48 protein-coding genes and 2 pseudogenes are annotated in these 47,909 nt (G+C 42.6%); 13 read left to right on the plus strand and 37 right to left on the minus strand.

Annotated features, from left to right (window positions below; genetic code table 11):
- Window positions 1-29: 29 nt before the first annotated feature.
- Together ACEYV4_RS02085 and ezrA are read right to left on the minus strand one after the other, a co-directional pair.
- On the minus strand, window positions 30-1,178 hold the full coding sequence (locus ACEYV4_RS02085) for a cysteine desulfurase family protein (RefSeq protein ID WP_373841788.1): 1,149 nt from the start codon (window positions 1,176-1,178) through the stop codon (window positions 30-32).
- Between the two features lie 252 nt (window positions 1,179-1,430).
- A complete protein-coding gene (gene ezrA, locus ACEYV4_RS02090) occupies window positions 1,431-3,131 on the minus strand; it encodes a septation ring formation regulator EzrA (protein WP_373841789.1) in 1,701 nt (566 codons plus the stop codon).
- Between the two features lie 324 nt (window positions 3,132-3,455).
- Here ezrA and rpsD point away from each other — a divergent pair, with 324 nt between their 5' ends.
- Window positions 3,456-4,061 (plus strand): 30S ribosomal protein S4, encoded by a 606-nt coding sequence (gene rpsD, locus ACEYV4_RS02095; RefSeq protein WP_373841790.1) that lies wholly within the window; start codon window positions 3,456-3,458, stop codon window positions 4,059-4,061.
- A 51-nt stretch (window positions 4,062-4,112) separates the two neighbouring features.
- Here rpsD and yaaA read toward each other — a convergent pair whose 3' ends face one another.
- Entirely contained in the window at window positions 4,113-4,856 is a 744-nt protein-coding gene (gene yaaA / locus ACEYV4_RS02100) for a peroxide stress protein YaaA (RefSeq protein ID WP_373841791.1), read from the minus strand.
- 247 nt (window positions 4,857-5,103) lie between these two features.
- Here yaaA and ACEYV4_RS02105 point away from each other — a divergent pair, with 247 nt between their 5' ends.
- The 6 genes from ACEYV4_RS02105 to ACEYV4_RS02130 all read left to right on the plus strand — a co-directional run bounded on the left by ACEYV4_RS02105 (window position 5,104) and on the right by ACEYV4_RS02130 (window position 9,951).
- A complete protein-coding gene (locus ACEYV4_RS02105; RefSeq protein WP_373841792.1) occupies window positions 5,104-5,859 on the plus strand; it encodes a fructose permease in 756 nt (251 codons plus the stop codon).
- A 168-nt stretch (window positions 5,860-6,027) separates the two neighbouring features.
- Window positions 6,028-6,510 carry a DUF1694 domain-containing protein gene (locus tag ACEYV4_RS02110; protein WP_373841793.1) on the plus strand — a complete coding sequence of 161 codons (483 nt, stop codon included), beginning with the start codon at window positions 6,028-6,030 and terminating at the stop codon, window positions 6,508-6,510.
- Window positions 6,510-7,814: a replication-associated recombination protein A gene (locus ACEYV4_RS02115; RefSeq protein WP_373841794.1), complete on the plus strand. Its 1,305-nt coding sequence runs from the start codon at window positions 6,510-6,512 to the stop codon at window positions 7,812-7,814. The genes ACEYV4_RS02110 and ACEYV4_RS02115 overlap by 1 nt, the downstream gene beginning before the upstream one ends.
- A gap of 290 nt (window positions 7,815-8,104) precedes the next feature.
- Window positions 8,105-8,398: a hypothetical protein gene (locus ACEYV4_RS02120; protein ID WP_373841795.1), complete on the plus strand. Its 294-nt coding sequence runs from the start codon at window positions 8,105-8,107 to the stop codon at window positions 8,396-8,398.
- Between the two features lie 64 nt (window positions 8,399-8,462).
- A complete protein-coding gene (locus ACEYV4_RS02125) occupies window positions 8,463-8,954 on the plus strand; it encodes a universal stress protein (RefSeq protein ID WP_373841796.1) in 492 nt (163 codons plus the stop codon).
- Between the two features lie 154 nt (window positions 8,955-9,108).
- Complete coding sequence (locus tag ACEYV4_RS02130) at window positions 9,109-9,951, plus strand: aldo/keto reductase (RefSeq protein WP_373841797.1); 843 nt, start codon at window positions 9,109-9,111, stop codon at window positions 9,949-9,951.
- 126 nt (window positions 9,952-10,077) lie between these two features.
- Here the strand turns inward: ACEYV4_RS02130 and ACEYV4_RS02135 are convergent, their stop codons facing one another.
- From ACEYV4_RS02135 to ACEYV4_RS02175, 9 genes are all read right to left on the minus strand, one after another.
- Window positions 10,078-11,862 (minus strand): glycoside hydrolase family 13 protein, encoded by a 1,785-nt coding sequence (locus tag ACEYV4_RS02135; RefSeq protein ID WP_373841798.1) that lies wholly within the window; start codon window positions 11,860-11,862, stop codon window positions 10,078-10,080.
- Window positions 11,862-13,208: an SLC45 family MFS transporter gene (locus ACEYV4_RS02140; RefSeq protein ID WP_373841799.1), complete on the minus strand. Its 1,347-nt coding sequence runs from the start codon at window positions 13,206-13,208 to the stop codon at window positions 11,862-11,864. Before ACEYV4_RS02140 ends, ACEYV4_RS02135 begins: the two co-directional genes overlap by 1 nt.
- A gap of 470 nt (window positions 13,209-13,678) precedes the next feature.
- Entirely contained in the window at window positions 13,679-14,005 is a 327-nt protein-coding gene (locus tag ACEYV4_RS02145; RefSeq protein ID WP_373841800.1) for a hypothetical protein, read from the minus strand.
- 98 nt (window positions 14,006-14,103) lie between these two features.
- Window positions 14,104-15,528: an L-arabinose isomerase gene (gene araA / locus ACEYV4_RS02150; RefSeq protein ID WP_373841801.1), complete on the minus strand. Its 1,425-nt coding sequence runs from the start codon at window positions 15,526-15,528 to the stop codon at window positions 14,104-14,106.
- A gap of 154 nt (window positions 15,529-15,682) precedes the next feature.
- Window positions 15,683-17,041: a sugar porter family MFS transporter gene (locus tag ACEYV4_RS02155; RefSeq protein ID WP_373841802.1), complete on the minus strand. Its 1,359-nt coding sequence runs from the start codon at window positions 17,039-17,041 to the stop codon at window positions 15,683-15,685.
- Between the two features lie 251 nt (window positions 17,042-17,292).
- Window positions 17,293-18,375 (minus strand): GntR family transcriptional regulator, encoded by a 1,083-nt coding sequence (locus ACEYV4_RS02160; RefSeq protein WP_373841803.1) that lies wholly within the window; start codon window positions 18,373-18,375, stop codon window positions 17,293-17,295.
- 131 nt (window positions 18,376-18,506) lie between these two features.
- The gene (locus ACEYV4_RS02165) at window positions 18,507-19,238 is read right to left on the minus strand and encodes an L-ribulose-5-phosphate 4-epimerase (protein ID WP_373841804.1); all 732 of its coding nucleotides are present in this window, start codon (window positions 19,236-19,238) and stop codon (window positions 18,507-18,509) included.
- A gap of 18 nt (window positions 19,239-19,256) precedes the next feature.
- Complete coding sequence (locus ACEYV4_RS02170; protein WP_373841805.1) at window positions 19,257-20,864, minus strand: xylulokinase; 1,608 nt, start codon at window positions 20,862-20,864, stop codon at window positions 19,257-19,259.
- A 90-nt stretch (window positions 20,865-20,954) separates the two neighbouring features.
- A complete protein-coding gene (locus tag ACEYV4_RS02175; protein ID WP_373841806.1) occupies window positions 20,955-21,845 on the minus strand; it encodes an ArsR/SmtB family transcription factor in 891 nt (296 codons plus the stop codon).
- Between the two features lie 339 nt (window positions 21,846-22,184).
- Here ACEYV4_RS02175 and ACEYV4_RS02180 point away from each other — a divergent pair, with 339 nt between their 5' ends.
- Together ACEYV4_RS02180 and ACEYV4_RS02185 are read left to right on the plus strand one after the other, a co-directional pair.
- Complete coding sequence (locus ACEYV4_RS02180; RefSeq protein ID WP_373841807.1) at window positions 22,185-23,156, plus strand: glycoside hydrolase family 43 protein; 972 nt, start codon at window positions 22,185-22,187, stop codon at window positions 23,154-23,156.
- 9 nt (window positions 23,157-23,165) lie between these two features.
- Window positions 23,166-24,446, plus strand: coding sequence for an oligosaccharide MFS transporter (locus tag ACEYV4_RS02185; RefSeq protein WP_373841808.1), 1,281 nt, complete (start codon window positions 23,166-23,168; stop codon window positions 24,444-24,446).
- Between the two features lie 109 nt (window positions 24,447-24,555).
- On the opposite strand, the gene ACEYV4_RS02190 is transcribed toward ACEYV4_RS02185, so the two are convergent.
- The 24 genes and pseudogenes from ACEYV4_RS02190 to ACEYV4_RS02305 form a co-directional block, all read right to left on the minus strand.
- Window positions 24,556-25,398 carry a helix-turn-helix domain-containing protein gene (locus tag ACEYV4_RS02190; RefSeq protein WP_373841809.1) on the minus strand — a complete coding sequence of 281 codons (843 nt, stop codon included), beginning with the start codon at window positions 25,396-25,398 and terminating at the stop codon, window positions 24,556-24,558.
- Window positions 25,399-25,618: 220 nt separating this feature from the next.
- Window positions 25,619-26,749 (minus strand): D-alanine--D-alanine ligase family protein, encoded by a 1,131-nt coding sequence (locus tag ACEYV4_RS02195; protein WP_373841810.1) that lies wholly within the window; start codon window positions 26,747-26,749, stop codon window positions 25,619-25,621.
- Between the two features lie 141 nt (window positions 26,750-26,890).
- Window positions 26,891-27,190: a glycine cleavage system protein H gene (locus ACEYV4_RS02200; RefSeq protein ID WP_373841811.1), complete on the minus strand. Its 300-nt coding sequence runs from the start codon at window positions 27,188-27,190 to the stop codon at window positions 26,891-26,893.
- Between the two features lie 17 nt (window positions 27,191-27,207).
- Entirely contained in the window at window positions 27,208-28,404 is a 1,197-nt protein-coding gene (locus ACEYV4_RS02205) for an FtsW/RodA/SpoVE family cell cycle protein (protein WP_373841812.1), read from the minus strand.
- A 51-nt stretch (window positions 28,405-28,455) separates the two neighbouring features.
- Window positions 28,456-28,680 (minus strand): DUF2969 domain-containing protein, encoded by a 225-nt coding sequence (locus ACEYV4_RS02210; protein WP_373841813.1) that lies wholly within the window; start codon window positions 28,678-28,680, stop codon window positions 28,456-28,458.
- A gap of 16 nt (window positions 28,681-28,696) precedes the next feature.
- Window positions 28,697-28,933, minus strand: a complete 237-nt coding sequence (gene yidD, locus ACEYV4_RS02215; RefSeq protein ID WP_373841833.1) for a membrane protein insertion efficiency factor YidD — start codon at window positions 28,931-28,933, stop codon at window positions 28,697-28,699.
- 5 nt (window positions 28,934-28,938) lie between these two features.
- Complete coding sequence (locus tag ACEYV4_RS02220; protein WP_373841814.1) at window positions 28,939-29,934, minus strand: rod shape-determining protein; 996 nt, start codon at window positions 29,932-29,934, stop codon at window positions 28,939-28,941.
- A gap of 86 nt (window positions 29,935-30,020) precedes the next feature.
- Complete coding sequence (gene murA / locus ACEYV4_RS02225; RefSeq protein WP_373841815.1) at window positions 30,021-31,331, minus strand: UDP-N-acetylglucosamine 1-carboxyvinyltransferase; 1,311 nt, start codon at window positions 31,329-31,331, stop codon at window positions 30,021-30,023.
- Between the two features lie 18 nt (window positions 31,332-31,349).
- On the minus strand, window positions 31,350-31,580 hold the full coding sequence (locus tag ACEYV4_RS02230) for a DUF1146 family protein (RefSeq protein WP_373841816.1): 231 nt from the start codon (window positions 31,578-31,580) through the stop codon (window positions 31,350-31,352).
- A 154-nt stretch (window positions 31,581-31,734) separates the two neighbouring features.
- Window positions 31,735-32,160, minus strand: a complete 426-nt coding sequence (locus ACEYV4_RS02235; protein WP_373841817.1) for a F0F1 ATP synthase subunit epsilon — start codon at window positions 32,158-32,160, stop codon at window positions 31,735-31,737.
- Window positions 32,161-32,173: 13 nt separating this feature from the next.
- A complete protein-coding gene (gene atpD / locus ACEYV4_RS02240; protein WP_373841818.1) occupies window positions 32,174-33,601 on the minus strand; it encodes a F0F1 ATP synthase subunit beta in 1,428 nt (475 codons plus the stop codon).
- A gap of 23 nt (window positions 33,602-33,624) precedes the next feature.
- Entirely contained in the window at window positions 33,625-34,584 is a 960-nt protein-coding gene (locus ACEYV4_RS02245; RefSeq protein WP_373841819.1) for a F0F1 ATP synthase subunit gamma, read from the minus strand.
- A gap of 31 nt (window positions 34,585-34,615) precedes the next feature.
- Window positions 34,616-36,148: pseudogene (gene atpA, locus ACEYV4_RS02250) on the minus strand (F0F1 ATP synthase subunit alpha).
- Window positions 36,149-36,182: 34 nt separating this feature from the next.
- Entirely contained in the window at window positions 36,183-36,725 is a 543-nt protein-coding gene (gene atpH, locus ACEYV4_RS02255; RefSeq protein WP_373841820.1) for an ATP synthase F1 subunit delta, read from the minus strand.
- Window positions 36,715-37,233 carry a F0F1 ATP synthase subunit B gene (atpF, locus tag ACEYV4_RS02260; RefSeq protein WP_373841821.1) on the minus strand — a complete coding sequence of 173 codons (519 nt, stop codon included), beginning with the start codon at window positions 37,231-37,233 and terminating at the stop codon, window positions 36,715-36,717. Before atpF ends, atpH begins: the two co-directional genes overlap by 11 nt.
- A gap of 43 nt (window positions 37,234-37,276) precedes the next feature.
- Window positions 37,277-37,495 (minus strand): F0F1 ATP synthase subunit C, encoded by a 219-nt coding sequence (gene atpE, locus ACEYV4_RS02265; RefSeq protein WP_373841822.1) that lies wholly within the window; start codon window positions 37,493-37,495, stop codon window positions 37,277-37,279.
- A gap of 24 nt (window positions 37,496-37,519) precedes the next feature.
- Entirely contained in the window at window positions 37,520-38,227 is a 708-nt protein-coding gene (atpB, locus tag ACEYV4_RS02270) for a F0F1 ATP synthase subunit A (RefSeq protein WP_373841823.1), read from the minus strand.
- Window positions 38,228-38,478: 251 nt separating this feature from the next.
- The gene (locus ACEYV4_RS02275; protein WP_373841824.1) at window positions 38,479-39,261 is read right to left on the minus strand and encodes a YibE/F family protein; all 783 of its coding nucleotides are present in this window, start codon (window positions 39,259-39,261) and stop codon (window positions 38,479-38,481) included.
- Window positions 39,258-40,373 (minus strand): YibE/F family protein, encoded by a 1,116-nt coding sequence (locus ACEYV4_RS02280; protein WP_373841825.1) that lies wholly within the window; start codon window positions 40,371-40,373, stop codon window positions 39,258-39,260. The genes ACEYV4_RS02275 and ACEYV4_RS02280 overlap by 4 nt, the downstream gene beginning before the upstream one ends.
- Window positions 40,374-40,525: 152 nt before the next feature.
- Window positions 40,526-41,161 carry a uracil phosphoribosyltransferase gene (gene upp, locus ACEYV4_RS02285; RefSeq protein ID WP_373841826.1) on the minus strand — a complete coding sequence of 212 codons (636 nt, stop codon included), beginning with the start codon at window positions 41,159-41,161 and terminating at the stop codon, window positions 40,526-40,528.
- A gap of 103 nt (window positions 41,162-41,264) precedes the next feature.
- Window positions 41,265-42,293, minus strand: coding sequence for an L-threonylcarbamoyladenylate synthase (locus ACEYV4_RS02290; RefSeq protein WP_373841827.1), 1,029 nt, complete (start codon window positions 42,291-42,293; stop codon window positions 41,265-41,267).
- 5 nt (window positions 42,294-42,298) lie between these two features.
- A complete protein-coding gene (gene prmC, locus ACEYV4_RS02295) occupies window positions 42,299-43,162 on the minus strand; it encodes a peptide chain release factor N(5)-glutamine methyltransferase (RefSeq protein WP_373841828.1) in 864 nt (287 codons plus the stop codon).
- Window positions 43,155-44,237, minus strand: coding sequence for a peptide chain release factor 1 (prfA, locus tag ACEYV4_RS02300; protein ID WP_373841834.1), 1,083 nt, complete (start codon window positions 44,235-44,237; stop codon window positions 43,155-43,157). The genes prmC and prfA overlap by 8 nt, the downstream gene beginning before the upstream one ends.
- Before the next feature lie 9 nt (window positions 44,238-44,246).
- Window positions 44,247-44,837 carry a thymidine kinase gene (locus tag ACEYV4_RS02305; protein WP_373841829.1) on the minus strand — a complete coding sequence of 197 codons (591 nt, stop codon included), beginning with the start codon at window positions 44,835-44,837 and terminating at the stop codon, window positions 44,247-44,249.
- A 181-nt stretch (window positions 44,838-45,018) separates the two neighbouring features.
- On the opposite strand from ACEYV4_RS02305, the gene ACEYV4_RS02310 reads away from it, so the two are divergent.
- Genes ACEYV4_RS02310 through ACEYV4_RS02320 form a run of 3 tightly spaced genes read left to right on the plus strand, consistent with a single transcriptional unit; the run spans window position 45,019 to window position 47,376 of the window.
- Entirely contained in the window at window positions 45,019-46,359 is a 1,341-nt protein-coding gene (locus ACEYV4_RS02310) for a MurT ligase domain-containing protein (protein WP_373841830.1), read from the plus strand.
- Window positions 46,359-47,066 carry a type 1 glutamine amidotransferase gene (locus ACEYV4_RS02315; protein WP_373841831.1) on the plus strand — a complete coding sequence of 236 codons (708 nt, stop codon included), beginning with the start codon at window positions 46,359-46,361 and terminating at the stop codon, window positions 47,064-47,066. Before ACEYV4_RS02310 ends, ACEYV4_RS02315 begins: the two co-directional genes overlap by 1 nt.
- A 10-nt stretch (window positions 47,067-47,076) precedes the next feature.
- Complete coding sequence (locus ACEYV4_RS02320) at window positions 47,077-47,376, plus strand: hypothetical protein (RefSeq protein ID WP_373841832.1); 300 nt, start codon at window positions 47,077-47,079, stop codon at window positions 47,374-47,376.
- A gap of 89 nt (window positions 47,377-47,465) precedes the next feature.
- On the opposite strand, the pseudogene ACEYV4_RS02325 reads toward ACEYV4_RS02320, so the two are convergent.
- Window positions 47,466-47,750, minus strand: a pseudogene (locus tag ACEYV4_RS02325) (gluconate permease); the annotation flags it as partial.
- A 23-nt stretch (window positions 47,751-47,773) separates the two neighbouring features.
- Between ACEYV4_RS02325 and ACEYV4_RS02330 the strand changes: the two are divergent.
- On the plus strand, window positions 47,774-47,909 hold a 136-nt coding region (locus ACEYV4_RS02330; protein WP_373841835.1), incomplete at its 3' end, for a hypothetical protein.

The following is a 47,909-nucleotide window of genomic DNA, read 5'->3' on the forward strand; positions in this document are numbered from 1 at the left end:
AATCCCTCCTTTCAATTAGTTACTTCTTTTTAATCAATAATCTTTTGAAAGCCAGCATACAATTCATCAAAGACCCGATTAAATTGGTCAGCTTCTTCCAAGGTATTTTGGTCGCCAAGACTAATTCGAACTGCACTAGTAGCAATCTCCTCTGGCACCTTCATGGCCGCCAGGGTCCCCGCTTCAGAATGCTTTTTAGATGAACAAGCGCTGGTAGTTGAAATGTAAATATCATGATCTTCAAAGGCATGAACGATCGTCTCACCCCGAACACCCACAATGGCAAAGCACAGAATATGAGGTGCAAAGCCTTGATCTCGGCCAGAAATTAATTTGACATGATCAAACTTCTGAAGATGGTCATAAATCCGTTCCTTAACTGCCTGTTCACGTTTAACCGCACTGGCTTCATTTTCCTTTACTAAACGAAGAGCCCGTGCCATGGCGACATCCCCAGGTGTATTTTCGGTTCCACTACGCATTGTCCGTTCTTGGCCACCACCAGCAACCAGTGGTGCTAGTTTGCGGCCACTCTTAACATAGACAAAGCCAGTGCCCCGTGGTGCATGGAATTTGTGACCAGAGAAGGTCGCAAAGTCGACCCGGTCAGAAAAGACAAGGTCATCGATTCCCTTGCCAATGGCTTGAACAGCATCAACCATGTAGTGAATATTCGGATAGTCCTTCAGAATTTCACCAACTTCCTTAATCGGTTGGATAGTTCCAATTTCGTTATTAACCGCCATGATGGAAACTAAAATGGTATCCGGTCGAATAGCAGCCTTGACATCAGCTGGATTGATTCGTCCCTGGTTATCTACTGGCAAATAGGTGATCTCAAAACCCAGGTCTTTTAACTGTTCCATTGCATTTCGCACTGCTGCGTGTTCAACACTTGTGGTAATAATGTGCTTACCGAACCGGTGCTTAGCCATGGCCGTCCCTTTGATTACCCAGTTATCACCTTCGGAACCGCCACTAGTGAAAATGATTTCGTTTGGCTTAACTCCCATTAATTGGGCAATCTGTTGACGGGCCTGTTCGAGTAAATTCCAGGCATTTTCACCAAAATTGTGCAGGCTGCTGGGATTCCCCCAAATCTTTTGACTAACGGTATCGTAGGTCTGCAGTGCCGCCGGAGCGATCTTAGTCGTCGCACTATTATCAAAATAGATCATGTATTAACTATCCCTTCTTCCAAATTATTAGCCGAGCACAACAAATGAGTTGTCAGCCGGCCGAAAGATTGGTGAGCTATACAGTTCAAAGGTTCAACTCTTCTTAAAACGACTCCCTATTATAACAGAAAATCCAGTGGTCAGCATTAATTTTAACAACACCAAGACGAGGAAAAAGGCAATTCACCACGTCCTTGAAAGAACGTAATGAATTGCCCCTTTCCAATCACTTAACTATCAATAAAGTAAAACTCATTGCCCATTAATTTCCTGGTAATAGCTGTCTTCGATTCGCTTGTAACTTCCCGGCTCCGCTTCTTCCAAGGCGGTAGCAATCGCCTCAAGGCTACCAGCATAGTTGTATTGGTTAAACAATTCCTGGGATTTCTTAGCAGCAGCCGCTACCTTCTCGTTATCAGCAAAACGATTTGCATATTGCTGCAAGCGTTCGGTTAGCTCGGCGCTATCACGAAGATCGTTAGTTTTATCCTGTAACCGTTCCAAGTCAGTTTCAACCATCAAAAGCTGCTTGGTTACATCATCCATATTGACCTTATACTCATTTAATTCATCAGCCAATTTTTTGATCTCATCACTAACACCAAAGAAGTAGTCCATGTAATCTTGAGCAATTCCCGGCAAGTTAAGTTGCTCTACTTGGCGCCGAATCGTTCGGATTTGAATAGAATATTTTTGCAGCATCTGCTGGGCTCGTTGTTCATCAGTCTGAAGTTTAGCAACCTCGTCATTAATCTTCTCTTGCTCTTTTTCAATATTAATTAGACTCTGTCGATTAGTTTGCTGGCGATCAAGAATCTGACTATAAACAGCCGTATGATCATTAATAGCCTGCTGGTCTTCATTATATTGCTTGACAATCGTTTTGATTTGTTCGTTTAATTCGCGAGCTTTTTCAAATTCATTGTTATTTAAAGTGTAACTCAAACTAAGTCGGTCCAACTCACCAATCAATTCATTGTTTTGGTGCTGGGCATGCTGAGTGAATTCAGCCATTACCCCGACCAAATGAATGGCTTCCCGACGCGCATCAATTTCTTTTTGCATCACTGCATAAAGATGATCAATCTCTTCTGCCAAATCCTGGTTAGACTGTTTCACTATATCCAAATGAAGGTCAACTAACTGCTGCAAAGTTGCCTCCCGTTTAGCTTGTAATTGTTTAACCTTCTGATCCAACGCCGGCTCAGTAAAGTGATAGTGCTGTTTACACAGGGTTGTATAGCCACTGGCAAGTTCTGCTAATTGGTCGGGAAATTCAGTCACTAATGGCTTATAAAGTTTGGGAACTACTTTAAGCTGCTTTGCCAATTGAGTATTTCCTGTTTGTAAATCAGTTAAGATCTCAGCTGCAGCATCCTGATCCCCCTTATTGGTCAATTCAACAAAACGATCATACTTTTCCTCAAGTTCAGCCAATTCATCATTGAGTTTTTTACCACTATCGCCATACTCAAAGCTCTTTTCATTTAATTGTTGGTGAAACTTTCGGTAACGTTCCTTAATTTGTTCAATTGCCCGACGATGGCTTTGAGTCTGTGCTCGCAATTGTTGGAGAGAATGCCCTACTTCTCCCATTGCGGCCGTGACCTTTGCAAGTGTCGTCTGAAGATTGCTAAGTGGAACCCTAATTGTCATTAACTTAGTGGTCCGGGCAGCCTGTAAAAGTAATTGTCCCTGATCTGCAATTGCTTTTAACTGTGGGGCAATTTTCTTATTATAACGTTTACTTAATTGATCAAAGCTTTTTTTCGTGTCTCCCGTTAGCGGCAATTGACTAACTCGCTGCAATTGCTTATCTAGCCGTTTATTAACCAGCTTATGTTGGGCAGCCAACAGAGCCTGAATTTGGGTAAGCGTCCGGTGCTGATACCAGATAATCCAACCAAGAATTAACAGGATCACGATTAAAATAACAATTAAAATCTGAAACATGAAAAATCTCCACCTACAATTAAATTGGCTCAAAAGCCACACTATAAAAAAATTATACCATAGGTTTAGGAGATATTTTGTGGTACACCGACAAAATAAATACTTTTCTTTAGCAATTCAATTGACGCCTTACCATAGAAATTGTATACTAGTTGCTGTGTAAAATAATGCAGCAGTGAGGGGCAAGCTCGTCAACAGACTGATGCCACATGGTGTTTTTAGTAACCCAGCTGCAAGGGTGAAAAATTCAAATCCGCCTGCACGAATGTCAAGCTCACAATCGGATTATTTTACTCCAACTAATTATATTGGAGGAATTTATTTATGTCTCGTTATACTGGTCCAAGTTGGCGTGTATCTCGTCGTCTTGGTGTTTCACTTTCTGGTACTGGTAAGGAATTAGCTCGTCGGCCATACGCACCTGGTGATCACGGTCGCGATCGTCATGGCAAGCTTTCTGAATATGGTACACAACTGCGTGAAAAGCAGAAGTTACGTTACATGTATGGTATGACTGAACGGCAGTTTGCTAACCTGTTCGAACGGGCCGGTAAGATTAAGAAGGGTACTCACGGTGCCAACTTTATGGCCTTGCTGGAGCGGCGGCTAGACAACATGGTTTACCGGTTAGGCTTAGCAACTACTCGTCGTCAAGCTCGGCAATTAGTTAACCATGGTCACATTACTGTTGATGGCAAGCGGGTTGACATCCCTTCATACGAAGTTAATGTTAACCAAGTTATTGGTGTTCGCGAAAAGTCCAAGAATCTGGACGTTATCAAGAATGCCGTTGATGCCGTTGTTTCTCGGCCATCCTACGTTGACTTTGATGCCGATAAGCTTGAAGGTAAACTTACCCGAATTCCAGCCCGTGAAGACATGGATGCCGACATCGACGAATCACTAATTGTTGAATTCTACAACAAGTAAAGAGGATTTATTTGTTACCAAAAAAGCATTTCCGTTTTGGAAATGCTTTTTTTATTTAGTAAAGACCAATCGGTTAGCCGTTGAATACTTATTTCGGTAACGATATCCACCTACATTAAAAGTCTTAACCCCAGCAAGATCGTCAATTCCTCTTTCTGCCAAATATCGAACCATCTCGCCTCGGGCCATTTTTAACCAAGTGGCCTTTTGCTTTACCCGGCCACCAACTTCTTCGCCGAAAAGACAAGTTACAAAACGATCATTTATCGTCAAATAAGGTCGAATTGCTCTTTCATATTCCTTAGATGCTAGATTTAGTACTAAATCATTATCTTGATACAATGCCTGGTATAATTGTGCTCCCCAGAATTCGTACAAATTATTGGTTCCTTTAACATGTGCTCGGTCACCCATTCCTAAGCGGTAAGGAACGATCCCATCAAAAGGCCGCAAAAGGCCATAAAAGCCGGACAGAATTCGCAAATGATGGCTGAGATAAGTAAGCCCATGATCAGTCAAAACATCCGGTGCCATGTATTGGTATTGAAGGCCACTGAAAGCAATAATTGCCGGAGTTAAATTCCTTGTTAGATTCATTTCCTGTAACCAATGATAGTTTTGGGTAGCTAAGCGAGTGCTACAATTCCACCACAATCGGTGAAGTTCATCATAATTCAACGTCCGTAACCAGGCCAGGATTTCTCGAGTTTGGTTTAAGAATTGTGGTAAATCTTGATAAGGCAACGCGTCAGAATCAACCCGCATCGTTCGCGCCGGTGCAATGATTATTTTCATTTCTAATCCACTCCTTTTTTTCTAGGTTAACAAATTCACTTAATTTTTTAAAAGCTTTAATTCGTGTATTTAATCACTTAAATGTCAACCGGTTAGCATATTGCTACATAAATAATTTAATATTGAAAAGATACTGGCGCCACGCACTGTTGACTTTTAATACTAGGAGTTGTAAATTAGCATTCGTAGTTGAGTGAATAAATTCACTAACTAAGTGAGAAAGAATTGATTAAGAAGGAGCGTTCCTATGGACAAAAATATTCTTACAAAAAATGACGCCTCTACGGAGCACATTAATAAACGAACTATTTCCCTGACAGCTAGTTGGGCGTTCTTTTGCTTTTCCATTGTCATTAATTCAATGGGAAACGTTCTAACGCTTGTTACTAGTTCACATATTCATCCCCAATTTTTAGGATCGGCATATTGGACCGCGGCCGAAAACAACCTGGGAATCGCTATTCTCGGTAACAAACCACTCACCCTCTTCTGGGCATTCATGGTACTAGGGATGTTAACCTCTGTCCTTAATGCTATCTTAATGCATAAATGGGACTGGAAACGGATCGGTGGTAACTTTATTTTCATGTTACCATTCTCAATCTTTATCCAATGGTTCTCCAACATTTTCAACCAAATCATGCCCGATGCCTATAGCCTACCAATGATAGTCCTTTATATCTTAATTAATTTTCTTGGCGTGGCACTTATCGGTATCGCTATTTCTATCTACCAACGGGCCAACCTGGTTCTGCATCCGGCCGACGATCTTTTCCAAATTATTCGTTTTCGCTATTGCCACGGTAACGCGACGATCGCGATGTGGATGTCTTACATTCCACCAACAATCATGGCAATTATCGCTGCTATCATGCAGGGCGGCCTTTTCAATTTTGGACTCGGCACCCTGTTCGCCCTGGCCTTCCAAGGCGCCATCACCGGCTGGGCGGACAAGCATGTCTTCCCAAAGCTTAAACACCAAGCATTAGATGTTGGAAATTAAATTTTATTAGTCGAAGTTGGCTATAATGCCCTCTGAGTATCCAGATGAAATAGAAAATTCATCTGACCCTCGGAGGGCTTTTTCTATGGGAAGAAAGCCAATCTTATCACCCACCTAGCAGAAACTGTTATAATCGAAGTATTAAATTATAGAAAGGAAGAGCAAAGAATGACGGAAAGCCAGAAATCGGCAACCCAGCAACGGATTGACAACGCAATTTATGGTCCACCGAAAGTTAAACCGGATGAACAGCGTAAATATCTTGGAACTTTTCGTGAACGAGTTTGCTTAACCATTAATGTCCATGAACTAAGGAGCCAAAATTGGCAAAATGCTTTAATAGCTGAACTAAAGCGGGGAATCGGCAACCTGGTTTTTTTAAATGGTAACCTTCCCCACGAAGAAATTCACCCTTATCTTCTGGCTACCAACCAAAATGGTGGTATTTTTACCATGAAAACTGAGCCAGAATTTAAAACCGAGCCGGATTCACTGGCCGTTGTTGTTGCTGCTAAGAAGGCAGTTTATCAATCACCGGTCGACGTAGCTAAACGCTATCCCCAAATGATTGCCAAACAACCAACTACCAATAATTCACAGGACAAGCATGGCTTCTTCTACCACCTCTTCCATGGAAAGGAGGACCAATAATGCAGCAACCACTCGCTTATCGAATGCGTCCTCGCTCATTAGACGAAGTCGTTGGTCAAAAGCACCTGGTTGGTCCCGGCAAGATCATTAATCGAATGGTTAAGGCCAAGATGTTATCATCGATGATCCTTTATGGTCCACCAGGCACTGGTAAAACCAGTATTGCCAGTGCCATTGCTGGTTCAACGAAGTACGCTTTCCGTAAGCTCAACGCGGCAACCGACACCAAAAAGGATCTTCAAGTGGTAGTTGAAGAAGCCAAGATGAGTGGAACAGTCATCTTACTACTTGATGAAATTCACCGTCTTGACAAAGCTAAGCAGGATTTTCTTCTTCCGCACCTGGAAAGTGGCCGCATTATCCTAATTGGGGCGACCACCGAGAACCCTTACATTAGTATCAATCCCGCTATTCGTAGCCGAACTCAAATTTTCCCTGTTCATCCGCTTAGCAAGGCCGATATTGAAACGGCTTTACAAAGGGCCCTTAAAGACAAAAAGCGGGGGTTAGGCAAACTGCCAATCATTCTAGAACCAGCAGCGGAAGAACAATTAGCCACCGCTACTAACGGTGATCTCCGCAGCGCCCTAAATGGCTTAGAATTAGCGGCTCGGTCAACCGATCCGGATACAGACGGTAAAATTCACCTGACTCTACCGATCATCGAGGAAAGTATCCAGAAGAAAGCATTAGGTGCTGATAAGGATGGGGATGCTCATTATGACGTTATTTCAGCCTTTCAAAAATCTATCCGTGGCTCCGACACTGACGCTGCTCTTCACTACCTGGCCCGGTTAGTTGTAGCTGGTGACCTCCCTAGCATTGCTCGTCGTCTAATGGTAACTGCTTATGAGGACATTGGCCTAGCTAATATGCCTGCTGTCCAACGAGCTGTTACCGCCGTTCAAGCCGCCCAACAAGTTGGATTCCCCGAAGCACGAATTCCTTTAGCCGATGCGGTTATTGAACTCTGCCTTTCACCAAAGTCCAATTCTGGGATTACTGCTATTGATGCCGCAATCGCCCAAGTCAAGCAGGGTGGTTATGGTGAGGTCCCTGATCACCTCAAGGATGCCCATTATAAAGGTGCGGCTAAGCTCGGTCACGGGACTGACTATGCTTATCCACACGATTATCCCCAGGACTGGGTGGCCCAGCAATACCTACCAGACCGCATTAAGGATGCTCAATATTTCCACCCTAAGCAAAATGGTACTTTTGAACAAGCACTCAACCGTCAATACTGGCAATTGCGCAATGCTCAGCGTCGCACCTTGCGTGGCCACCACCATCCAAATAATTAATTGCTTAACTGGGAAAAAAATGCTAACATAAGAGTTGAAAATTCTGTAGTGTACGCGTTGTCTAAACGCAGGTTTGCCTTACAGTCTTTTTACTTTGGGACTAATGCCTTGCCTCTTCAACAACATGCCTTTTCACTTGGTAGTTGACGATTTGGCAGCCGTGCCCCACCTGTTTACATACAGGTCAACACTGAATGACAATTAACGGCACCAACGGAGTTTTCGTACATATTTGGCGTGGTGATATTTACTGTCACCGCGCTATTTTTATACCAAAAGGAACGTGAAAAATGCTACTATCAATTTTTGTCACCCTCTTTGCCTTAATTGCCCTTTTTGAGGGTGGTTATTTTCTTACCCACCTGCATAAGCCCTTCATGATTTTTGACCCTACCAAGAGTTCTTTTGTTTACCGACAATTACAAATTTGGGGAATTATCCTGACAATTTTCGGTCTGATCACCCTGGTTGCCGCTTGGCTAAATTCAATTGCTTTTATTGTCATTATGGTAGTTCTCGGTTGTGTTCTCGAAACCCAAATGGCCTTCTCAATCACCAGTGAATTTCGCTCAAAGAATCGTTGAGGTGCTTTACGCCATTTCAGTGAAAAGTGTATAATAAGGTAAAGGATTATGAGGAGGCACTAGTATGGCACAAGAATATAAACACATTTTAGTCCCAGTTGATGGATCCGCGGAAGCCGAATTAGCCTTCAAGAAGGCAGTTGCTGTTGCCAAGCGAAATGGCAAGGATGCTGAATTACGCCTACTGCACGTTGTTGACACCCGTGCTTTCCAGAACATCTCGAGTTTCGATACATCAATGGTTGAACAAGTTACAGACACTGCCAAGAAGACACTTGATAAGTATGTCGATTACGCTAAGAAGAACGGTGTAGAAAAGGTCAGCTATTCAATTGAATATGGAGCACCAAAGACGATCATTGCCCGGGATGTTCCTAAGGAAATGAAAGCCGACCTAATTATGATTGGGGCAACTGGTTTAAATGCCGTTGAACGAATCCTAATTGGTTCCGTCACTGAATATGTTACCCGGATGGCCGTCTGTGATGTCCTAGTTGTACGGACTGACCTAGACAACCAACCAATTACAAACGCTAAAAATAAAAAGCAAAAATAATATACCATTGTTCAAACAAAAAGCCCCATGATTTTGCCCCGTGCTGATTATGGAGCATTTTTTTGCCTTATAAATGATATTTAAAAAAGTACGGTTCCAAATGATCAACAACTATACCAGTCAATTATCAAAGAACTAGGAGGAATCTAAAATCATGAATCATTCAGTCCCAATGCTGACCCTTGCAGATGGACAGCAAATGCCTCAGGAAGGTTTCGGCCTTTATAAGGTCCATGGCCAAGCAACCATGAACACAGCTGTTAAGACAGCCTACCAGGCCGGTTATCGGCTTTTTGATACAGCCCAACTTTACAAAAACGAAAAAGAGGTGGGAATCGCCCTTCAACAACTAGCGGTACCGCGTGATCACTTCTTCGTTACCACTAAAGTTGCCGAGGTTAACCAGGGTTACCAACGTACTATCGATTCTGTAAAAGACTCGCTTCATAAGCTTCAACTTAACTATGTAAATTTATTACTAATCCATTGGCCGACTGCTAAGTATTTCTTCGATACCTGGCGAGCGTTAGAAGATCTTAAGCAAGCCGGCCTTACTCGTTCAATTGGAGTTTCTAACTATCAAATGATTCATCTGCAATACTTGGCTACCCAAGCTCACGAAATGCCAGTCCTTAACCAAATTGAACGCCATCCCCTGCTCAGTCAAGCACCAATGATTAAGTTTGATGCCGACCACCAAATCATCACCCAGGCTTGGAGTCCGCTTGGTCGGGGCAAAATTCTTGATAACCCCGTTCTGACCGCGATCGGCCAGGCTCACCATAAATCTAGTGCCCAGGTAATTCTTCGTTGGCACCTGCAGAGCGGTGTCGCTTTCATCCCCAAGTCGGTTCACAGAGACCGAATCAAACAAAATCTAGCAATTTATGATTTTAGCCTATCCGATCAAGAAATGGACCAGATTAACGGCTTAAACGAATACCACCGTTTTGGTAAGGAACCGGCATTAGTTTATGAATACAATAAAAAATGGTAGGTAGGGCTCAAAGCCAGAAAAAACTAAAAGTAAATTAACAATCGATAAATAATCCCGACCCAATAGTAAAAGCCCCCGGTAGCTAAAAAAACCACTGGGGACTTTTATCTTATTTTCTTTAAACAATTATTTGTTTTGCAACGTAATCACAAAGCCATCCTTTGCCAACCGGTTATTACGATAATTTTGTTGAAGTAATAATTGGTCGTCATTGCTATTGTTACTTATCATATCTGATGCCTTGCCCGTAGTATTGAATAAGCCAACCAATCGTTGTTGAGCATTTTCTCTTTCAACCTGAAGCAAGCCATCAGGCAAAACTTTAAAGCTAATTTGACCTTCAGCAATCAAGTGCGCATGGTTCTTACGCAGTGCTACCAAAGCTTTAAAATCAGCAAACATTTGCCGAGCCGTTGCATCTGGTGTCCAATTCATTGGCTTCCGGCAATCAGGATCGTTCTTACCATTCATTCCGTATTCGGTGCCATAATAAATCGACGGCGTGCCAGGCTGCAAGAAAGTAAAGGCAAAGGTTTGCTTTACTAAATCACGATTATCATGGGCCTGGGTCATAATTCGCGCGGTATCATGCGAATCCAAAACATTGAACATCATCTGATTAGTCTGGTCACGATACTTCATTAATTGATTGCTAAGCCGTTCAATCATTTGCGTAGCATTAAGACGGTGCTTTACAAAATGATCAAGGATAGCACCAGTATAGCTATAATTCATTACTCCACTAAACTCGTCACCGTTCAACCAAGCCTGTGAAGTGTGCCAAATCTCACCCAAAATATAAAAGTCTGGTTTAAGGGCAGTCGTTTCCTGGTGGAATCTCTTCCAGAAGTGGTGGTCAATTTCGTTAGCAACGTCAAGCCGCCAAGCATCAATGTCAAACTTTTTAATCCAATATTTGGCAATTCCTAATAAATAGTCTTGGACTTCTGGATTAGCAGTGTTTAATTTTGGCATATGTGGCGTGTAATCAAAAGTATCGTAAGTAGCATCCGGCGTAAATTCAAAGTTTTTAGTTGGCGTATAGGTTGCTGGAAAATGATTGACATGGAACCAATCAGCATACTTGGACTTTTGACCATTTTTAAGGACATCTTGCCATTGTGGTGACTTATCCCCAATGTGATTAAAGACCGCGTCTAACATAACCTTGATGCCACGTTTATGGGCCTCTTGAACAACCTTTTTAAACAAAGCTGCATCCCCAAAATGCGGGTCAATCTGATAATAATCCTCTGTATCATATTTGTGGTTTGACGGTGCTTTAAACAACGGGTTGAAGTAAATTCCATTTACTCCTAGTGCTTGAAGGTGATCTAAGTGGTCTAAGACACCCTGAAGGTCACCGCCGTAGAAGTCTTGACGTCCAGGATGATCACTAGAATTCCAAGGCTTAGTCCCAGCAGGGTCATTCGTTTGGTCACCATTAGCAAAGCGCTCAGGGAAGATCTGATACCAAACCGTCTTCTTTACCCATTCCGGAGCATGAAACATGTCGATTTCATGAAAATAAGGCATCCGGAAATAAGTATTCATATCATCTAAAGCATGTTGATCATCCGGCTGAATGTAACCGCGATCAGTGTAAATTACTCGCGTACCGTCTTCACCAGTAATGTCAAAGGCATATGCTAAGCGTTTTTTGGGTTCGGTAACCGCAATTTGCCAGTAATCATATAAGTCATCCGACAAGATTTTTTTCATTGACGTTGGCTTAGTATAAAACGGTGGTTTAATACCTGCTAAACTTCGTAAACTGTAAGGATCACCGTGTAACAATTGAACGGTTTTAACATCATCCTTAGCGGTTCGTAACCGAATATGCATTGTCTTTGGATCGTAGAGAAAGGCCATCTCACTTTCCGGACGGTGGTAAATAGCGGCCAGGTTCATCAGTCAATGTCCCCCTTCTCAACAGAAGTTTCCTTAATAACATGAACAGAAAGTGCACCAATCAATGCTAATACAGCAGCGACAGTCAACATGTGTGGCATGTAGTTACCAAGCAGCGGATATAGTGCAAAGGAGCAGATTGAAGCCACAATCTGTGGGAAGCAAATCCAGCAGTTAAACAGTCCCATGTAGGTACCATCATGCTTACCATCAAGGGCATTGGTCAAAATGGTGAATGGGATTGAATTAATCGTTACCCAGCACATTCCGATGCCGATAAAGGAAATGAATGACAAAAGACGAGTTGGAGATACGGAAAGTCCCCAGAATCCTAAAGCACCCAGTACCATTCCAAGTGCGTAAGCTGGTTTCCGTGTCTTATCATTCAGCTTTTGAAGAACAAGACCATAAATAATAGCTACCCCAACTTCAACAGCTGACAGGACACCAAACCAGTTACCAGCCGCCTGATAAGCACCACTAGATGCATTAGTAGTATGCCAAATATTTTGCGCAACCGTTCCAGTACCATAAGTCCAGAGGTATTGGAAACCAGTCCAAGAGAAGAATTCAACGAGTCCTAAAGTCCAGAAGACCTTTGGAGCATGTTTAATAATGGTGAAGAAGTTTTCACTAATTTCAGAATTTTGGTCTAAGCCGTGATACTTAGCATAAGTAGCCGGATCGTATTCATCGACCTTCCAAACAGTGAAAATAGTAGAAACAACCAGAATTGCCGCTCCAATGTAGAATGACCACTTAACAGAATTTGGCAGTTCACCCTTTGCAGCAATATTCTTAACACCAATCCAGGTTAGGAAAAATGGAAAAAGATCGGCAGCAACAGAACCAATGTTTCCCCAAATAGTCTGCCAAGACCATGCCTGGTCCTTTTGTTCATCATTCACCATATCAGAAATCATCATTTTGAATGGCTGCATAGACATATTAGAAGATAAATCCATGAATAGAATGGCAATCGCACCAAACCATAATGCAGTGGTGGTCTTGAAACCAAAGGAACCAGAATTAGGCAACAAGCACATCACAATCACAGCTACAATAGTCCCAAGAATCAGGTAAGGCAAACGCCGGCCAATTTTTGGAATCCAAGTCCGGTCAGAAAAATACCCAACTAAGGGTTGAACAACCATCCCAGCCAATGGCGGAAGAATAAAGAACCAGCCTAACTTGGTCGGGTCAGCTCCCAAAGTCTGGAAGATCCGTCCCATGTTGGCACTCTGCAAGGCAAAGGCCATGGAAGTTCCTAAATTTCCAAATGTCATCAGCATCAATACCGAAAACGCAAGTGTCGGTAATTGCTTTTTTACTTTTCCCTTATCCATAGTAAAAATAGCGCCTCCAAAAAATAAATGAATAAGTTAATGTAATCGCGCTTTTATAATAGATCATTAAATAAGTTTGTGCAACCGTTTACACAATTTTATTTATTTTAGTTTAATTATAATGCTTGAGCTTTTTCTTATTCATAATTGGAATCAACACAACCACTATAAAAATGAATTTATTATGTTATAATTTAGAAGGTACTATTTAGCAAAATAAGTACCAACTATTCAAACAACTCTTTATACAACAAAGGTCTCCAACAAGCTAGTAGCTTGTTGGAGACCTTTAATTATAACGAAAAATAGACCTACGTGCCTCGAGGCGGAGTACGTTAGGTCTATTCCTCAGTTGTTACAGATTGGTTGGAGATTGGGAGTAAGCATGAGACCAACAGATAGATTCCACACCCGCATTTTACTCACCATTATTTTAGGGAATATACATTTTAAAAGCTACTTAATAGTTATTAGTGATTCAAAACCATTGCTTTAACCTTTGCTGGTTGGTGCTGGTGCCAATAGTCAATGCCATGGTCGCGCCGGTACTGATCCCATTCACTCTTTTTAATCAATAGGCGTTTCTTAGGCTGACCAACGGGTGAAACATCAACCTTATCAATGCAGTAAAGGTACATGGCAACCACGATAATGTCAGAAACAATACCAACACCAGTAAAGAGAATCAGGAGGCCCACAATTGAAAATACCTTTTCAAACTTTGTCCACCGCCGATAATAAATCGTATTGGTGTCCAATCGATCCGTTTTAACAGGCTCTAATTTATGAAGTTTCAAGGTAAGTTCCTCCCTCTATAATTTACGTAATCCTGTGAGAGCAATTATAAATTATTGTACTGGAGTTCCCTACAGGTGTTAGATATTATTACCAATAATTAATCACAAACCACTAATTCAATACCAAACAGTTTAGCCAAGGTCTTCATTTGATCCATCGTCAGGTTCAGGGAAAGAACAGTGTGGTGGCCACCACCAGCGTGCATCCATTCCTTAGCACCCTTCTTCAAGCCAGCAGCTGGTGTCCACATCTGCTTTGCAACCGGCAGCTTTGGCATTGGCTTTTCAGGAGTTGTTGCATTAACATCATATGCGACAAACTTGTAACCGTCGTCAAAGTAAGAGAGGGTAATATCAATTCCCTTACCAGCAGCACCGGTGAAGACCAGACGAGCTGGATCAGCCTTACCACCAATGTCCAGTGGGTGAACTTCAACCCGCGGCTTATCGGATGCCAAGGTTGGGTCAACTTCCAGCATGTGAGAACCCATGATAGCTTGGTGACCTTTCCGCAGATCCAGGGTGTAGTCTTCCATGAAGGCAGTTTGCTTGTTCTCAGCAATGATCTTCATCAAACGAGATAATCCAGCAGACTTGAAGTCACCTTCAGCACCGAAGCCATAGCCATCAATCATCAATAATTGAACGGCTAAGCCAGGCAGTTGTTCAAGGCCTTTCAAGTCTTGGAAGTTAGTGGTGAAGGCATCGTAACCCTTGTCATCCAAGAACTTCTTAATTCCAAGGTATTCACGCAGTTGGTAACGAACGGAATGAACATACTTGTCATGGTCGTTGTCGCCTTCAACTAAGTCATACTTAGCTGCTAACTTCTTGTATTCAGCATCGATAGCGTCTTCGCTAATGCCATTGACAACGTCAACTAATTCATTAACTGGCCAGTAATCAACGGTCCAGCCCAGCTTGATCTGAGCAGCAACCTTGTCACCTTCCGTAACGGCAACGTCACGCATCGTGTCACCGAACCGGGCAATCCGAATATTGAAACTCATGTCGTAACCAACGGCAACCTTTTGCCAATCAGCAATTTCATCTTGAACTTCAGGATCATTCCACCAGCCATAAACAATCTTGTCAGGAACGTGAAGACGAGTATTAATGTATTCGTATTCACGGTCACCATGGGCAGACTGGTTCAGGTTCATGTAGTCCATGTCAATAGAATCAAATGGAATATGATCTAACATCTGGGTTGCCAAGTGCAGAAGTGGCTTCTGCAAGAGTTCTGTTCCGCGAATCCAGTTCTTAGCTGGTGAGAAGGTGTGCATCCAAGTAATTACCCCAGCAACCTTATCATTGTAGTTAACTTCCTTCATGAACTTGGTAATGCCATCAGCAGTCGTAGCAACGAGCTTGAAGACAACCTTGTATGGAAGCTTGCCGCTGGCGTTCAAACCATCAACTAACTTACGGGCGTCCTTTTCAACTTGCTTTAAGGCATCCTCACCATAGAGGTATTGACTACCAACAGCGAACCAAAATTCATAATCTGGAGTTTTTAACATAATTGAATATCTCCTTTACTACTAGTTACTAAATCGCTTACATCGTAAGTATAAATAATTTGTCCGGATAAATCAATAGGATTTTAAAATTTAATCGAATCTTTTTTAGTAAATAAGTCGCGGCCCATTTACCACGACTTATCTAAAGATAATCCTAATTATTTGCCTTAGCAGCGGTCATCTTACGCATTGCTGCTTCAATCTCTTCAAGGGACTTACCACGAGTTTCAATGAAGAAGTGGTGAATAACGAAGATAGAGATTACACAGATAATTCCGTAAATGATGAAGGTGTTGTCAATGTTGAAGGCAGCTAACATTGATGGGAAAGTCAGGGAAACAGCCATGTCGGCTAACCAGTTGGTAGCAGAACATAAGGAAGTTCCTAAACCACGAATGTTAAGCGGGAAGACTTCACCGATGTAAACCCAGGTAATTGGGGCCCAAGTACATGCATAGAAGGCAATGTAAACGGTCAAGGCAATCGCACTAACGTAAGCAGCAGCTTGTGAACCATTATCGAACTTCAGAATAGCAGCCATAACAAACAGTGACAGGCCCATTCCGGTTGAACCAACCGTCAACATCTTCTTCCGATCAACGTGGTCCATCATCAGCATAGCAACAACGGTAACAATAACGTTAACAATTCCGATACCGATGTGGGCAAGCAGTGCGGCGGCAACACCCCAACCAACCTTAGTGAAGATTGTTGGTGCATAGAAAATAACAGAGTTAGAACCAATTACCTGTTGGAAGATAGCGGCACCCAGTCCAGTTACTAATGCTGGACGAACACCTTTACCAAACAATTCTTTCCAACCACCCTGCTTCTGTTCAGCAGAGTCTTTGATTTCAGCCATTGCTGTATCAACGGCAGCCTTGTTACCCTTGTTGGTGTTCATCAGAACGGCTCGGGCGTCATCAAGCTTACCAATCTTAACTAAGAAACGAGGACTTTCTGGCAGTAAAAGTGCACCGAAGAATAAAATAATTGCAGGTAATGCAGCAAATCCTAACATCCAACGCCAACCAGTATATAGGCTCTGGAAAGTGTAGTTAAGAATATAGGCTAACAGGATCCCAATCATAACCATCAACTGGAACATCGTCGCAACGGCACCGTGCATACTCTTTGGTGCCAATTCGTGTAGGTAAGCAGGAATCAAGGCAGAAGTAATACCAACACCAATTCCTAGGATCACCCGGGTAATCAGCAGGGTCCAATATTCAGGAGCAAAGCCAGAACCTAAAGCACCAATCGTAAAGATAATAGCAGCCCAAATCAAAAGCTTACGACGACCATATTTATCAAGGAACTTACTGGTTCCTAAGGCACCAATAATCGCACCAATCAGAACAGAGGAAACAACCATTCCTTGTTCCCAGGAGTTCAGATGCAACTGCTTTTGGATAAACAAGATGGCCCCGGAAACTGACGCAATATCATAACCGAAAAGCAAACCACCAAGGGCACCAAAAGTGTAAATAAATCCGTTTGAAATCTTTTTCACGTTTTACACCTCTAACTTATACTTAGAAAGCATTCGTGCACATGTGACATATTCTCTTAAGCGCTTACAAGTATTACTATATACTATTCATCCGTATAAATCAATAAAACGTTTACAATTTATTTAACTTCTTTGCTTTATAGCGGTTGACTTATCAGCATAAATATTAGAAATAGCCGTTCTATTAACATGCAAATTAAGGGTCACTACCATAACAAATTTTATGGTAGTGACCCTTAATTTAAAATAATTTATTTATTTTTCTTAATAGTAGCAACGGAGTCTCGTTCAATAATTTCCGCATCATAAACGATTGGTGCAGCTTTTTGACCATCAATCATCGACAAAATCATCCGTCCGGCATCCATTCCCATTCGATTCTTAGGGTGAACGGCCGTTGTCAGGCTCGGTGTTACGTACTTGCTCAGCAGGTAATCATCAAAGCCAACAATGCTAACGTCCTCCGGGATTTTTAGTCCAACCGAACGTACCACATCCATAATTTGAATAGCAAGCTGATCATTGTAGCATACAATTGCCGTCGGGTGGCTATCATCCTTTAAGCGATGAGCAGTTTTCTTAAAGATTTTAGCCATATCGTCCACCGATTGATACATGATCACATCACTCAAATAAGAGAATTCGGGATGTTGGGCATAGGCATCCATGAATCCCCGCATCCGTTCGACTCCCTGTAAATCATCTACCTGAAAGACTCCTAAAATACTCTTATGGCCCCGTTCAAAGAGCCGCTTAACCAGTTGATATTCGATATGCCGGTCATTTAACTGAATATAAGGTATCTGAAGATCATCGTAGTGGGCATTAATAAACAAAGCTGGAACCTTAGATTGTTCGATTTGCCGATAAAGGTCCACATTAGGATTAGGAAGAGCACTTTGGGTCGGCTCTAAAATCAAGCCAGCAATATTGCTCTCCAGCATTCGTTGCAGACTCTGCCGTTCTTGAGCATGGTCATTATGGGTATTGCTTAGGAGTACTGAATAACCCTTGTTTGAGATGGCCCGGTCAATCCCGTTAATAATGCTCGGGAAAATGTAATCGGCTAAGTGAGTAGTGACAATTCCAATCATTTTATTATTAACTGTCTTCTGACGATTAGCCTGCCAATCATCGACATACATTCCGCCGCCCTGAATTTTGTAAATATAATGTTCATTTTCCAGTTCACCCATGGCTCGCCGAATGGTATAGCGACTTACCCCATATTGTTTCATCAATACTGATTCGGTTGGTAACTTATCACCTGATTGATAATGGCCTGAGGTGATTGAATTAACAATCTTTTTCTTGACGTTTTCGTATTTTGTCATAACGTCTATCCCTCACTAGTTTTTCATTATTATTTTCTTTATTAAAAATAAAACTATCATTTTATTGTATAAAAAATAAAGCAACCCCGCAAGTAATACTGCGAGGTTACTTTAATACCGATTAATATTATTTAGTTCTCGCGTTTAGCGTGATCCTTGCTATGAGCATTATTCTGACCATAGTAGGCATTTTTACCATGCTTCCGGTAGTAGTGCTTATCTAGCAGATATTGTGGCAGGTGAATATCCTTACGCGTCAATTGCAGGGAATGATAATCCTCTTCGGCAACTACTTCCAGAACCTTAGCATTGTAGACCGCCTTGTCTGGAGTTGGTCCCCAAGCAAATGGGCCGTGCTGCATTACTAAGGCAGCTGGGGTAGCTTCATAATCGAGACCCCGCTCTTTGAAGGTCCGGACAATTACCTTACCCGTATTACCTTCGTAATCTTCTTCGATTTCCTCCTTGGTTAAGGCATCAGCAGCTGGAACATCCGTATAGAACGTATCAGCGTGTGTCGTGTTCAAAGCCGGAATATCCATGTGAGCGGCAGCAAAGGAAACGGCCCACGGTGAGTGCGTGTGGACAATCCCGCCAATCTTTGGGAAGTGGTTGTATAAGTAAGTATGGGTTGGCGTATCACTAGATGGGTTCAAGTCCCCTTCCACTACTTCACCCTTCAAATTAACAACTACCATATCAGAGGGCTTCATCTGATCATAAGGTACCCCGGATGGCTTAATAACAAAGAGTCCCTTGTCACGGTCAATCCCGGAAACATTTCCCCAGGTAAAGGTAACCAGGCCAAGCTTAGGTAACTGCATATTAGCTTCGTATACTTCTTGTTTTAAATCTTCAAGCATTGCTTTTTTCCTTTCCACTTAATTCTTTAATTTCATTGACTTACCAGCTGCCAATTCAGCAGGCAGGGCCGCTTTATAGTTATCAATAAACTTCTCATAACCCTGAACACTTTCTGGTTCTGGATAGAGAGTAGAACTTTCATTATCTACAAAGACCTTCTGATCCAGATAATCGGCTAGGGATAGGTTTTGCGAATCATGAGCGTAAAGGGCCAAAACGGCCATCCCCCATGGGCCACCTTCACCCGCATTACTCATAACCGTAATTGGGGTATTCAGTGCATCTGCCAGAGCCTGTTGGGCAACCACCGGCGTCTTAAAGAGTCCTCCCTGGGCAATCAGGGCATCGGTCCGAATATGTTCCTCACGCAATAAAATATCCATTCCAATCTTTAAAGGAGCGAAAGCAGCATAAAGTTGAACCTTAAAAATGTTAGCAAGACTAAAGTGACTGTCTGGCTTACGAACCATCATTGGTCGACCATTAGTCACCTTGGTGATGTTTTCACCAGAAAGGTAGCTAAAGTTGACCAGTCCACCGGCATCTTGATCACCCCGCAGAGAGGCATCAAAAAGCTTTTCATAAAGTTGGTTTGGTGAGAGCTTAACACCAAGGGCGCGAGCAAACTGACCAAAGACGTTTGCCCAGGCATTAATATCTGAAGAACAGTTATTAATATGAACCATGGCAACCGGAGCACCATCTGGCGTCGTTACCATATCAATATCACGGTGAACCTTATTTAATTTCTGATCCAAGACCACCATTGAGAAGGCTGACGTTCCAACGGAGATGTTACCAGTCCGCTTCCGTACGGCATTGGTAGCAACCATTCCAGTACCAGCATCCCCTTCAGAAGGGGCAATTAAAGAACCAGCCTGAAGCTGACCACTCGGGTCCAGAAGCTTAGCACCATCATCGGTTAAATGACCGGCCGTTTCACCAGCCATCAATGCCTTTGGTAAGATTTCCTTGATATCCCAATCAAATTGAGCCACTTCTGGTAACTGGGCAAACTTCTTCAGCATTCCCTCATCGTAGTTCTTAGTGGATTCATCAATTGGGAACATTCCAGAGGCATCACCAATTCCAGTATTCTTATTTCCAGAAAGTTTCCAGGAAACATAACCATCCAACGTTGTGATGAAGGCAATATCCTTAACGTGTTTTTCGTGATTAAGAATTGCTTGGTAAAGGTGGGCCACACTCCAACGCTCAGGAATGTTAAAGCCAAAGAGCTTGGTCAGTTTTTCAGCCGCTTCACCGGTAATGTTGTTCCGCCAAGTCCTAAACGGTACTAAAAGTTGGCCCTCATCATTAAATGGCATGTAACCATGCATCATGGCACTGATGCCAATTGAACCAATTTTAGTCAACGGCACACCATACTCTTCACTAACACTAGCCGCTAATTTGGCATAACTGGTTTGGATACCCTTCCAGACTTTTTCAAGCGGGTAGGTCCAAATATTATGGTCTAATTCGTTTTCCCAAACAAAATCGCCAGAAGCTACGGTTTGGAAATCGTCAGTTACTAAAACCGCCTTAATCCTGGTCGAACCTAATTCAATGCCAAGAGCAGTGTTGGCGCTTACAATTTTTCCTTTAATTTCTTCTTTATTCACGGGATTAGCCTCCCCCTTACAAATTCAGTTAACATCCTTATTGTAAAATATTCATCCGTACAAATCAACGAATTTATTAAGATTTATCAGTTAACTATAAAATAATTTCATTTGAAGGCCCGTCCGATAATTACCAAAGCCATTGCCATAGATGGTACAACCACCCTTATGCGTCGCGGTCTTTTTTACCTCAAAACGCAAAATAAAGCGGTCTGGCTCAGGCTTCAAATCGGATAAGCAAACTTTTGACCAAGGTTGTCCGTCTAAATACGTCCCGTGATTAGTAATGCGAAAAGTTTTCTGTAATCCATATTGATTAACATTGTTAGGCACCCAAGCCGGGGTGTACTTCCCCCGCACATCAGAAAAATCTCCCGGACTGGTCCAGAAACCTAGTTCTGTTCCGTTAACCGTCACCGTGATATCAGATGGCCAATTGTTATTAGAAAACGGAAATTCACTGCCAAGCTCGGCTACAATATCAATCATCTCTAAATGATCCTGCTTTCTTAACCGATTAGGCAATTGATATTCAACATAACCATCATTCCACCAGATCATTCCGGCATCCATTCGTCGCGGATCCATGAAATAAGACGGATTATCTACCTTGCCAATATAGCCATTTTGTCCGGCCATTCCACACGATGGCCGAACCGAATAGTTAGTGAACTGACCAACCGGTACCTCTGTTTTATAGACATTAAACCGTTCATAAATGGTTTCAGGAAAATGAATATTTATCTGGTCAACCCGGAGTCGGGCAATCTTTTTATGACCTACTGGTTCTAGCTTAATGATGTTGGCATTAGCTAACTGGTGTAAATGACGGGCAATGATGGTTGAACTTAAACCCGTTGCCTGAGCCAATTCAGTAACGCTTAACCGTCGTTTAGACAATAGACGAATCAGGGTCAATCGTACCGGACTAGCCAAGGCTTTATAGACATTTAAATAATCATTTGAAATCGTTGTTTCCACTTTTTTGCTTCCCATCTAAATCTAAAAGTTGTTTGTTGTTTATCAGCATAAGATCAATCCTACGAAAAAATTTATCTTACGAGAAACCATCACCGTCGTATTTAAAATCAACACTTTAAGCATCTTAAATACCCTTAGCCAACAATAATTCGTTAAACAATCAACTTATTTGTTATTTGTTCGGATAATTTGGTTATAAATCACGGCTAACAATCAATATTCTAGTTGATTGTCGCTAAATTTGTCAAATAAATTTCTAAATTTGTATTGAAAACCCTTTCGTAAACGGTTACCTTGAACACTGTAAAAGTTATCAAAACAAACCAAGGAGGTTTATTTATGACTGTACCTGAATACACAGCCCCACTGATCATTCAGCGGGCTGATCCATACATTTATAAACACACTGACGGCTATTATTATTTCACCGCTTCTGTTCCGTCATATAACCGCATTGAAATTCGTCGTGCGCGAACCATTGAAGGACTAGCACATGCCGCCCCACGAACCATTTGGCGCAAACATGATCACGGGCCAATGAGTCAACTCATCTGGGCTCCCGAATTACACTACATCGATGGCAAGTGGTTTATTTACTTTGCAGCTGCCGAAACAACCGCATTGGATAAAAATGGTATGTTCCAACACCGGATGTTCTGTATCGAGTGTGACCAGGATAATCCGATGGCTAGTGAAGAAGATTGGATCGAACATGGCCAAGTCAAAACTTCCATGGATTCCTTCTCATTAGATGCCACCTGCTTTGAATTAAATGGCAAGCTCTACTATGTTTGGGCTCAAAAGGATCCCCAAATTAAGGGCAATTCCAACCTTTACATTGCTGAAATGGAAAATCCGTGGACATTAAAAACTAAGCCCGTCATGCTCAGTAAGCCGGAATACGATTGGGAAATCCGTGGCTTTTGGGTTAACGAAGGTCCAGCCGTTCTCCACCGCAATGGCAAACTCTTCCTCACCTACTCTGCAAGTGCGACCGATGAAAACTATGCCATGGGAATGTTGACCTGTGATGATGGCGCTGACGTGCTCAACGCTGCCAACTGGTCTAAGTCGCCAACACCGGTCTTTCAGAGCGACGTTGCCCATCACCAATACGGCCCTGGCCACAATTCCTTTACGATCTCTGAAGATGGCAAGACCGACTTAATGGTTTACCACTGTCGAAATTACACCGATATCAAGGGAGACCCACTTTATGATCCAAACCGTCATACGATTGTTAAACCATTTAGTTATCGCCAAGATGGTACCCCTGATTTTGGTAAACCAGTTCCATATAACTATCAATAAAAGAAAGGAATGTTAAGATTGGATCACGCACAAAATAATGTTTCACAACAGCACCGAAGCAAAGACTTTTGGGGCTTTCCCCTCACCGCGTTAACCTACTTCTTCTGTTGGCAAATTATCTTTGGCTACCTCACATTGTGGCTTAAACAAGTTGCCCACCTCAATGGGGTTGAAGCAGGGGTTATTTTCTCAATGATGTCCGGAATGTCACTACTGTTCCAACCTGTTTTCGGTGTGATTTCTGATAAGTTGCTTTTCAAGAAGAATCTTGTATTAACCATTTCTTGTGGATTAATTCTTGTTGGCCCTTACTTCACCTTCGTGTTCATGCCACTAATGCATTCAACCGGCCGATTAGTGACTTCAATCATCACTGGGCTCTACCTTAGTTTCGTCCTTAGTGGTGGTGTCAGTACCATCGAACAATATATGCAACGAGCCAGCTTAGCTAACAAATTTGAATATGCCCATGCCAGAATGGGTGGTTCACTTGGTGGCGCCATTGCTTCATTCCTTGGTGGTAAGCTTTTCCTGTGGCATCCAGATGCTATTTTCTGGGGGATCACTGTTTCAGCTATTATCTTAACCTGTACCTTTTTATTCAGCGATAAAATTCATATGGAAAACGCTAGTGCTGCTACCAGCAGTGATGACAAACTTGATATGTCATTACTAGGATCGATTTTCAAACTTCGTAATTTCTGGTTCCTGTGCATCTTCTACATCGGTACCTCTGCTTTGTACGATGTCTTTGACCAGCAGTTCATCATCTTCTTTAAGTCGTTCTACCACAGTGCTGCTGTTGGTACCACTGCTTACTCGTACATGACAACTGCCCAGATTGCCCTTGAATTTCTATTGATGTTCCCAATGCCTTACATCATCAACAAGATCGGGGCCCGAAACGGTTTAATTGCCTATGGAACGATCTTAGCAATCCGAATTATCGGTTCAGCACTTTCACCAAACGTGTATGTAGTTATTGTGCTACGACTATTGGCTGGGTTTGAAATGCCACTAATCTTGACTTCCATCATGAAGTATATTTCAGGCAGCTTTGACTTAGGCCTATTCGCAACGGTTTATGCCATTACTTGTAATTTTGCCAAGCAAATCTCCGTCTTTATCTTTTCATCACTGGCTGGACACTGGTATGATGCTTTTGGCTTCCAACACACTTACCTAATCTTAGGAATCATTGTTGCCGTAGTCACTGTTATCTGCATGTTTGGTCTCACCAAAGAAGACCCTGTTCAAGCTGGTGAAGTTAAGCAACCTGCTAAACAATAATTATTTAAACATCCCTTAATTAAAAAAAGAGTCGTGTTTTAGCACGACTCTTTTTTTAATTAAGCAAAAACCCTCACTAAATAAGTGAGAGTTTTTATCTAAATGATTATTAGTTTAGCTTATCCAATTCGGCTTGAATATCTTCTTCCATCAAGGTACCACGACGAGCGATGCTGAGGCTTTTAGCAATCTCTAACGCCTGTTTGGCTTGTTTGGTATCATCCTTAGCAATGTAAGCCCGGCCAAGGCAAAGGTAGAGCTCATCCAAAAGGAACAATGAATCATGCTTCCGGCAAAGCTCGATTCCCCGCTTAGCCATTTCTATCGCACTGTCAGGATCATCTAAATCTAAATAAAGGTTAGCAATTTGTTCATTAATAGAAGCCCACTGATGAAGACTACCAATTAACTTTTTGTTATCAATCAACTTAACCGAGCGATTAGTCAACCGAATAGCCCGTTCACGATCATGGCGCTTCAGGCATGCTAATGCCATTCCTGCTGTTGTCATAGCCATGTAAATGTTCGCACTCGTGGTGGCAAATTGGGTTAATACCAACTCAAAGTTAAAGATTGCGTCATCAATCTGATTGTTTTCAACCTGGACCATTCCCAACAAGTAATAATAACGTTGCTTATCAAAATCACTTTCCAGTCGTTTAATTTTAATCTTGTTAAGTAACTCTTCGGCCTTCGTATATTCATGAGCCGTTAATAAGTCAACCACCTGATTAAAAGTATCGTTGACGCCACTGACCTCATTTTCTACAATTCGATCAGTTGAAATATTTAACCGTTCACAAATTGCGGTCAAGATATCCATCTTTGGCAAACGGTTTTGCTTTTCCATTAAACTAATCGTCGCTTGAGTACAGATTCCTTCGGCGAGCGCCGTCTGCGATAAGCCCCTCTTACGGCGAATTTGTTTTAATACGTCTCCACGGAGTTTCATTGGTTATCATCCTTAGTTTAAATTGTCTCACAATCCATCCAAAAGCATCGACATTATTATAACACTAATTATAATAGCTTTATTAGCTAAGCGTTTCAGCTCCTGTTTGGCATAACCATCTATTGCTGGATTTATTGTTCGGATACAGCAAAAAAATAGACAGTAACACCAATAATATTAGCATTACCACCCATTTCAAGCAATATTTTTTCGGCAGAAATTAATTAAATTTCTTTTTACCAACGTGTTCGGTTCCTAATTCTTTAAAGTCATACGTAATCTGACTATTCCGCTTAAATTCTTCTAAACCCAATTGAATTAATCGGTCAACCAAGTCAGAATATGAAATTCCAGAAACTTCCCACATCTGCGGATAAAGACTAATGTTAGTAAAGCCAGGTAAAGTATTCGGTTCACTCAAGTATGGCACATTATTCTTATCCACCAAGAAATCAATTCGGGCTAATCCCTTCATGTCTAGTACACGGTAAGCTTTTAATGCCATCTCAGTAATCTCATCAGTTAGGTACTGAGGCAATTTAACCGGCAATTCAAAGACTACCCCACTAGCATCAACAAACTTATTCTCATAATCATAGAACGGATCACCCTTAGGAACACGAATAGCACCTAGTTTAGAAGCAATTGGGTGCTCATTCCCCAGAATGGAAATTTCTACTTCTTGGGGATGAGCAATCCCTTCTTCTGCTAATACTTTAAAGCCATACTTAAAGGCATCATCTAAGGCCGCTTCATATTCATCAGCATTAGTAACCCGATGAATACCAACCGAAGAACCCTGTTTAGCTGGCTTAATAAAGACGAGGTCACCTAATTTTTCTTCAATTCGTCCCCAAGAGTAGTCCGCCCGATTTTCGGGAGTTAACAGGACATAGGGAGTATTTCGAATTCCAGCTTCAGTTAAAATCTTTTTAGTTAAGTCCTTGTCAAAAGACATTGCGCTAGCCGCAATATTAGAACCAACGTACGGCTTGTTAAGCAACTTAAATAGCCCCTGAATTGTTCCATCTTCCCCAAGATTACCGTGAATAACCGGGTAGAAGAAATCAACCCCTTCCAGTTCATTTAAGGCCATAATCGGTGCTAAGGGACGGCTCAAATCCATTTTGGCATAGGCGTCCTTAACCACCTGGTCTTCAGGTTCACCATCGAAGATTCGCTGCGAAGCTTCATTGTTCAGCAGGATCCCGTCCTTTGTAAACATGAACAAGCTGATATCATATTTATTCTTGTCAAGTGCATCGTAAATATTGTGTGCTGAGCGTTTGGAAACATCGTGTTCGGAAGAATTGCCACCAAAAAGTAAGGCAACTCGCAACTTCTTTGCCATTTGAAATACCACCTTATCTTTAATTTTATTTAAACCGTATCTCTTAGAATCTTAAGTATAACATGATAGCGTTTGCCTTGCCAAGGGCAAATTAAAAAGCAGTTGGCGAAAATTCACCAACTGCTTTTTCTTCATCGTCGACTACTTAACTTCGACAATCCAGTTTTCGTTTTCATCACTGGAACTCAACCCGGCAGGTTCATCAACGATTTGATCGTTTACCGTAACAATAGTCCCATCCACTGGACTATTTAAGTCGGTAACGGCCTTTTCTGCTTCTACAGAAATAAACTTGTCACCCTTCTTTAGGGTTGTTCCCTTGGCTGGCACATCGATAAAACTAATTTTACCAAGGTCATCACGTCCCTGGTCATTCAAACCTACCCGGGTGTTGCCGTTGTCAAGTTTCTTTGTCCAAAAATAGTTGTTTTCTACTGCCATAATATAAAATACCCCACTTATCTAAATTCTTGTTTATTGCTAAACATGTAAGAATGATGATGATAACGCATCGACATTACCATCCCAATCCCGATCAAGTTACCAATTAACGATGATCCCCCGGCGCTAATGAAAGGTAACGGAATCCCAGTTAATGGTAATAAACCAATGTTCATTCCGATATTTTCAAAAACGTGGAACAGAATCATCATTATGACTCCGGTTGAGATATAGGCGTAAAATTCATTCTTCGTATCAAATGTAACACGAATCATCAAATAAATTAAGAGCAAATAAATTAGGATTAGCAAAACTCCACCGATAAAGCCAAAATTTTCACCAATTACGGAAAAAATCATATCAGACTCACGAACCGGTACATAAACTTTGGAATTATTAAATCCAGTTCCAGTAATACCACCAGATCCAACGGCTTTAATGCTTTGCCAAAGCTGATAACCCTGATTACTCGTGTCCTGTTCTGGATGCATCCAAGTATCAATTCGATCAAACTGATAAGCCTGGAAGCCAATATGTTCAAGAATACGACGACCAACAGAACTGGTAACCATGGCTAAGGCACTACTTCCAATCACCGCCAATGCTATAAATGCGGGTGCTAGGATTCGCCAGGTAACTCCCGAAACTAAGACCATCCCCACAAAGATAGCAAAGAAAACCAGTCCAGTCCCAAAGTCGTTCTGGAAGTGCAAAGAGATTAACACTGGCAAAAGCCAAAGTAACATGGTACCAATTAAACGCCAATCTGACCTCACTGTATGAACCGGGTAACGATTGTTATGAACCGTAATCACTCGTCCCATCATAAGAATGTAGGCTGGTTTCATAATTTCAGAGGGCTGAAAGGTAAAGGGACCAATGGCAAACCAGCTCTTCGCACCAGTACTAGCATAATAAGATCGACTATAGAAAACCAAGATCGCAAACATCAGGAAAACACTCAGCCAATAGACTATCGGTGCTACTTTCCAAAGCTGCTCCGAATCAAATTGCATGATTACTACAATCAAGATTGTCCCAATTGCGTACCAAATTAACTGAGTCACCACCTGACGAGCAACACTGGTCGCCTGTCGATCATGAACCGCCGCCACATAAATGGAAGCCAGTCCGATTAAAGCCAACAGGAGCACACAAAAAATAATTCCCCAATCGATTCGACTTTCTTCTTCATCACTTTGCGAACGTTGCATTACCTAACTCCTTCTTCAAGTTAAAGAGAACGGTATTCCACTGGTTCCACCTTAATGTTGGTGGAGGTGGTATTGTTGGAGAACCATTTCTAATCCCTCTTCTTGAGAATGAACATAGAATTCACTCTCGTCAGCCGTCAACAAGGCCTTAAAACGGTCATTATCAGTTACAACTTCACCAATCAGTCGCTTACCAATAAAAATCTGTTGAACTGGTTGGTGGTTCCGTTCAATGTCTTTAACACTTACTTCAATTTTCTTTTCTTTTTTAGCCACAATTTCACCTTTATATCTAGTACTTACGTCGAAACGTAAAATGGTCAGGTACGGGATCATATCCACCCCGTGCAAAGGGTTGACAACGCAATAAACGAGCGATCCCCAGCAGGACTCCCTTCAGTCCAAAGCGTTGTAACGCCTCTAACATATACTGAGAACAGGTTGGATAATAACGACAGACCCGGTATGGCCTGCGAACCGAAATCGCCCGTTGATACCACCATATCAACTTGCATAATACCCGAACCATCATTATTACTTCTTCTTTCGATCAGCTTTCTGCATCCGCTCCAGCATTTCACCAGCACCCTTAGCTACGTTATCCAGCGGGCTCTGAGAAACAACTACTGGCACCTTTAAACGGTCGCTAAAGAGCTTATCAATGTTCTTTAACAAAGCCGTTCCACCAGTCAGCATAATACCACGATCAATAATATCACTGGCGAGCTCTGGCGGAATCGTTTCTAGAACATTGACCGTTGCCGTAAGAATTTGCTCGAGGGTACCATGGATAGCTTCTTCGATTTCATTTTCATTAACGGTAATTTGCTTAGGCATCCCTGAAGCAACATCTCGGCCACGCACATCCATTTCGGCCGGCTTATCAACCTTTAGCGCGGTTCCTAACTTTATCTTGATATTTTCGGCGGTGTGTTCACCAATAATCAGGCCATGCTTATCCTTAATGTAGGCAGCAATATCACTATTTAACTTATCACCAGCCATGCGGATAGAACTACTGGAAACAATGTCACCTAGGGACAAAATGGCAATATCACTAGTTCCACCACCCATATCGATAACCATGTTACCGCGGGGTTTAAAGATGTCCAAGCCAGCACCAATTGCGGCTACTTTCGGCTCATATTCAAGATAAACCTTACCACCACCAGATTGCTCGGCAGCCTGAATAATTGCCTTGCGCTCAATCTCAGTAATGTTAGTAGGGGCGCAAATCATAATGTTAGGTTTAGACATAAAGCCCTTTACACTCAATTTACCAATAAAGTACGACAGCATTTCCTCGGTTACATCAAAATCAGAAATGACCCCGTTCTTTAATGGTCGGATCGCCCGAATATTACTTGGTGTCCGTCCCACCATTCGATAAGCTTCAGAACCAACTGCGAGGACCTTATTAGTCTTTGTATCAACTGCTACCACGGATGGTTCGTTTAACACAATGCCCTTACCTTGGACATAAATCAGCACGTTGGCTGTTCCTAAATCAATACCAATATCTTGTGCCATTAGCTTCCGTCTCCTTCTAATGAAAGATTTTATTTCTTAATATCGTTCGTAATTATACCATACAATGCTCACCAACTGCTGACGAGTTAACTTGTTTCACCAGTTCGGTGGTTTGGTGATAACTTGATCTTATCATCAATGTCAATTCGATCAATTTGGGCTCCCAAAGCATGCAACTTTTCTTGAAAATGATCATAACCCCGATCAATTTCACTAACGTTGCGTACCTGAGTGATCCCTTTAGCCGCTAATCCGGCTAATACCAAAGCCGCACCAGCGCGAAGGTCCGAAGCGGTTACCTCAGCCCCACTAAATTTCGTTGGTCCATACAAAACTGCTACTGACCCACTAATTTGAAACTTAGCGTTCATTCGCCGCAATTCTTCTAGGTGCATAAACCGTTTCTCGAAGATCTGCTCATCAAGCGTACTGGTCCCGTTTGCTAAGAGTTGCAGCACTGACATCTGTGGCTGAAGATCGGTTGGAAAGCCCGGATAAGGCATCGTCTTAACCGTTGTTGGTAAAAGAACCGACGTACCGAGGACCCGAATGCCATCATCTTGTTCAACTACCGTTACCCCCATTTCCTCAAGTTTGGCAATTAGGGGTTGGTTGTGAGCAGGAATGGCATTTTCAACAATTACATCACCATTAGTAACGGCCGCAGCAATCATAAAAGTACCGGCTTCAATCCGATCCGGCATCAGTTCGTAATCACAACCATGCAAGAAATTAACACCTTGAATCCGAATGACCTCAGTACCAGCACCATGAATCCGACCCCCCATTTGGTTAAGGAGATTGGCTAATTCAACGATTTCTGGTTCCCGTGCCGCATTCTCAATTGTGGTAATTCCCTGCGCCCGACTTGCAGCCATCATTAAGTCTTCAGTCGCCCCCACGCTCGGAAAATCTAAATAAATACGACTGCCGACAAGTTGGGTAGCACGGGCCTCAATATAGCCATCACGCTGGTGGACCGTCGCTCCTAGTTGAAGTAATCCCTTAATATGAAGGTCAATTGGCCGTGAACCGATTGCACAGCCTCCCGGTAGAGCCACTTTAGCATAGCCAGTACGGGCTAATAACGGGCCCATTACCAACAAGGAGGCACGCATTTCATCAACATATTCAAAGGGGGCCTCACTTGCGACCCTGTGTTGTGCCTCAATCAATAACTGGTGCTGGTTCTCATCAAAAGTAACGGTTAAGTTTAAGAACCGCAACAGTTGGTTCATTGTTTTTATATCCAACAACGATGGCACATTGGTTAGGTGAACACTCCCCACCGATGCCAAAATACTAGCCGCTTGCATTGGCAGTGCTGCATTCTTGGAACCGGCCACGTGGACACGCCCAGCTAACCGTTGACCACCTTTAATAACCATCTTATCCATCAAATACTCCCTCAATTGTTAACGCACCAGGTAAATAAGGTTCCCAATTGCACCAATAATGCCTAAGAAAAAGCTTGCGCATAGGTAACCAAGCGCTGTTGCACAAAGGACAATCATCAGTGGCAATGTCCGCGGTGGATGCTTAAAAAAACGTTCAAGATGAAAGCCCTGAATAGCGTTAAAGGCCAGCCATATAAAGATCAATTGGACAACGATCTCAATAAGAGCATGAATTCCCGTTAATTGCACGCTGGATCCTCCTTTTTAATAAACCAATTTGTATTTTATCATACCATGCTTTAGTCATTACCAATAGCAACAAAGCTTTAACTTAAGCTTAAAAATTGAAAAGGGATCATGACGTTTCCGCCATAATCCCTTTGTTTTAGGATCTTAATCATCCTTATTGATTAAGCTTAGAAGTGTTCAAACGGTTAATAGCCCGTTTAAGGTGCACTTCAGCTCGTGCCAATGCATTTTGATCATGTTCACGCTTGGCCTTTTCAATTGCTGATTCAGAACGGCGCTTAGCCGCTTCAGCACGTTGAATATCAATTTCTTCTGGCATTTCCGCACTATCAGCAGCAATTAATGCGTTCTTGCCATCAAATTGAATAATTCCACCGTTAACAGCTGCCACTTCATCAGTCCCGGTATCGTGTTTGATTTGAACAGTGCTAATTTCCAGGGCCGCAATCAGTGGGATATGGTTAGCCATGATCCCCATCTGACCACCAGACGTATTCATAACTAACATCGTAGCGTCATTCTTATCATAAACAGTACCGTCAGGGGTAATAATCGTGACTTTAAACTTATTGTCAGCCATAAATTATCCCCTCCTAATCTTTACTGTTTTCTTTTTCTTGCTCAGCTTTTATCTTTTTGGCCTTTTCAACAGCGTCATCGATTGTTCCAACTAGACGGAAGGCCTCTTCTGGTAAGTCATCATACTTACCTTCAAGGATGCCCTTAAAGCCACGAATAGTTTCCTTCATTGGAACATACTTACCTGGCGTTCCAGTAAACTGTTCAGCAACACTAAAACTCTGTGATAGGAAGTTCTGAATTCGCCGTGCACGAGCAACAATTGTCTTTTCTTCATCGGACAATTCATCCATCCCTAAAATAGAAATGATATCTTGCAGTTCATGGTACCGCTGAAGAACGTGCTGAACCTGCATTGCAACTTCATAGTGTTCCTTACCAACGATTTCTGGTGTTAATGCCGTGGAAGTAGATTCCAACGGATCAACAGCTGGATAAATACCAATCTGGGTCAAATGACGTTCCAGGTTAGTCGTTGCATCCAGGTGGGCAAACGTCGTAGCTGGTGCAGGGTCAGTATAGTCATCGGCAGGAACATAAACAGCCTGAATTGAAGTAATAGAACCCTTCTTAGTGGAAGTAATCCGTTCCTGCAACTGACCCATTTCAGTAGCCAGAGTTGGCTGATAACCAACGGCAGAAGGAATCCGCCCTAACAGGGCTGAAACTTCTGAACCGGCCTGCGTAAACCGGAAAATGTTATCGATAAAGAGCAGCACGTCCTGACCCTTAACGTCACGGAAGTACTCCGCAATCGTCAGACCGGTCAATGCTACCCGCATCCGGGCACCAGGTGGTTCGTTCATCTGACCATAGACCATGGCTGTCTTTTTCAGAACTCCTGAAGCTTTCATCTCATAATACATATCGTTACCTTCACGGGTTCGTTCACCGACCCCAGTGAAGACAGAAATACCATTATGACCTTCAGCAATGTTATGAATCAATTCCTGAATTAAAACGGTCTTACCAACACCGGCACCACCAAACAGGCCAACTTTACCACCACGGATATATGGTTCTAGTAAATCAATAACTTTGATCCCGGTTTCCAGGATTTCTGTACTATTATTCAGTTCGTCATATTTTGGTGCATTACGGTGAATTGGCATCCGTTTAGCATCTGGCCCAAACTTTGGCCCATTATCAACTGGTTCACCCAGGACATTAAATACTCGACCAAGAGTATCATCACCAACTGGCACGCTAATTGGGGCACCAGTGTTTTCAACTTCCATTCCACGCTGAAGACCATCGGTTCCGTCCATGGCAATTGTTCGAACAACTCCATCACCCATTTCTAGGGCAACTTCGGTTGTTAGAACCTTGTCATCACTTTCCTTAATCTTCAAAGCATCATTAATTTTAGGAAGTTTTCCGTCCAAGGGGAACTCAACATCAACAACCGGTCCAATGACTTGGACAACTTTACCAGTATTCATGTTGTTTCCTCCTACGTTTGAATTTATTCTTCTGCAGTCATACCACCAGTAATTTCGGTAATTTCAGTGGTAATGGCCGCCTGCCGTGCTCGGTTATACTGCAATTGCAATGTTGAAACAATATCATCAGCATTATCAGTGGCAGAGCGCATCGCATTTGCACTCGAGGAGTGTTCAGATGTCTTAGCATCCAAAATTGCTCCATAAAGCATACTTTCCGCATATTGCTCTACCAATGCAGAAACGATAGCCGTATCTGACGGTTCAAATTCGTATTCAGCCGAAATCGATGCCGTTGTTACATCGCTACTTGAGTTAGCTGACTGGTTGCTAGCCGCTTCCAGTTCAGATAATTCATCATCATCCATAAGCGATTTTTCGGTAATCGGCAACACACTATGAACATGCACGTGTGAAGAAATCCGATTGACATAATGGCTAAACGCAATATAAAGCTCATCAAAAACCGCATCATTGTACATTTGAACGGCTGATCGTACGATTGGCAGTACTTCCCTAAAGGTTGGAACGTCATTAATGCCTGAATACTGGTAGACAATATTCATCCCACGCTTCTTAAAGAACTCAGTTCCTGTCTTACCAATCGTCAGAAATACGGTATTATCCTTGTTTAGCTTATGCTTATCCATCATCGCCATAGTCGCTTTGAGGACATTACTGTTATAAGAGCCCACAAGGCCACGATCCGATGTGATCACAAGGATCCCTGTTTTCTTAACCGGACGCTTTTTAAATAGTGCAGCATAAACATTATCTTGCGAAGCAGCAGATGTCGCGCTATGAGATCTAACCAGGTCAACCAACATTTGCTTAACCTTCTCCGCATAAACTTCGTAGGTTTCGGTATGATGTTGAATCTGGTTTAGCTTAGCAGTTGAAACCATCTGCATCGCTGACGTGATTTGTCGAGTACTCTTCGTAGATTCAATTTTATGTTTAACTGCAGCAAGTGAAGCTGGCACTAAATCTCACCGTCCTTTCGACTAATCAATCTTACTTATTCTTAGATGAGGTTGCTTGCTTACTGGTTTGGAATGACTTACTAAAGTCAGCAACAGCAACATGCAGCTTGTCACCTTCTGGCAGATTACCAGTCTTAGTAATTTCGTCGTAAAGGTCTTGGTGGTTTGCGTGCATATAAGCAGCCAATTCACTCTCGTAACGTTGAACATCATCCAACGGAATCTTATCAATAAAGCCTTGTTGCAATGCGTACAACGTTACAACCTGCTGAGCAGCTGGTTGCGGCTGGTGTAAGCCCTGTTTCAGAACTTCCATCGTCTTTTGACCACGGTTCAGACGTGCCTGGGTTGCTTCATCCAGGTCAGAACCGAACTGGGCAAAGGAAGCCAATTCGTTATAGGATGCAATATCCAAACGTAAGGTCCCGGCAACTTTCTTCATCGCCTTGATCTGGGCATCACCACCAACCCGGGAAACAGAAGTCCCAGCATCAATAGCTGGCCGTTGACCGGCATAGAATTCATCAGAATCCAAGAAAATCTGCCCATCAGTAATGGAAATAACGTTAGTTGGAATATAAGCAGAAACATCACCGGCCTGAGTCTGAATAATTGGCAGAGCAGTCATTGAACCACCACCAAGGTCATCAGACAACCGGGCAGCCCGTTCCAGTAACCGTGAGTGGGTGTAGAAAATATCACCTGGGTAAGCTTCACGGCCAGGTGGACGACGCAGAATCAATGAAAGTTCACGATAAGCATCGGCCTGTTTGGACAAGTCATCATAAACAATTAAGACATCCTTGCCGTTAAACATGAACTCCTCACCCATGGCTGCACCAGCATAAGGCGCAATGTACAACATTGGTGCAGGGTTAGAGGCACTAGCGGAAACAACAATTGTGTAATCCATAGCGCCATACTTCCGAAGTGTTTCCACATCTGAACGAACCGTTGATTCCTTTTGACCAATGGCAACGTAAATACAGATAACATCCTTGCCCTTCTGGTTAATAATAGTATCCAGGGCAATGGCCGTCTTACCGGTCTTCCGGTCACCAATGATTAACTCACGCTGACCACGGCCAATTGGTACTAAGGCATCAATCACCTTAATCCCAGTTTGCAGTGGTACGGAAACACTCTTCCGCTACATAACACCTGGTGCCTTGTGTTCAATTGGACGTGACTTATCGGTCTTAATTTCACCTAAGCCATCAATCGGCCGACCTAATGAATCAACAACCCGGCCGAGTAGTGCATCACCGACGGGTACTTCCATGATTCGACCCGTCCGCTTAACGGTGTCACCTTCACGGATACCAGTAAAGTCCCCTAAAATAACGATACCAACATCATTACTTTCGAGGTTCTGAGCCATTCCGTAAACACCGTTACTAAATTCGAGCAACTCACCAGCCATGGCATTTTCCAAACCATCGGCACGAGCAACCCCATCACCAACATACGTAACCGTACCAGTTTCTTCAACAGATACTTGGTCATTATAATTGGCGAGCTGCTTCTTGATGAGTGAACTGATTTCCTCAGTTTTAATGCTCATAAAGGTCTCACCTCTTTAACAAAAGATCTATATATTATCTAACTAGTAAACGACGAATTTGCTTAATCTTTGAGCTGAGACTACCATCCAGCGTCTTGTGATCCGCATGGACAATAACCCCACCTAAAATATCTGGATCAACCTGTTCGTTTAAGACTACTTTTGTTGCCCCAAACCGTTTGGCCAGGTTGGCCGCTAGTTGATCCCGTTGTTGTTTATCGAGTTGGATCGCTGTGACAACGTCGGCATGCATCCGTTTATTCTTGACATCATACCGCCGCTCAAACTCATCAATAATTGCGACCATGCAATCCATGCGGCCGTAATCAAAAAGCATTTGAATCAGGTTTGCAACGTACTGAGAAGCACCCTGCTTTAAGTCCTGAACTAATGCTTTCTTTTCGTCGAGTGATAATTGAACACCCGCTAATGCAGGCTCCAAATCCTCGTTATCCTCAAAGACCTGGCGTAAAGCAATTAATTCTTGATAAGTTGTATCGAGTTTGTTGTTCGCATCAACCAATTCGAACAATGCACGGGCATAACGTCCAGCAATTGTTTTCTTATCAAGACTCATGATTTACCAACCCTTCGATATAAGAGTCGATCAATGCTTTTTGATCGTCTGCTTTTAATTCCTTTTGGATGAGTTTGGAAGCAATCTCAATAGATAAGTTTGCAACGTCATCCTTAGCACCATTCAGCGCATCGCGACGTGCTTGATCCGCATCCTTTTGTGCCTGTTGTTTCAGTGCTTGCGCATCATTTTGCGCCGCTTCAACAATCTGTGCTCGTTGTGTTTCAGCTGACTTCTTAGCATCACTAACAATGCCGGCCGCTTCCTGACGTGAATTTTGCAGTTCACTCTGGCGTTTAGCAGCCATCTTCTCGGCACTTTCCCGAGAACGTGCAGCATTGTCGATATCACTAGCAATCTTATCAGCACGCTTCTTCATCATGTTGGTAACTGGTCCCCAAGCAAAGTGCTTGACTAACAGCATCAGGATAATGAAGGTCACAATGTAGAATACAAGGTCACCAATGTATAAACTATTCGACGCAGCTAATACACTATTCACAAACATCTATTGACACCTCCTTATTAGAAAAATGAAAAACAATTAATAATTACTTATTCATAACAAGGAAGCCAATAACGATAGCAATGATAGGCATAGCTTCAATCAAACCAATACCAATAAACATCGTTGCCTGTAATCTACCCTGTAATTCTGGTTGACGTGCGATACTGTCGACAGTGTGTCCAACCAAGATACCATCACCGATACCACCACCGATAGCGGCACCCATAGCCGCGAGACCTGCAGCAATTGCTCCTAATGCCATTTTAAAATTCCTCCTTAGAGATTATTATTCGGAAATCTTCCGAGAAATATAAACCGTCGTTAATGTTACAAAGACATAAGCCTGGATTGCACCGATAAATACTGAGAATCCTTGCCAACAAAGCTCCAGAAGTAATCCTGGAATAATAGTCAAAATACCATGTGAAAAAGCCATGTTAGCAATTAAACTCATTAACAGTTCACCAGCAAAAATGTTACCAAAGATCCGGAGACCCAGCGTCAAGAAGTTAGCGAAATCTTCAATGATGTTAACCGGAAACATTAGCGTAAATGGTTTAGCGTAATTTTTGATATAACCACCAACGCCATTGTGCGCTACCCCAGCAAAGTGGGCCATCGTCATTACCATCAGTGAGAGGGTTAACGTTACAACTGGATCCGCCGTGGGACTTCTAAGCACTTCCGCCCCATTCCAATGGAACTGGAACAGCAAACCGAATTGGTTAGCGAAGAAGATGAAGACGAACAAGACAAAGGCAAAGAAACTGTAATGGCCCTGTTCTTCAGCTGGCATCTGACTTCTAACAATCCCGTTCGTGAAATCAACTAACCACTCAAAGACGTTTTGTGCACCAGTTGGTTTCATCTTGATCTTTCGTGACATCCCGTAAAGAGTGAAGAATACGATTACGTAAATAATCAGTCCAGAAACAATGTTCGTTGTATTGAACGTGAGTCCGAAAAGCTTAAAAGTTAAAGCATCACCGCCCATTCATATTCCACCTCTTTCCTTATAACAATAATTTGGCTTGTAAATTGGATGAACGTCGCAAAAAGAAAACGTATTAAGCCCAAGTTACGTAAGTAATATATCATTATTTAAGTAAAATTTCAAAAGATCTTAAACATACCTAATTTTTTGATCAGCCGAAGATGCCTAATTTGTGCTATTTCACGTTTAATGAAACAAATTCATAATTTTGTTTTATTAAAATTCCTTAATTTCGTTCACTCACTTTTTAATTAACTCTTATTATGCTTAACTTTGGTAACGTCAACCAAATGGTGCCGGCGCTTCGTCATTACCCAAGCTGTCATTGGCACGGTAATGAGGACCCCAATAAAGGAAACTAAGATCTCTAACATCTCCGCGACAAAAATCTTATTATTCATAATTGTCCCCAAAGAATAATGAAGCCCGGCAAACCAGATAAAGAGAGCTAAAAAGCCACCAAAGACTCCAAAAAACAAGGTATTAAACGTGGTCCCGATGATCTGACGACCGATGGTTAGTCCGCTACTCATTAAATGCCGATTTGTAATTTGAGGATGGTTAGCAAGCACTTCGGTTAGCCCCGAAGCAATTGCCATCGCGGCCTCCGCAATTGCCCCCAGAGTACTTAGCACCATTACAGTCTCTGACACCTTAAGGTAGGAAATTCCAATTAAAATCGACATTCCCTCCAGCTCATCACTGTCTTCGGTTCCAAAGCCCTGGACCATTGCCCAATGTTCCAAACCAATGATAAAGAAAATTAGAATAGCTAGAACAATTAATGAAGCATAGAAAGCCGTTACGGTTGTCTTCAGATCGTCTTCTCCCATAAAAATCGTAACTGCCAAAATGATTACCCCAGTGGTGACCATCACAAACATTGGTGGCACATGAAAAGCAATTAACACAATTGCAAAGTAGAGAAAGCCGAAGTTCAACAAAAGACTCCAAAAAGCCGTCCATCCCTGCTTGCCACCAACTAAAACCATTAAAATCATTAATACCAATCCCAGGGCTGTTATTGTCGTCACTTTGTCCGCCTCCCTAGCAAAAATGCACCAAAAGCACTAACTAATGGAACCGCTAAAACAATCCCAATTCCGGAGACCAAACTTTGTACGGTTCCGAGGCTCATATTCATCGCAAAAGTATATCCCCATGAATTACCATTTTTAATGTAAAGAAGGCTAGACGTAAAAGTATCAGCCATGAAGATCAGAAAAAGAACGTTAATTAAGGGCCCCATAATCGACTTACCAACGTTTCGACCCGACATAAAGAGTCGCCGTGATGTTACTTCCGGTTCCAATTGCTTGAGCTCAAAGAGAGTGGCAATGATATCACTGGATTCATCCATTACTGCTCCCAGCGAACCTAACAACGTTTCGGCTAAGAAAAGGGGGCGCGGGACTTGGGTGACATACTGCATCGATTCATAATAAATTCCACGCTCGTGAGTCCAAGAAAAGACCAGTAAACTAACTCCCAGGGCGGCAAAAGTACCAATCACGGTTGCGCTAAAGGTCGCAAGCATTTTCTTATTAGGTCCTAAGACGAGTAGCAAACTAACAAAAGCAAAAATTACCGTTAAAATGCTAAAGATTGCGAGGATATGCTCACCATTATTATGAAGATCTAGCGTAACCGCAAACATGAATAGCAAGGCATTCACGACCACACTGGTTAAGGCCCAACTCCCTGCTTTCCCCATCATTACGAGCAAGAGAAAAATAACTAGCCAGGCCAAAACTACTAAGATCACATCACGCTTATAACCAGCAATATTAGCCGACAGGGTTCCATTATGATCATGTAACTGGCTTAAGAAGACCTGGTTGCCAACTCGAAAGCGCTGGTCCATTGGTTGAGAATCACTATAAGTATTATTTAATATCAGATGACGTCCCCGGTAACGACTATTCAACATAACAGCCGTTAAGCGTTGATCATGCTGATAGTCAACGTTCTTAAACTGATCGCTCGTTCGTCGCGGCTTTCCAACCGTCACCGTCTTAACAATCTTCGCGACTGGACGATGATAAAATCGCTGATTATGCATGGTGAAGCCAACACTAATGATACCCACGATTATAAGAATTACCATCAGCCAAGACCGTCGTTTTAACCATGATTGTTGAAACATTTCAAAACTTCCTTATCAATTAACACTATTTGCCATTTTACTATTTTAACTACAATAAGAAAGTTTCTGGTCTAAAACTTAATGCCTTTGTAATTTTTTAAAATAAAAAACGTTAGCAAATAATATTCACTAACGCTTTTTCAACCTGTGAATTACTTTGTACCGAAGAGCCGGTCACCAGCATCGCCAAGTCCTGGCACAATGTAACCATCCTTGTTCAAATGATCATCAAGAGCCGCCGCATAAATGTCAACGTCCGGATGAGCGTGCCGCACGGCCTTAACCCCTTCTGGAGCTGCAACCAAGCAAGCAAACTTCATGTTCTTCTCCTGACAACCACGCTTCTTTAATGCTTCAATTGCCATCATGGCAGAACCACCAGTTGCAAGCATCGGATCAACAATAAATAATTGCCGTTCCGTAATATCATTTGGCAGTTTAACAAAGTATTCATGAGGCTTCAATGTCTTTTCATCCCGGTACATCCCGATGAAACCAATCTTAGCAGCAGGAATCAGGTCGGTCATCCCATCGACCATTCCTAAGCCAGCTCGCAAGATTGGAATAATGGCTACTTTCTTACCGGCCAATTCCTTTTGAGTGGTCTTAGCAATTGGGGTCTCAATCTCAACGTCCTTTAATGGCATATCGCGTGAAACCTCATAAGCCATCAAGGTTGAAATCTCCTTCACAGTTTCCCGGAAGAATTTCGTACCAACATTCTTATCCCGAATCATCGTCAACTTGTGCTGAATCAATGGATGATCAATAACTTCAAACTTGCCCATGCCTTATACACTCTCCTTTGAATTTCTCCCCTATTCTACCAAAAAAAATGGGCAGTGACAAAGCTTCTTTGTCAAACTGCTCACAATCTTTTGTTCTGTTAATTTATTTAACCATATCATCACTAAAATGGACCCCACCAGCCGATTTATTGAGTCGGTTCATGTAGGCACCACCAAGGCCTACCGCCGGAAAGGCTTCGGTAACGATTGCCTTAACATTCGGCTGATCATCAAACTGTCGCAACCCATCGAATAACCGGGCACTGGCGTCTTTAATGCCTTCACCTAGGGAGAACTGGACGGCGTTCATCGGCAAGGTTGATTTCTGCAGGATCTTGCCCTCTGCCATAATGCCGACATCAAAAGGCTGTTTCCCGATCCATTGAATAACCTTGCCCCAGTCGGTTCCCTGATCGACGATATAAACCTGAGCATCGGGAGCATAATGCTTATATTTCATTCCTGGTGCCTTCGGGATCTCATTTTTGCCAACCTTATGGTGGTTAATATCAATAGACCCAATTACCGCTTCGATGTCTTTCTTGGTAACGGCACCCGGCCGCAAAATCACCGGTTGGTCGGTCGACATATCCAAAACAGTCGATTCAACTCCAACTCGGGTCGGCCCATTATCTAAGATCCCGGCAATTTTACCATGTAAATCATGGTAAACATGCTGAGCCGTCGTTGGACTCGGCTTACCAGAAGTATTAGCGGAAGGGCCTACCATTGGCACACCAGCCTTAGCGATTAAATCAAGCGTTGGTTGGCAGTCAGGAAAACGAAAGGCAACCGTTTTTAGGCCCCCTGTGACCGTCTTGGAAAGGGCGTGCTTCTTGATCTTTAAGATAATCGTTAGCGACCCCGGCCAAAAAGCCTTCATTAACTTACGGGCATTTTCTGGAATTTCGGCCGCATATTTCTCCACCATTGCCACAGAATTCACATGAACAATCAGCGGATTATCACTAGGCCGCCCCTTAGCCAGGTAAACTTTTTTAACTGCATCTTCATTTGTTGCGTCCGCACCGAGTCCGTATACCGTCTCAGTAGGAAAAGCTACCAATTCACCACGCTTAATAGCATCGGCAGCCGCATCAATTTCATTTAATTGAAAAATCTTAGTATCCATCCTTACTAGTTTCCTCCTGCGCCTGAAAAATCCCATACGTGTATCATCCTCATCTTTCCAGCCACGTCATGTCGTGTTTCAATTTTTGCTCGCTGATCGCACCGGTGAAGAAGCGCTTGGATCGTCTCTTCTTGATCATAACCCGTCTCACCAAACAATTGACCATCCGGTAAAAGATGGTCACCAACCTGGTTAAATAGGCGGTGATAAAATCCCAGGCCATTCTCATCGGCAAAGAGGGCAAGATGGGGCTCATAGTCTAACACCGCCTGGTCCATGATCCCCGTTGCCCGTCGATCAATGTAAGGGGGATTGGTGACAATCAGGTCAAACCGTCGACCAACAAGTTTTTGAAAAAGGTTACTGGCCACGAGTGGCAGTTTAAGGCCAAACCGTCGGCAATTCTGTTTAGCAACCGTTAATGCCGCCGGTGATAGATCGCTCAACGTTACCCGCCAGCTCGGCCGTTCTAAAGCCAGAGTAATGCCAATCACTCCACTGCCAGTGCCAAGGTCTAGCACCCGCAATGGTCGATCAGGGATGCGGTTAAGTACCCATTCTACCAGTTCGGCAGTTTCTGCTTCAGGAATTAAAACCGCCGGAGTAACTTTAAAGGCCCGGCCATAAAAGGGCGCCTGCCCAACGATATACTGAGCTGGCTCATGACGTAAAAGCCGGTCAATCGCTTGCTGAAACCAATCTTGTTCAGCTTTTGGCATCCGCTCCCGATTATGAAGAAGCAGGTGGGTAGCATCCCAACCATGGCGCATTTTCAATAGGAATTGTGGTGCCCCAGGATCCACGGTAGTCCCGGTCAGGCGCTGCCGAGCCCACCTTTGGGCAGCAAAATAGGTCCAATTATTATTCATTACGTAATTGTTCCAGCTTCTTCGTTTGGTCGGCAACAATCAAAGCTTCAATGATTTCATCTAAGTCACCATCCATCACCTTATCAAGCTTGTTAATGGTCAGGCCGATGCGGTGATCGGTTACCCGATTTTGTGGGTAATTATAAGTACGAATCCGTTCAGAGCGGTCACCCGTTCCAATGGCGTTCTTCCGTTTTTTATCGTAAGCGCTCTGTTCCTTTTGTTGGTAATAATCATAAACCCGCGCCTTTAAAATTCGCATTGCCTTAGCACGATTTTGTTGCTGAGAACGCTCATCCTGCATAGAAACCACGATCCCAGTTGGCAGGTGGGTCATCCGAACAGCAGATTCGGTCTTGTTAACGTGCTGACCACCAGCACCACTGGAACGGTAGACATCCACTCGGACATCCTTAGGATCAATCTTTACGTCAACGTCTTCAGCTTCAGGCATTACACCAACCGTCGCCGTTGATGTGTGAACCCGGCCTGCAGATTCGGTCACTGGGACTCGTTGAACCCGGTGAGCCCCATTTTCAAACTTTAACTTGGAATAAACCTTATTACCAGTAATCATCAGGGCAATTTCCTTAAAGCCACCAACTTCGGTCTCATTTTTATCGACCACTTGAACTTTCCAACCCTGCTTTTCAGCGTAGTGCAGGTACATATTATAAAGGTCAGCGGCAAAAAGACTAGCCTCATCCCCGCCAGCGGCGCCACGAATTTCCATGATAATGTTTTTATCATCATTTGGATCCTTAGGAATCAGCAGCATTTCCAAAGTTTTTTCTAGTTTAGCCTGCTGTTCCTTAGCATCGCTGAGTTCATCCTTCGTCAGAGCGGTAAGGTCCGGATCATCAGTCTCACGCAATAATTCTTCATCATCATTGATCGTCTTGGTGACCTTCTTATACTCATTATACTTCTCAACCGTTTCTCGCAGGCTGCCTTCCTCCTTAGAAAGCTTGGTAAAGCGCTGAGAATCAGCAATCACGGCTGGGTCACTGATCAATTCATTTAACTCATCATAGCGATCAGCCACCGCCTGGAGCTTATCGAAAATATCTTTCATTTCCATTGGTTATTTTCCCTCCTGTTCTTGATTTAACTTGGGGTGGAAGTAATGTTTCCGGCAAACTGGATAGTAAGACTCATTCCCACCAATTTGAACTTGTTCGCCTTCATAGACCGGCTTACCATTGTGAATACGTAAATTCATCGTCGCCTTATGTGGGCAGAACCAACAAATAGTTTTCATCTCTTCAATCTTGTCAGCATAAATCAATAAGTACTTAGAACCCTCAAACAGCTCGTTTTTAAAGTCATTCTTCAGCCCAAAGGTCATTACCGGGATATTTAATTCATCCACGATCTTAATCAACTCTAAAACGTGATGCTTCCGTAAGAATTGAGCCTCGTCAATCAAAACACAGTAAACAGGGTGATTAACGTGCTTCACATATTCATAGATATTAGTATCATCCATTACGGGAGTAACCCGACGCTTCAAACCGATTCGGCTAGCGATGACACCTTGCCCAGAACGATTATCAACACCACTGGTCATCAGGACCACCGGCTTCCCTTGTTCTTCATAATTATGGGCAACTTTCAAAATATCGATCGACTTTCCAGAATTCATTGCACCGTACTTAAAAAATAGCTGTGCCACGATAAGTACTCCTTTTATTGATAGTCTTCTTAATTATATCGAAAATTGAAATGCTTTTAAATACTTGAGCTTATGGTAGCCAGAATTACGATAATGATTTGGGACGAATAGCTTTCTTTTTACGTCCATAAAGATTAAAATTAAACGGTATTTAATTTCAATTAAGAAAGGAACTGTTTCGATGTCAATTCGAAGTTCATTTGCTGAATTTGCCGGCCGTTCCAGCTATTGGTTCCTCCATACCTTTATGCATGGGGGTAGTTCTCTGCCTGGCAAATTGACGCTCAAATTGGATCCCAACATTCTACAAGCTTTTAGCAAAAAATATAACCTCATCATCATTACAGGGACGAATGGTAAAACACTGACCACCGCACTCAGTGTTCGAGTTCTGCGGGAAAAGTATGACCAGGTTTTAACCAACCCGACCGGTTCCAACATGGAACAAGGAATCGTCACTACCTTCATTACGGCTCCCCGTGCCAGAAAAAAGGGCCTAGCAGTTCTCGAAGTTGATGAAGCTAATGTCCCGATTGTCTGTCAATATATTACCCCGCAAGCCTTTGTATTTACCAATATTTTTCGGGATCAAATGGACCGTTACGGTGAAATCTATACCACCTATAATAAAATCCTCCGCGGGGTCAAAATGGCTCCCCACGCTACTATCATAGCCAACGGGGATGAACAGCTTTTTCATAGTAAAGAGCTTCCTAACCCCATCATTTACTATGGCTTTAACCATGAACATCATCCGGCGTTTGATGCTCCTGCTAATACTGATGGTCTCCTTTGCCCCAAATGCCAACATATCCTTAAATACCATCTGCGAACCTACGCGGGCCTAGGTGACTATTTCTGTCCCCATTGTGGATTTAAGCGACCAGCGCTAACCTATGCCGTTACTAAGATCGACCACCTTACACCTACTAATTCTACCTTTGATATTGATGGTCAACAATATACCATCGGCATTGGCGGTGTTTATAACATCTACAATGCTTTAGCTGCGTATTCACTTGGCCGTTTTCTGAGCGTTGATCAACAGCAAATTAAACATGCTTTTGAATCCGATGAACGGGTCTTCGGTCGACAAGAAATTATTAACGTTGATGGCAAACAAGTGACTATCATTCTGGTCAAGAATCCAGTTGGTTTAAACCAAGTTCTTGATATGATTGAAACTGATCCTAAGCCTTTTAGCTTTGCCTTCTTGCTCAATGCCAACTATGCTGATGGAATCGACACCAGTTGGATTTGGGACGGGGATTTTGAAAAGTTGACTAAGCACCCTATTCCCCAATACATGACCGGGGGTGAACGTTACAAGGACATCACGACTCGGTTAACGATGGCTGGGGTAAAAGATATTTGGCATGAAGCAGATCTGACTAACGTAGTCAATAAAATCAAGCAAATGCCTACCAAGCATGTCTATGTTTTAGCTAGCTACACTGCCATGCTACAATTACGCAAAATGCTAACAGAAAAGGGCTATATTAAGAAAGGTGGTATGGACTAATGGCAAAGTATCATTTACGACTTGCTCACCTTTATGGCAACCTCTTAAACACTTATAGTGATGTCGGTAACATCATCGCCCTTCGTTACTACGCCAAACAAATGGATGCTGACATTGCTGTTAAAATTATTAGTATTGGTGATGACTTTGATCCCGACGATTTCGACCTAGCCCTCTTTGGCGGTGGTCAAGATTATGAACAATTAGTTGTTTCACGGGATCTTCCTAATAAGAAAGCCGGTATTGCCAAATTCATTAACGCTGGTAAGCCACTGTTGGCTATCTGTGGTGGGTACCAATTGCTTGGTCACTATTACGTTGGCGCCAATGGTGAAAAGATCCCTGGCTTGGGCATTCTTGACCACTATACATTAAGTCAAGATAATAACCGGTTCATCGGCAACATCACGATTAAAAACCCTACTACTGGGCAGGAATACCATGGTTTTGAGAATCATAATGGACGAACCTTCTTGGGTAAAGGTGAAAAACCATTAGGCATAGTTATTAAGGGCCATGGTAACAATGGTGAAGACCACACAGAGGGTGCCATCTACAAAGCTACGTATTGTTCTTATTTTCACGGCCCAATCCTAACTCGGAACGGGGAAATCGCTAAAACGTTGCTTCTTCGTGCTCTTAAGAACCGTTATCCTCACGATGACTTCAGTCAACAGGAAGCCTTAAAAATTAAGCCAACCTTTTAAGGAGAACAATGTGGAATCTTTCTTTCTTTTCGGTCTAACCATCATCTTTTTAGTTGAAAGTTTTTATGAGTCACGGTTATATCTAACTTTTCAAATGATAATCCGTCGTTCTCCACAGATTCTGGTTAACAATCACCGGTTACGACGAATAATGTGGATCGAGCAAACTTGGAATTGGTTATCCTGGGTTTTATTAATTGCCTTAATTCTCTTACCTAATCATTACACCATTCTCTTAATTAGCATCATCACTTTGATCGAAACCATGGTGGTTCATGAATTAGACCAGGCTAGATATCAAATCAAATAATACAAAAATAGTTCACTTCTTAAATGCATCTTCAAACTGAAATCAGTTTTGGTGGTGCATATCAAAAGTGAACTATTTCTTTTTTATTACTAAAAACTAATCTGCCCAGTTAAGATCAAGATCAAGGCTAGAATGCCTAAGACAGTAATTACTACAATCGCTGACCATTCTCGACGGGTAACTTGTTTAGCCGAACGGATGAAAAGCGGGATGCCTAACGCAAAGATTAAAGCACTAGCGTGAACTACTCGGTCATAAATGACCGATTTGGGTGCTTCACCACCGTTAAAAATCATCTGATAGATCGTAGCGATGGCCATGAAGATGACCGGGAATAACGAAGTTAAGGCAGAAATCCCAAACTTAGGCGTTTCGGCATCCGGAAGACAAGGCGACCGTGAGAGCAGCACTTGAGAGTGCCCTTCGCACTGGAACGGATTACGACATCGAATATCGGGTTTGTCGTGCCGACGACGGCCAAATCAGATTCTTTCGTTCCCTGGGACATCACAATCCATCCACAGAAATCGGTG

Origin of the sequence: Limosilactobacillus sp. (assembly GCF_041859915.1) — a bacterium.
GTDB lineage: Bacteria > Bacillota > Bacilli > Lactobacillales > Lactobacillaceae > Limosilactobacillus.

Excerpts from the sequence above, each read along its gene's own strand:
- ACEYV4_RS02085 (WP_373841788.1), bottom strand. The coding sequence starts at position 1,178 with ATGATCTATTTTGATAATAGTGCGACGACTAAGATCGCTCCGGCGGCA.
- ezrA (WP_373841789.1), bottom strand. The coding sequence starts at position 3,131 with ATGTTTCAGATTTTAATTGTTATTTTAATCGTGATCCTGTTAATTCTT.
- rpsD (WP_373841790.1), top strand. The coding sequence starts at position 3,456 with ATGTCTCGTTATACTGGTCCAAGTTGGCGTGTATCTCGTCGTCTTGGT.
- yaaA (WP_373841791.1), bottom strand. The coding sequence starts at position 4,856 with ATGAAAATAATCATTGCACCGGCGCGAACGATGCGGGTTGATTCTGAC.
- ACEYV4_RS02105 (WP_373841792.1), top strand. The coding sequence starts at position 5,104 with ATGGACAAAAATATTCTTACAAAAAATGACGCCTCTACGGAGCACATT.
- ACEYV4_RS02110 (WP_373841793.1), top strand. The coding sequence starts at position 6,028 with ATGACGGAAAGCCAGAAATCGGCAACCCAGCAACGGATTGACAACGCA.
- ACEYV4_RS02115 (WP_373841794.1), top strand. The coding sequence starts at position 6,510 with ATGCAGCAACCACTCGCTTATCGAATGCGTCCTCGCTCATTAGACGAA.
- ACEYV4_RS02120 (WP_373841795.1), top strand. The coding sequence starts at position 8,105 with ATGCTACTATCAATTTTTGTCACCCTCTTTGCCTTAATTGCCCTTTTT.
- ACEYV4_RS02125 (WP_373841796.1), top strand. The coding sequence starts at position 8,463 with ATGGCACAAGAATATAAACACATTTTAGTCCCAGTTGATGGATCCGCG.
- ACEYV4_RS02130 (WP_373841797.1), top strand. The coding sequence starts at position 9,109 with ATGAATCATTCAGTCCCAATGCTGACCCTTGCAGATGGACAGCAAATG.
- ACEYV4_RS02135 (WP_373841798.1), bottom strand. The coding sequence starts at position 11,862 with ATGAACCTGGCCGCTATTTACCACCGTCCGGAAAGTGAGATGGCCTTT.
- ACEYV4_RS02140 (WP_373841799.1), bottom strand. The coding sequence starts at position 13,208 with ATGGATAAGGGAAAAGTAAAAAAGCAATTACCGACACTTGCGTTTTCG.
- araA (WP_373841801.1), bottom strand. The coding sequence starts at position 15,528 with ATGTTAAAAACTCCAGATTATGAATTTTGGTTCGCTGTTGGTAGTCAA.
- ACEYV4_RS02160 (WP_373841803.1), bottom strand. The coding sequence starts at position 18,375 with ATGACAAAATACGAAAACGTCAAGAAAAAGATTGTTAATTCAATCACC.
- ACEYV4_RS02165 (WP_373841804.1), bottom strand. The coding sequence starts at position 19,238 with ATGCTTGAAGATTTAAAACAAGAAGTATACGAAGCTAATATGCAGTTA.
- ACEYV4_RS02180 (WP_373841807.1), top strand. The coding sequence starts at position 22,185 with ATGACTGTACCTGAATACACAGCCCCACTGATCATTCAGCGGGCTGAT.
- ACEYV4_RS02185 (WP_373841808.1), top strand. The coding sequence starts at position 23,166 with ATGTTAAGATTGGATCACGCACAAAATAATGTTTCACAACAGCACCGA.
- ACEYV4_RS02190 (WP_373841809.1), bottom strand. The coding sequence starts at position 25,398 with ATGAAACTCCGTGGAGACGTATTAAAACAAATTCGCCGTAAGAGGGGC.
- ACEYV4_RS02195 (WP_373841810.1), bottom strand. The coding sequence starts at position 26,749 with ATGGCAAAGAAGTTGCGAGTTGCCTTACTTTTTGGTGGCAATTCTTCC.
- ACEYV4_RS02200 (WP_373841811.1), bottom strand. The coding sequence starts at position 27,190 with ATGGCAGTAGAAAACAACTATTTTTGGACAAAGAAACTTGACAACGGC.
- ACEYV4_RS02205 (WP_373841812.1), bottom strand. The coding sequence starts at position 28,404 with ATGCAACGTTCGCAAAGTGATGAAGAAGAAAGTCGAATCGATTGGGGA.
- yidD (WP_373841833.1), bottom strand. The coding sequence starts at position 28,933 with ATGGTTCGGGTATTATGCAAGTTGATATGGTGGTATCAACGGGCGATT.
- ACEYV4_RS02220 (WP_373841814.1), bottom strand. The coding sequence starts at position 29,934 with ATGGCACAAGATATTGGTATTGATTTAGGAACAGCCAACGTGCTGATT.
- murA (WP_373841815.1), bottom strand. The coding sequence starts at position 31,331 with ATGGATAAGATGGTTATTAAAGGTGGTCAACGGTTAGCTGGGCGTGTC.
- ACEYV4_RS02235 (WP_373841817.1), bottom strand. The coding sequence starts at position 32,160 with ATGGCTGACAATAAGTTTAAAGTCACGATTATTACCCCTGACGGTACT.
- atpD (WP_373841818.1), bottom strand. The coding sequence starts at position 33,601 with ATGAATACTGGTAAAGTTGTCCAAGTCATTGGACCGGTTGTTGATGTT.
- atpH (WP_373841820.1), bottom strand. The coding sequence starts at position 36,725 with ATGAGTCTTGATAAGAAAACAATTGCTGGACGTTATGCCCGTGCATTG.
- atpF (WP_373841821.1), bottom strand. The coding sequence starts at position 37,233 with ATGTTTGTGAATAGTGTATTAGCTGCGTCGAATAGTTTATACATTGGT.
- atpE (WP_373841822.1), bottom strand. The coding sequence starts at position 37,495 with ATGGCATTAGGAGCAATTGCTGCAGGTCTCGCGGCTATGGGTGCCGCT.
- atpB (WP_373841823.1), bottom strand. The coding sequence starts at position 38,227 with ATGGGCGGTGATGCTTTAACTTTTAAGCTTTTCGGACTCACGTTCAAT.
- ACEYV4_RS02280 (WP_373841825.1), bottom strand. The coding sequence starts at position 40,373 with ATGTTTCAACAATCATGGTTAAAACGACGGTCTTGGCTGATGGTAATT.
- upp (WP_373841826.1), bottom strand. The coding sequence starts at position 41,161 with ATGGGCAAGTTTGAAGTTATTGATCATCCATTGATTCAGCACAAGTTG.
- ACEYV4_RS02290 (WP_373841827.1), bottom strand. The coding sequence starts at position 42,293 with ATGGATACTAAGATTTTTCAATTAAATGAAATTGATGCGGCTGCCGAT.
- prmC (WP_373841828.1), bottom strand. The coding sequence starts at position 43,162 with ATGAATAATAATTGGACCTATTTTGCTGCCCAAAGGTGGGCTCGGCAG.
- prfA (WP_373841834.1), bottom strand. The coding sequence starts at position 44,237 with ATGAAAGATATTTTCGATAAGCTCCAGGCGGTGGCTGATCGCTATGAT.
- ACEYV4_RS02310 (WP_373841830.1), top strand. The coding sequence starts at position 45,019 with ATGTCAATTCGAAGTTCATTTGCTGAATTTGCCGGCCGTTCCAGCTAT.
- ACEYV4_RS02315 (WP_373841831.1), top strand. The coding sequence starts at position 46,359 with ATGGCAAAGTATCATTTACGACTTGCTCACCTTTATGGCAACCTCTTA.